Source organism: Streptomyces sp. NPDC029836 (assembly GCF_055574495.1).
In genome coordinates, this window is record NZ_JBVHZI010000011.1 from 57,672 (window position 1) to 111,199 (window position 53,528).

Sequence of the window (53,528 nt, forward strand, 5' to 3'; positions counted from 1 at the left end):
ATCAAGGTGGCCTTCGGGATGACCCGCTTGGGGTCGCGGGATTCCTCGCCGTACATGGCGGTCGATTCGAAGCCGACCCAGGACCAGAATGCGAAGAAGAGACCGAGGCCGGCGGAGGCGCCGGTGAAGGCGTTCTTCGGGTTGACCGGTTGCAGCGGGATGCCGTCCGGGCCGCCGCCCGCGAACAGCACCGCGACCGCGACGGCGAACAGGACCGCTATCTCCCCGACCAGCATCACCCCGAGCGCCTTGGCGGTGAGGTTGATGTCGAAGTGCGCCAGGCCGGCGGTGACGCCCAGCATGACGGCCGCGTAGAGGATCCAGGGGAGATCGACGCCGAGCTGGTCGTGAACCGTCGTCTTGGCGAAGTACGAGAAGACGCCGACGATCGACGCCTCGAAGACGATGTAGGCGAGGACCGCGAGCATCCCCGACGCCATCCCCGCGATTCGGCCCAGGCCGTGTGAGATGTAGCCGTAGAACGCCCCGGCCGCGGTGATCCGCTTGGCCATGGCGACGTAGCCGACGGCGAACACCGTCAGGACGACGGTGGCGAAGAGATATCCGGCCGGGGCCCCGATGCCATTACCGAAACCGACGGCGATCGGCAGGTTTCCGGTCATCGCGGTGATCGGCGCCGCGGTGGCGACCGCCATGAACACCACCCCGACCAGACCGACCGAGTTCGCCTTGAGCCGGTGGACTTCACCGCTGGGACTGTGGGACATGAACGCCCTCTCGATACTGGCGGCCGGTAGCCGACGGGAAGGCCGCCACTCTCGCCCTGCGTGACTCACACCACAATCGACAGACAGATATGCAATCGGCACGTGGAAACGACGAGTTGTCGGTCCGTCAGGCGGATGGATCGAATGCGTAACCGTCCGGTGATGTTCACGGAACCGGGAAGAAGTTAGGACTGCGCCGTCGGGCGACTCGCCACGCGGCAGGAGCACCGATCCGGGCGAGGCAGGCAGGATCACCTCGCCCCGCTGGGTTGCTGCCTGGCAGGGCGAAGTGCCGCCAGGTGGGAGACGCGGGGGTGTGCTTCGCTCGGGCTGGTCCACGCGTTGAGGCGGGTGATGTTGATTGCGGCGGCGGTGCGCCGGCGCTGGAGGCGGGCTTGGCGAGTCCTCGGTCGCAGGCCTGTCGTACTACCGGCGATGTGGACGGCATGGAAGACGGTGCCTTCGATGCCTTTGCGGGCCGCGTATCACTGCCGCCATTCCGGGGTGCCGTGGTCGGCACGTGCCTGCCGGATCGCTTCGCGCTCTGCCCTGGCCGCAGGGTGATGGACCGGTAGCGCTCCCGGGTCGAGCAAGCGGCGGCGGGGTTCGTTCACCGCCCCTTGTCCTTCTTCCCTTTGGCCTTCCCGGGGATCTCCTTCGTCTTTGTCGGACCAGGAGCCTTCGCCGGGCGGTCTGCGACGGGCGGTGCGGCGTATGAACCGGTCGGGCCGGTGAACGCCCCAGGCTCTGGCGTGGTGGAAGGCGCCGTGCCCGGCTCCTGCGGGGTCGACGCCGAGGTGGCGGGATGCGAAGACGCGGGCAACCTACCGGGGGACCCTGCCGGACCGGCCACCTCGGTGTTGTGCGACGCCGATGGTTGCCCGTGCGAGGGAGCCGAGGTGGGTGTGCTCTTCTCTGCGGAATCAGCACCCATCACCAGCGCGCAGCTGCCTGCGACACTCATGGCCGCGAGGCCCAAGAATGCTGCCCGTCGCCTGCTGATAGCCCTGCTCCGCGTTCGTGTGGGCGTTCGCGCGAGGTGAGCGCCGGGGGGCGGCGGAGAGGAGCGGTGTGTGGAGGCGTCGGTGAGCGCCGTGCGCACCGCGGTGCGGGGCCTCGGTGCCCGCGCGGCCTCTTGCAGGCGCTGGTGGACGGCGGCGGCATCAGGACGTGCCGCGGGAGCCTGGTCTGTCATCGCCTTCAACAGGCGTGCGAGGTCCTCCGGCAGTTCTTCGGGTATTCGGGGCGGGCGCAGGAGGTGGGCGGTCCCGATCTCCACGGGGGTTCCCTGGTACTCGCGTCGGCCTGTGAGCGCTTCGAGGAGGGTGACTCCCAGAGCGTAGATGTCGCTGGCCGGGCTCGCGCCTTCGCCGAGGAACTGTTCCGGGGCCATGTAGGCGAGGGTGCCCACCAGGGTGTCGGGCGCGCTGTGGGAGTGCTCGTGCACGGTCCTGGCGAGTCCGAAGTCGGCGAGGTGCGGTGCCCCCTCCTCGCCCAGGAGGATGTTCGAGGGTTTGACGTCGTGGTGGATGACGCCATGGGCGTGTACATGGTCGAGGGCTGAGGAAATGTCGGCGCCGATCCGTGTGACCTGGACGGGCCCCAGAGGGCCCGCGTCCATTCGGGTGCGCAGGGTGACACCGCGAATCAACTCGGTGACCATGAAAGCGCCTTGGCCGTGACGGCCGGCGTCATGGACCGTGACGAGGGCGGGATGGGACAGGCGGGCCAGTGTGCGGGCCTCATCGCAGAAACGGTCGGCAGTGACCGTGTCCGTACCCGCGCGGAACACCTTTACGGCCACCTCGCGGCCCAGTACCTGGTCGATGGCGCGGAACACGTCTGCCGTGCCACCGGACCCTATGGGGCTCTGGAGCCGGTAGCGACCGCCCAGGACGACGTCGCGTTCAGGCGGTGCTCCGTGCTCCGGGACGGACCGGGCCGTCATACGGGGTCCTCCTCCATTGGCGGGTAGTGGCGCGCCCCTACCCTGTGGGGGTCGCCCTACGCCCCTGTCTCCAGGCGCAATCACCGGATGCAACGCCCACAGGTGCTGGGCCGGCCGGAGAACGGCCCAGCTTCTCCTGGAGCAGCGGGAGCGCTGCGAAGCTGGGCACAGCAGGCGTTCCAGCGCGGCCTGAAGGTTCTCACGCAGTGGGTCGAGCGGGAAGGCGCGGATCGGCCGGTCCCTTGGGCTCACGGGGAGGAAACGGTCGAGGGCGCGGCGGAGCCGGTAACCGTGAAGCTGGGCGTATGGCTCTCCAACACCAAAGCCCGACGCAACAACTCAACGCCGAGCAGCTGGACGCGCTGCGGAAGCTGCGCGTGGACTGGGCATGACCGCGCAGGCGGACAAAGCAGGCCGTCGGATGGGCGGGGCCCTGACGTGTTGCACCCCGGCTCGCCTGCCCCGGTCAACGGCCCGGCGGCTCGGCGAGCTCGTGCAGGAACTCCTCCAGAGCGCGGGTGAAGGCTTCCGGGGCCTCCATGGTCGTGTAGTGGGCGACGCCGTCGAGGGTGACGGTGCGGCCGTTGGGGACGGAGCGGATCAGGGCGTCGGCGGTCGCCACCGTGCCGGGGGCGTCGCGGGCGCCTGCCGGCGGCAGATCGGGGGGTGCCGGCGAGTTCGAGGCAAAGCGCGCGGGAGGGGTCGGCGAACCAGCAGTAGTTCACCGGTCCGAGGTGTAGGACCTCGGCGCGTTTGGTCAGGAGGTTGAGGACGTCGCGGTCGCTGCGCTGGGTTTTCGGGGCCCGTCCAGGCCGCATCAGCTGACGAGCAGCCTCGTCGCGGTCACGGCACGCTCGAACCGGCAGAAGTCCGACCAGGATCCCTTCGAGTGGCTGCCGCCGGCGTCCGAGGCGCTGTGCCGGTACGCGTCGGAGTGGACCGCGACCAAGCTCCGGTGGCAGCTCGCCGTCGACCAGAACGAGCAGGACCGCCTGTGCGACATCGCGGCCTGCTGCGGCGGCAACACCGTCACCTACACCCCCGCCCCCGCCCCGTAGCCGCACTCGGACAGGCCCTGTTCCCCCGGTGATGCGGCGGCATGTCGAGGGGACGGGGCCTGCTCCGTGAGCGGGTGCCGCGGGGCGGCTGTGCCCGCGTCAGCGGACGATTTTGACGCCGAAGCGGTTGCCGAGGGCGAGGCCTAGGGCGGTGTGGAAGTGGGCGTACATCTCCAGTCCGCGGGCCGCCTGCAGGGGGCCGAGGTCGATGATGTCGCTCCAGCCGTAGGCGTTCAGGAGGTCGGTGGCCGCGGCCTTGGCGCTCTCGTGGTCCCCGGCGAGGAACATGGTGTGGTCGCCGCCGCCGAACTCGGCGGGGTTGACGACGGTTTCCTGTTCCTGGGTGACGAAGGCCTTCACGACGCGGGTGTCGGGCAGGGCGCGCTGGATCTGCTCGGCGAGGCTGTCGGTGTCGACGGGGTCCAGGCGCGGCATGGCGCCCCAGGGGGTGGGCCACGGGTGCTCGGCGTCGCCGGGCTGCTGGTAGACGTACGGGACCGCGTAGTCGATGAGGGTCTTGCCCGCGAGGGCGCCGGCCGGCAGGGCGGCCAGCGCGGTGACGGCGTTGGCGCCGTCGATGCCGTTGATGACCAGCTCACCCGCATCGGCCGCCTCCGCGAACGTGGCCAGCGTCAGCTGGGGGTGGGCGGCGAGGAAACCGGCGAAGGGCTCGGTGCCCATCATGTCGGGCTCGGTGCGGGCCAGAGTGGCCTTCGGGTCGCGGGTGCCGACAGTGACCCGGTGGCCGAGCGCGATGAGCTTGGCGGCGTGGCAGCGCGCACCGGCGCCGGTTCCGAGCAGAGCGATCTTCATAGGGTTCTCCTGTCGAGAGTCAGCCGGGTCAGGTGCAGTGCGGGCCGGGCCGGGCGGGCCGTGTGTCGGCCCGACGGGCGCTGGGGCCTGCGGAGAGGGCGTGTCCTGACCACTGAACGGTACTGTTGTTCTGTACCGTAACAGGAATGTCCGATTTGAAGCAATAGGAGTGGCTATGGCGGATGCCGGAATGAGCGACGAGCAGCCCGGCCCGGCGAAGCCCCAGCGCCGCCGGCGCGACCCCGAGGCCCGCAAGAGGGAAGTGATCGAGGCCGCCGAGCGCGTTATCGCCGCCCACGGCCTGGAAGGCCTCACCCACCGCTCCGTCGCCGCGGAAGGTGACCTGCCGGTCGCCTCCACCACCTACCACTTCGCGACACGCGACGACCTGATCCAGCTCGCCTTCGCACGCTCCGTGGATCAGTTCCTCGCCTACCTGGAGCACCTCGACGAGCAGCAGCCGGTCGCCTCCACCACCGATCTGGTGGAGCGCCTCACCGACGCCGTGGTCACCGCCTGCACCGGCGGCAACCAGGCGCACTGGACCGTCCAGTACGAGCTCTTCCTCGCCGCCATGCGCCGCCCCGCGCTGCGGCCGATCGCCGACCGCACCATCACCGTGGGCCGGATCTCCCTGGAGCGCTACCTGCCGCCCGCCCGCGCCTACGGCGTCTCCGCCGCGCTCAGCGGGATGATCCTTCACGGCCTGGCAGGCACCGAAGCCCCCGACCGTGCCAGCGTGCGTGCCGCGCTCGCCGTGCTCTGCGGCACCACCGAGTAGGCCCAGCCGTCCGCCCGCTCCAACCGGCGGAAGTCCGCACTCCTGCGGTACGCGGCGTCCTGCCCCTACGCCCGCATCACCTACGACCCTGACCCCTGACCCTGACCGCAGCCCGGCCGCGGGCGGGGACGGAGGACGCCGCCGGCCGGGGCAGTACGGCGGTGCGTGTCTCGTGCAGCCGACCCGCGTGTGCCGAGCAGCGTCTGCCGTCCACGGCCGCGCGGCCGCGGTCGCTCACTCGCGTCCCACTTCAAGGACGCCCGTCCGTCGGCTCCGTCGAGTTTGGCCAAACACCACGCTCAGGAGACCGACGAGCTGCGCGTGTCACGGACGTTCACGCAGCCGTGCGAGGCCCCGCCCCGTTCTGCGAGCCGGGAACCACGCGCATGCGCAGGCACGCACTGAATTACCACGCACGCGGGAAAATGGTCAGAGAACTGAGGCACTGAGGCAGGCGCTTGAGCAGAACACCTGGCACAGGCTTCTGGAGCCACGATGGACTGCCACCACGCCCTGGAGCACCTGCGCCGGATCCCCGCCGACGCGACTATCTCCAGCCACGAACCCGAGACCGCGCTGACGGCCCTCTGTTGGAGCGCTGCGGGCGCAGTACCGGCCGGGGGGAGTTCTCGCCGCTGCTACGACCTTCGAGTACGACGACACCAGGCTCATCTTCGGCGGACTTCTCGACCCCCGGACGGCACACCCGAGCCCACGCCGGGCTCCTGAACCGACACTCACAATTCACGCCGTTCGAACAGGGCGCGTTCAACAGCCCTCGCCCGTGCGGCCGAATACGGTGTCCACGCCGCCCGCACACCGCCCGGCATGCGGCAAGGGCGGGCGGGCAGCGCCGACGCAGTACGGGGAGGGAGACCGGGATGACGCAGGCCGCAGCAAGTGAGCTCGATGAGCGGGTACCGGGGCGGCGCTGGACGGTGCGTCTGGACGCCGCCGGCCGGGGCAGTACGGCGGTACGTGTCTCGTGCAGCCGACCCGCCTGTGCCGAGCAGCGTCTGCCGTCCGCGGCGGCCGGCCGCGCGGCCGCGGTCGCCCACATCAAGGCCCACCTGCGCACCGCCCCCGCCCCGAGAGCCACGGCGTACTGCGCGTGCCGGCTGGCGGACTGCCACACCCATCTGCCCGACACTGGCCGGGCACGTACCGAACCCTGGCGGTGCGGCGGCCCCGTCGTCCTGGCCGTGGTCACCGACCGAGAAAGCCGCTGGTGGCAGGTGATGGAGTGCTGCTCCCGATGCGCGGCCGCCACCCCCGGAGCGAAGACCGCGGCCACCTCCCAGGCACCCACCGCCCCGGACCACCCGTGTCCGACCACGACAACGTCCCCGGCCCCGGCCCCGGCGCCGGCAGGGAGCGCGGGTGCGGGCGCACCGCAGTTTTCCGACCACCAGGCCGCCACCGGTTCGGTCCCGGCTCCCCGCACCACCCCGGCGCGACGCCGCCCGCCACAGACGAAGATCGCCCAGCGGGTCATCCCCCACGACCTGCGGCCCGTCGTCCTGCGGGACGAACTCATCGAACTCGGCGATCTCTTCCGCGCCTACCAGCAGCGCGACGAGCCCGACCTGGCGCTGCTCGCCGACCTCCAGGAGCGCAAGGCCCGCGCCTTCACCACCTGGGCCGACGTCACCAGCGAGGGGCCCCTGCGATGGGAGGCCCGGCGTGCCGAGCAGGCCGCCGCCACCGCCCGCCTCCAGCACCAGCAGCGCACCGGCGGCATCACCGGTGGCGACCGGCCAGTTGCGGATCGGTTGTTGACCGTTCCGACGCAGTGGGAGCACGCGCGCTCGGTCCTCGCGTACGTGGCCGACCACACCCCGCTGCCCGGCCCCGACGCACGGCTGCTGGTGCTGATGCTGACCCTGCGTACCGCGCACACCGGCGCCGGCAACCTCGTAGGCCAGGACCTCACCGCACTGGGCCTGAGCGATCCGGAGGACCTGGTCGAGAAGTTGACCGGCTGCGGCTGGCTCGAGCTTCCCGGCACGGCCGGCGACCTGCTCGCCTCGAGGCCGGAGAACGCCACCCCGATCACTGTCCCCTCCCTTGCGCACCCCGAGGACGGGACGGGCCCGTTCACGTTCGGCAAGAAGATGCGGCCCAAGCTCTCCGGCTGGGCCCAGAAGGTCATCTCGGACAAGAAACTCCGCAAGGCCAAGGCCACCTCCGCCACCCGGCTGCTCGCGCTGACACTGGCCACCCGGACAAGCGGATCGGGAGGCCTGGGGCCCGGCGGCCACGGCATCGCCCTGAACACACTCGCCGGCCTGGTTCCGGCCGGTGCCGGTGAACTGGAGCGCCTGGCCGACCAGCTGACCACAGCGGACTGGCTCACTGAGGCCGCCCTCACCGACACCCGGCTCACCGGGCAGCTGACTGAACGTGTCCTGCCCCTCACCTGCCCCCTGCCCGCACCGTCCCCCGAGGCCGCCCCCCGGTAGCCGGGGGGCCCGCCTTTTCCCTTCCGGAGTACAGCGTGGTGCCGGGTCCTGGGCATCGACGCCGGTGGAGGTGGAGGCGTCCTTGGCGCCGCTGGGGCTTTGGGAGCGGCCTCGGCGGCCGGTGTCGTACATCCCCCTGTCGCCGGAGCCCTTGCTCTGTTACTCGCCTGCCGGCGACGGCGAGTCAACGCAAGTCCCGCAGTTGGCAGACGCCTTCGCGTGTTGACTGCGCGTCGCGTTGCCCGCACCGGCGCTCCGCAGGGGTGCCAGTCGCACCGGCGCGCGTTGACTCTCTCCATGGCGGCCACGTCCGCCAACACCGGAAGCGTGGTCTGCGGGGGCCCTGCCGGAGCGGTGAGCGGGGCTGGGAGGATGCGGGTATGGACATTCGACGCAGGAACAACGTCACCGTCATCGGGAATCCGCGGGGGCCGGCGGTGGTGCTGGCTCACGGGTTCGGCTGTGACCAGAACATGTGGCGCCTGACGGTGCCGGCTCTGGCCGAGGACTACCGAGTGGTGCTGTTCGACTACGTCGGTTCGGGCCGCTCGGACCTGTCCGCGTTCTCCGAGGACCGCTACGCGTCTCTGGACGGCTACGCCCGGGACGTGGTGGAGGTGTGCGAGGCCCTTGACCTGCGCGGTGCGGTGTTCGTGGGGCACTCGGTCAGCGCGATGGTCGGTGTACTGGCAGCCGGGATGGCCCCGGAGCGGATCGGGGCGCTGGTGATGGTCGCTCCCTCGCCGCGGTACATCGACGACGACGGCTACCGGGGCGGGTTCAGCGCCGAGGACATCGACGAACTGCTGGACTCCCTGGAATCGAACTACCTGGGCTGGTCGGCCGCGATGGCACCGGTGATCATGGGGAACGCCGAGCGGCCCGAGCTCGGTGAGGAGCTGACCAACAGCTTCTGCGCCACCGACCCGGAGATGGCACGCGTCTTCGCCCGGACCACGTTCCTCTCCGATACGCGGGACGACCTGAAGACCGTACGGGTGCCGACGCTGGTGCTGGACTGCACCCAGGACGCCATCGCACCACGGGAGGTCGGCGCCTTCGTCCACCAGGCGATCCCCGGCTCGACTCTGATCACCCTCGATGCGACCGGGCACTGCCCGCACCTGTCCGCTCCCGAGGCCACCAACGAGGCGATCGCCGGGTTCCTGGCAGGCCTGCGTTGATGTGCCGCACCGGACGGGAGCCGGACCCGTACGAGGCGGACGAGGAGGAGACCTCGGACGCGGTGTTCGCGGCCCTACTGGAGGACAGCGCGGAGGAACTGTACGAGAGCGCCCCGTGCGGGTATCTGTCCACGTTGATGGACGGCACCATCGCGAAGATCAACACCACTCTGCTGAACTGGCTCGGCCTGGAGCGGGAGGCGGTGGTGGGCCGGATGCGGTTCACCGACTTGCTGACCGTGGGCGGCAAGCTGTACCACGAGACGCATTTCGCGCCGCTGCTGCGCATGCAGGGCGAGATCGGCGGCATCGCCCTGGAGATCAAACAGGCGGGCCGCTCCCGAATGCCCGTCCTGGTCTCCTCCGCGGTCAAACACGGCAGTACCGGCGAGCCTCTGCTGATCCGCACCACCATCTTCGACGCCCGGGACCGCCGCGCCTACGAGGAGGAACTCCTGCGCGGCCGCAAGGAGGCCGAAGAAGCACGCAGACAGGCCGCCGCGGCGCTCAAACAGGCGGAGGCCGATCGGGCCCGGCTCCAGGACGCCCTCGCCGTGCTGCAACAGTCGCTGTTGCCCGCCACGCTTCCGCCGCTGCCCGGACTGGAGACAGCCGCCTACTACCACACCGCCTCCCCCGACCGGCTCGGCGGCGACTTCTACGACATCTTCCCCATCGACGGCCGGCGCTTCGCATTCTTCCTCGGTGACGTGTGCGGCAAGGGCCCGCAAGCCGCCGCGGTCACCTCGCTGACCCGCCACACCCTGCGCGCCGCCGCCCTGCACGACCCCGACCCCGTGACGGCCCTGTCCACGCTCAACACCGTGCTGCACGAGCGCTACGAGGGCGGGGACCCCCGCTACTGCACCGCCATCTTCGGCATCCTCGAACCCGACCCCGCCACCCGCCAGGTCACCGTCCGTCTCGCCTCAGGCGGCCATCCTCCCGCCCTGATCCTGCGTGCCGACGGCCGGGCCGACTTCCTGCCCACCCCCGGCGGCCTTTTGGTCGGCATCCTGCCCCGCGCGCCCTTCACCGGCGCGACCACCACCCTCGCCCCCGGCGACACCCTCCTGCTCTACACCGACGGCCTCACCGAAGCCCGCACCGGCGAAGACCGCACAGCCCTCTACGGCGATGAAGCCCTGCGCGACTTCGCCGCCGACCACGCCGGCGAACCCGTTCATACCCTCATGCAAGGCCTCACCGCACTGCTCGACAGCTTCGGCGACGGTCTCGACGACGACACCGCCCTCCTCGCCATCGGCGTCCCCACCCATCCGGACCCCGGTCCGGCACCGAAGAACACACCATGAGCCCGCTGAAAATCACCACCCGAACCGCCGTGACCGGTCCCGTACTGGAGATCACCGGCCCGCTCGACTACACGCACGCCGCCGACCTGCGAGCCCTGCTCCCCACGCTCACCCTCCGGCCGGGACAGCGCCTCGTGGTCGACCTGGCCGGCATGGACTTCTGCGACTCCAGCGGCATCACCGCCCTGCTCGCCGCCCGCAACCAGGCACACACCGCCGGCGCCGACCTCGCCCTCGCCGCCGTCCCCGACAACACCCTGCGCATCCTGCACATCGCGGGCCTCGACCAGGTCTTCCCCCTCCACCCCGACACCGAGAGCGCCACCCGACCCTGACGACGCCGGTCCTCAGCGGTGTCCCATTCAATGAAAGTGCTCGTGTGGGGGTAGGTCGGCAAGGGGGTCAGAACCCTGACCGGTACGTCACCCGGAGGGGCTGGTCGTCACCCGTTCCGCCGCGAGCGCCGCCCAAGACCCCTTCCGACCTGTGGGGCGAAGCCGGTCACCGGTCCCAAGCGTCTCTCCGGGGAACAGAAGCTAGAGCCACTTGTTGCGGCGCAGCGCCCGGTAGATGGCGGTGCACACGGCGAGGATGAGCACCCACACGGCCGGATACCCGTAGGGGGACCGGAGTTCGGGCATGTGGTCGAAGTTCATGCCGTAGACGCCGACGATCAGGGTGGGGACGGCGATGAGGGCGGCCCAGGCGCTGATGCGGCGCATGTCGGCGTTCTGCTGGACGCCGAGCTGGGCGATGCTGGCGCTGAGCATGCCGGAGACGAGTTCGTCGAAGGACAGGATCTGTTCGCTGACCCGCTGGTGGTGGTCGGCGACGTCCCGGAAGTACGTGGCGACCTTCGGCGGGATCCCGGAGACGCCGCCTTCGCTGAGGCGTTGCAGGGCGCCGGCAAGCGGCGTGACGGCGCGCTTGAACTCGAGGAGCTCGCGCTTGAGCTGGTAGATGCGCCCGGCGTCGACGGGGCGGTCGGGGGAGAAGACCTCGGCCTCCAGGGAGTCGACGTCGCCCGCGAAGGCGTCCGCGACATCCATGTAGCGGTCGACGACCATGTCCGCGACCGCGTGCAGGACGGCAGCAGGGCCGCAGCCCAGCTGCTGCGGATCGTCCTGAAGCCGGCGGCGCACCTCCTCCAGCGGCGGTGCGCTGCCGTGGCGGACGGTGATCGCGTACCCGGGGCCGGCGAAGACCATGATTTCGCCGGTGTCGACGATCTCGCTGGTCTCGGTGACCTTCTCGTGGTCGACGTAGACGATCGTCTTCAGTACGAGGAACAGCATGTCGTCGTAGCGTTCCAGCTTGGGCCGCTGATGGGCGTGCACGGCGTCCTCGACCGCCAGGGGGTGCAGACCGAACGCCTCGGCGACCTCCTGGAGCTGCTCCTCGGTGGGCTGGTACAGGCCGATCCACGCGAACCGGCCCTCTTCGGGGTCTATCCGCTTCTTGACGGTGGCGAGGTTCACCTGGCCGGGGATGCGGTGGCCGCCCTCGTAGAGCGCGCAGTCCACCACCGCCGACGGCAGACCTCCACCGTCGGTGCTATCCCGCTGCTCCACCATCTACTGCCTCTTGCCCCTGGTCCGATACGTAGGGATGCAACCTACCTGCGACCAGGGCGGCGATCCTCTTCGCCCCGGCCCTGGTCGGTACGGTCTACGGCCTCGGCTACCCCTTGGCCGCCGACCCGGCGGTGCGGCGGTACTCGGCGTTGATGCGCTGGGCTTCTTCGAGCTGGTCTTCGAGGATGACGATGCGGCAGGCGGCCTCGATGGGGGTGCCCTGGTCGACGAGTTCCCGGGCACGGGCCGCGATGCGCAGCTGGTAGCGGGAGTAGCGGCGGTGGCCGCCCGTGGAGCGCAGTGGGGTGATCAGGCGGGCCTCTCCTATGGCGCGGAGGAAACCCTGGGTGGTGCCGAGCATCTCGGCGGCCCGGCCCATCGTGTAGGCGGGGAAGTCGTCGTCGTCGAGCCGGCCGAACGAGTCCTCTGCTGTCATCGCACCCCTTTCATGGAACGCGTGGAGGGGCCCTGGTGCCTATGGCACCAGGGCCCCGAAGGAACTGCTACACCATCTGCCGACCCTGGTACTGCGCCGGCCTTCTTTGTCCGCTGACCCGTCCGCACGGGGACGGGAGATGCGGGGATCGCGGTTGCTCGACCGGAGACCACCTCACTGACGATGTCCTGCGGTACCCGGGCTCAACACTCTGCCCGGGCGATCCTGATGGCGCTTCGCTCCTCCGTTTCTTTCCTCTGGGAACAATTCACTGCTGGGTACTACCAACGCTGGGTACTACCAACTGCACTTACCAGTACTGCCACTGCGTCAACTGCGGTACTGCTTGCGGCGGCCCCTGATCACTGCGGGCCACCCGGTCCGGTCGTCAGTCACGTCGCCGTCCTGCAACAGCTCTGGCTTCGAAGCTCCACCACCGCACCGTCCTGCGAACTGCAACTGCGTGTACTGCTGCCCGGCAGTTCGTTCCTGCCGGGCCCTTCTCGACTGGCTACGAGAGAAACCATAACCACATCACCGCGCAATGTCTACTCCGGCCGCCATAGATTTTCGCGTGCGCGTCTTTGAGGTAATCGGTTGTTGTCGGGTTGAACGGTTGGCGGCGGGGGCACAACGACCGGGCAGGCAGGGCCACACCGACAACAGACCCGGAGCGCGCGATGACCACGATGAGCGCCGAGCGCACAGCCCCTCGTTCCCTGCCCGCCGTGGCCGAGGCACGCCAGGCCGCCCGGACGTTCCTGGACGCCCTCGGGGAGCCGACCGTCGGCCGGGAGCGGGCCGACACGGTCGTCCTGGTCGTCTCCGAACTCGTGACGAATGCCCTGCGCCACGGTGGTGGCGCCTACGTCCTCCGCCTCGCCGCCCACTCGGGCGCCATCGAGGTCGCCGTCGAGGATCCCAGTCCGAGGATGCCCCGGGCGCGGACCCCCGACCTCGTCGACGGGACGGGTGGATTCGGCTGGCACATGGTCAATGACCTCGCCCGTCACGTCGTCGTCACGCCCGGGCCCGAAGGCGGCAAGACCGTCCGCGCCCTCTTCCCCCGGTAGCGCGCCGGTCCGTACGTGGGGGCCCGGCGAGTCCGGGTAAGCCTGTTGCGGTCGCCCTGTTTACGAGGACTCTCAGCGGCCATACGGGGTCTCGTAAGGCGTTTCCACCCAAGAGGGAGTGATCAGCTGTGTCTGGTGAGCAGAAGACCGAGGCGAAGACCGAGCAGGCCAAGGGCAAGCTCAAGGAGACCGCTGGCCGCCTGACCGGCAACGAGCGGCTGACCGCCGAGGGCCGCGCGGAGCAGGCCACCGGCGACGCCCGCGAGGCCAAGGAGAAGGTCAAGGACGTCTTCAAGCACTGATCGACATACGTGAGGGCCGGAACCGCTCCTGCGGTTCCGGCCCTCACGCATGTCCGCGCACTCCGGCCCGGGTCAGGCGGCACCGGCCCGGGTCAGGCGGCAGCGGGCTCGGTGTGCGCCCAGCAGCGCCAGGACGACACGGGCCACACGGTCCGCTTCTTCCGCGGTCTCGCACTCGCCGCGTTCCTCAACATGGGCCAGGAACGCTTCCCAGCGCATCGACATCACGTCACCTCCAGCGGGAGGGGTGAAGGGTCACAGGGGGGTGCGGAGGGCGGGGTGCCGGAGGGATTCGGCTCTCCCCCGCCCTCCTTGACCGGCTGATGCTGGAGGACTCAGCCGGAGATCTGCTTGCGTCCGTCGGTGACGCCGATGTTGATCTTGCGGGGCTTGGCGCGCTCGGCGATCGGGATCCGCAGGGTCAGCACACCCGCGTCGTAGTCGGCCTCGATGCGCTCGGTGTCCAGGGTGTCGGCCAGAACGACCTGCCGGGAGAAGACACCCAGGGGCCGCTCGGAGAGCTCCACCTTCACGGAGTCGGCCTTCGCCGCGGGCCGCCGCTCCGCCTTCACGGTCAGCATGTTCCGCTCGACGTCGATGTCGATCGCTTCGGCGCTCACCCCGGGCAGATCGAGGGCGATCACGTACTGGTCGCCCTCGCGGTAGGCGTCCATCGGCATGACCGACGGCTTCGACCAGGTCCCCGACGTACCCGACAGCTGCTGGACGATCCGGTCCATCTCGCGGAGCGGGTCAGTGCGCATCAACATCGCGAAACACCTCCAGTTGGTTCAGGCAGAAACTGCCAATGCGCTTCAACGTGCATCCGTTGTAACATGTCATCCAAGCGATGACAAGTAAGGAGTCATCTGGAGGATGACGAGACGACGGAGCGTTCCATGACCGAGCCCACCCCGCCGACCCCACCAGTTCCCTTCCCCGCCGCCGCGGCGGCACTGAAGGCCATCGACCAGTCCGTAAGGGACGCCCAGCAGCCCTCCGCGCGCACGCCCGCCGCAACGCCGCCCGCGGCCGGATCCGGCCCGGACCCGGCTCTGGCCGCGCTGTTGACGCTGCGCGAGGTCCGCAAACAGCTCGCCGGCTGGGAGAGCGGCCTGATCGAAACCGCCCGCGGCGAAGGGGCGAGCTGGGCCGAGCTTGCCGGACCCCTCGGAGTCGCCAGCCGGCAGGCCGCCGAACGCCGCTACCTGCGCCTGCGCCCCGGGACACCCGGTTCCACCGGCGAAGAACGCGTCCAGGCCACCCGTGACACCCGCGCCGCAGACCGAACCGTCACCGCCTGGGCCCGCGACAACGCAGCCGACCTCCGCCGCCTCGCCGGCCAGATCACCTCCCTCACCCACCTCCCCGCCAGCGCCCAGGACGCCCTCGGCGCCCTGAACCGCGCCCTCGCCGACCACGACGCAGCCCGCCTCCTCCAGCCCCTGGCCGACACCCGGCCCCACCTGCGCCCCGAGGACTCGGCCCTTGCCGATCGCATCGAAGCTCTGGCCCGGCATGCCGACCGGCTCCGCCAGGACAGCCGCGACCAGCGCACCGCCTGACCGCTGGGGGCGGGTCAACGGCAGCGACCGGGGCGGGGCCAGCCTTCATGGGCGCTCATGTCAGGCGGAAGTGACCACCCACGTTCGTGACTCCCCGGCCCCTGACGGTCGCCCGGCCGAAGAGCGGCCACCCCTCACCCATCGGGGTCAAGGCTTGCGGTCCTGCTCGCCTGCTGCGAGATCGGCAGCCTCTCCGAACATCCCCTGCGCATCGTCCGGGTACATCCGGAGAGCGACCAGCTGCAGGACTGGGGCGCGGGGGGGGGCCGGTCTCCGCTACCGGCGCGAGGGCGGCGGCATCATGCTGCACCGGCCCGGCATGCCGGGCCGGATTCAGGTGACCCGGCCCCACCCGCCGCGCCCTTCCTCCCAAGCCGTGCGGTCCGTCGGGAAGACGAGGGGGAGGTCGGCAAGCCGGCCGAGCCGCGGGGCATTCGGCCGCGACTGGACCGGCCCGGCACTGTGGGCCTGCATCCGGCTCATGTTCCCACCGCAGCCGGCGCCTTCTGTGATGAGAACGTGCTCGGTGACCTCTTCGCGGACGATCCGACCTGACCTGCGCTCGTGATGGGCTGGTGCCGTCGGGCGACATGGCCGCGGAGTGACGGCGCCGGCCCGACTGCATGCTCGACGCCTCCGGCCTGTCCGGGCCGGGGGTCCGGAGTCGGTGGGCCGCTCGCGGATCAGCCGCGGCGGGTCTTGCGCCAGCCGAAGGGGCCGGGCAGGTCCATTGAGGTCGTTCGGCGTCCGGTGCTGCTGTGGGTGCGGCGGGGGCCGTGCTTGCCGCCGCCGGTGGTGATCGACCACGACTTGCGGTTGATGTTGAGCCGGACACCGGGCAGGATCCTGAAACTCTTGCGAAATGTCAGCGGCATGTCGTCTCACTCCTCGGTGCGTCTACGGGCGGGCGGCCAACCCTGTCTGCATGCAGACCGGTTGACGTACCGGCCGTATATCCGACGCGCCTCGTTCCATGCGCCCGCCGTCCTGAGTCCGCCATGACTGACGGGGGCCGTCGCCCTGAAGGCCCGTGTCAACCGAGGGCAGCGTGCCGATCCTCGTCACCGGAGTGCGGGGCGAGGGGCAACGCGGTGGGGCAAGCGCCGGGCGTGGCCCGTGGCGACCCGGGTGGACGTGGCACCGCAGTGTGCCGGTGGGAGGGCTGCGAGGCCGGTACGGGTCAGGGCCCCTTCCGTCCACCCGGATTCCCTTCCCCCGCCTTCGCGGTGCGTTGAGAGTGGGGATCGCCACCGGAGAGCGAGACGCGAACCCGGTCGGCGCCACCGGAGTACACGACGTCGCGGTCGTGGATCCAGAGTCCGACGCGACTCACCCGGTGCGGACGACCGACCACGACAGCCTGGGACTACAACGCGGGCCGCTGGAACGGCGTCTGGACCCAGATCGCCGCTTCTGGTCTGACGAACGTCACCAGCGTCACCGCCGGTACGACCGTACGTGTGTTTGCCGTCGGCGACGGCCGTGTCTACGGGCGTGATCTCAACACCCAGACCTGTTCGTGGACCAATTGGGGCGAGTTGCCCGGTGGCGCCGTGGGTGTCAAGGACATCGCCGCCGGCCTCGTGGGCAACAACGTCGAACTCCAGATCGTCGGCGTCAACGGCGGACTGTGGCTCCAGTACGGCAACTACGACGCCGGCCGGTGGAACGACGCCTGGTTCGATGCCGGCGGTACCGACCTCACCCGGGTGACCAGCACCGCCTCCGGGAAGAACGTCCACGTCCACACCGTCGGCGCCTCGGGCAAGGTCCAGGGATCGACCCTGGTCAGCGGCCCTGGCACGTTCACGGCGTGGAAGGAACTGCCGGGCCGCCTCACGGGTACGGTCGACGTCACGGCGACCAGCAGGTAAGCACGAACACGGCGGTTCCGGCCCGCGAGAAGCCCGCCCCCGAACAAGCGGGGGCGGTCGCCTCCGGTGAGACGGGGGGGGCGTACCCGTGCGTGATCAATGAGTGCCGGCCCCGGGTCAACACCCCACATCAAACACCGCCCCACCGCCCCTCACCCCTCGACAGACCGCACGCCCCCGTCGTGCCGGTGACGCCGTAGGCGCTGTCGCCCGCCTCACGCGCACCGCGCGCCGCGCGCCGGCCATGGATGACCCTCACGACCCGGCGACATGTACAACACGGGCGGGAGGGGGTCAGAAGAAGAAGCCGGCTCCACCCACCAGGGCCATGAGACAGCCGATCCCGATGACGGCCCTGCGACTCATGTCCTTCAGCGGGACACCCCCGGGAGCCATGCCCCAGGGCTCACCTTGGTAGGCGTTCTTGTATCGGGCTCCCACCGTGGCGAAGAACAACCCGAACACGATGAGCACCACACTGACTACGACCGGCATCCCACGCTCCTCTCCCGCCAACTTTCCGTGCCGTCGGTGCCGAGCAATCACACTTCTTGCGGGTGGCCACCGTCCCCCTCGACCACCAGGCGGTCGATCCCTGGCTCTTCAGCGCGTTCGGCGATGGTGACGTCGATCCGACCGTCACCGGTCGTATCGAACTGGTAGAGGTCGGCCTTCCCGTCACCGGTGGTATCGGTCATCCAAACATCTGGTTTCCCGTCACCATTGGTGTCAGCACTGAGGACGACATGATGCTCGTCGCCCTGAGTCTCGATCACTGCTCCGCCGGCATCTGTTGTGATGTCCATGGCGACCGGATGCCCCCGAGCGAAAAGACGAAACGAGCACGGGCTGCCCGCCCCGGCGGCGGGCGAGCCGCATAACTGAGCGGGTTCGGGCACCTGCGCCCCACACGGTCCCGTTCCTCCTACTGGTCGGGATCACCGAAGTGCACCACACGGCCCATTAGGCCGCGCGGCAAGCACTGACCGCGGGCGGCGTGCGGCGGGGCCGGTACCGCCCCCGCGGTACCGGCCCCGCCGCATGCTCGCGCTGCCCGCTCGGCTCACGCGGCGGCGGGCTCGGGCCGACGCAGTTCGGCCTGGCCGAAGAGGAGGGCGTACCCGTCGGGAAGCTTCTGGAGGATGCGTGCGAGGAGGTCGGGGCCCGCGAGGCGCGTCACGACGGCGAGGACGGCGCCGGTGTCCCAGCGGGCGACGGCCGGACTGACACCGGTTCGCGCGGCCAGGTCCTTGACGAAGCCCCAGCCGGTGAGGTGTTCGGTGTCGGGGATCTGTGCGGTCAGGGTGAGGGCCGCTTCGGTGGGCAGGCACTGGGCGAGGTCGATGCGTTCGTCGCCGGTGAGCCGGCGGCCGAGGGCGGCCAGGACGTGGTGGACGGCTTCCGCGGCGCGTTCCCGGGTGGGGTAGGCGCCTTCGTAGCGCACGCGTTCCAGCACCTGGTCGAACGTCATGGCGGGGGTGGCTCGGTTCGCTCGAGGCTGGTCGTACATGGCTGCGGTTGCCTTTCTGCGCGAAGGATCCGGGTTCCGGTCGGTGGAGACAGGTGGTCGGGTGGTCGGGTGGTCGGGTGGTCGGGTGAGTCTGGGGGTCAAGTGGTGGGCGGGTGGCCGAGGAGGAGCTCGTAACCCGGCGGCAGCTGGAGCAGGACTTCGCGGGTGAGAGCATCACCCGCGGCGGCGGCCGCGGTGGACAGGACCGCGCCGATGTCCCACAGGGCTGTCGTCTCGGTGGCTCCGTCGATCCAGGCCGCGGTCGCCCGGACGAACCGTTCCGGTGAGAGCGGCTCCGCGGCCTGCAGGGGGTTGAGGAGGATCAGGGCGTAGGTCTCGGGGAGGCGGGCGGCGAGCTCGGCCCGCACCGTGCCGACCAGATGCGCGCCCAGTAGGGCCAGCACGACGCGGGCAACGCGGTCGGCCTCTTCGAGGGTTTCGTACTCGCCGCGTTCCTGGACGTGGGCCAGGAACGCCTCCCTGCGCATCGACATCACGTCACCTCCGGAAAGGAATGAAGGGGTGAAGGGCGAATGGGGGACGGAGGGCGGGGTGCCGGAGGGGGAATCGGTTGTTCCCCGCCCTCCGCTGCCGGCTGGTGCTGGAGGGTCAGCCGGAGATCTGCTTGTGGCCCGCTGCGCCGCCGATGCTGATCTTGCGCGGCTTGGCCCGCTCGGCGATCGGGATGCGCAGGGTCAGGACACCCGCGTCGTAGTCGGCCCGGATGTGTTCGGTGTCCAGGGTGTCGGCCAGCATGACCTGGCGGGAGAAGACGCCCAGGGGACGCTCGGAGAGCTCCACCTTCACGGATTCGGCCTGCGTCGTGGGACGCCGTTCGGCCTTGACCCGCAGCATGTTCCGCTCGACGTCGATGTCGATCGCCTCGGTGCTCACACCGGGAAGGTCGAAGGCGATGACGTACTCGTCGCCCTCACGATAAGCGTCCATGGGCATGACGGACGGCTTCGACCACGTACCCGACGCGCCCGAGAGCTGCTGGGCGATCCGGTCCATCTCGCGGAACGGGTCAGTGCGCATCAACATCGCGAAACACCTCCAGTTGGTTCAGGCAGAAACTGCCAATGCGCTTCAACGTGCTTCCGTTGTAGCATGTCATCGAAGTGATGACAAGCGAGGGAGTCGCATGATGGATGACATCTCAGGAACGATGGACGAAGACCCGCCCGGCGGCCGTCCCCCTGTCTCACCGCCGGCTGCGGCCATGGCCCTTCAGAACATTCGCAGCACGATCAGCGAAGCGACCAAAGCCCGCGATGACGGCGACGAAGACCCCGCCTCCCGGGAGGCTCTGGACTCGCTGCGACTCCTGCGGGAGATCCGCGAGGAACTCTCCGGCTGGGAGAGCGGCCTGATCGAGGCCGCGCGGGAAGACGGCGCCAGCTGGGCGGACCTCGCCGGCCCGCTCGGCGTCGCCAGCCGCCAGGCCGCCGAACGCCGCTACCTGCGCCTGCGGCCCGGAACCACCGACACCACCGACACCACCGGGGAGCAACGCGTCCAAGCCGTCCGCGACCGACGGGCCGCCGACCGCACCGTGGCCGCCTGGGCGCAGGAGAACATCGGTGCGCTGCGCCAACTCGCCGGACAGATCATCGGCCTCACCGACCTCCCCGCCGGCTCCGACGGGCGGATCAAGGACCTGACCCATGCCCTGGGAGAGCCCGGAGCCGCCCGCCTCATCGACACCCTGACCGCCACCGGCCTCGACCTGGGCACCGGCACGGGTACCGCGGAGCTCGCCGAACGCGTCGAGAACCTGCGCGAACAGACCCAACGCCTGCGCGACGACAGCGACGAGCAACGCAGAGCGTGACGTCCGCCCCGGACCTGCCGGGGCATCGGCCCCACGCAGCCCCTCGTCCGAGTCGCCGACTCCCCGTCGACCCCGATCAGCAGTGAGGAGCGACTACTCATGATCACCAACCGCGTGCCTGACATCGCCACGGACGGCTTTCCAGTGGAGGTGACCGACCACACGGTCACCGTCCGCGTCAGCGGCGAGATCGACCTCCTGACGGGCGGCGGCCTGCACCGGTCCCTGACCAAGGCACTACGCCACGCCACGGCGAACCGGCCGCTCGTCGTCGACTTCCACCGGGTCACTTTTTGCGACTCCGCCGGACTCAACGCCCTCATCACCGCACGCATCACCGCCGAGAAGAAGAAGGTCGCCATCCGGTTGACCGGCCTCAACCACCAGACCCGCCGTCTCCTGGAGGTGACCGGCGCCCTCCCCCTGTTCACCGTCACTTGAGGTCTGTCCCGCGAAGGGCTTCGGCCTCAGGGTGTCGGCCCAGATTCTCTGGTGGGTCGCCATCGCCGTCCTCGTCCTGTGGCTGGTCGGCTTCGTGGCTCGCCCCAAGGGCAGCAGTGGCCGCTGGCACCGCTGGTAGCCGCACGACACACCCCCGCAGCCCCGGACGCTGCAGGCGGTGGCCTGGTCCCGGTCGGGAGGCCAGGCCACCGGCATGTCCGCGTGCCGAGCGATCGACCGGGGTAGGCCTTTCTACGGACGCACATCAGACTGGGGAAACTCGGCTTCCGTGGGCTGGTCGCCCCAGCCATCCGCAAGCAGTCCGCCAGAGTCCGGATTGAACGCCTCCGAACGCACCACCACCACCGCCGGCGCGGCGGCGGCGGCTCGACCACTGCTCTGCTCGACGTACGTTCTTCAACACCCACTCGCTGGGGTCAGCCGGTCGGCAGCCCCAAGCCGTAGTACGTGACGTGGTAACCGTCCACGTAGTCGGCCTCCCCGCCGACGATCAGATCGGTCGGCTCGGCCACCCCCACCGCCTTGGCCGTCGCCACCAGCATCTTCGCGAGTGCGTGGCCCTTCGGTTCGCCGGGGCCGCCCGCGTCCACGCACCACACGCGGGCGTCGTCGCCCCAGATCGAAGCCGCGTTCGGATGCTGAGCCACGGTGCCCCACCCGAAGGCGGCCGCATCGATGCCGTCCGGGGCAAAGCACCGGATGGCCAGCCGGTCGCCGTCGCACGCCACGTCGAACAGGATGGGCGAACCGGCGCCGGTGCGCCCGTAGAACGGCATCCCGATGGTGATGCCGAGAGCATGGGCCTCGGCGGGCAGCACCCCCAGGAAGTCCCCCAGCGAACTGGTGACGGTCTCCCAGCTCCGGGCCCTCCAGCCGCCGGGGAATCCGAGGCCGGCGTTGGCAGGGTCACGATTGCTGCCGAAGAACCCGCTGATGGAGTGCTCCTCGCCGACACCCTGGCGCCAGAACCAGTTCTCCGCGGGGTCCGTGGGCTGAAGGACGAGTTCGGGTCCCGACTTTCCGGCGCGTAGTTCCAGGGTGTTCGGCCTGCCGCGCCAGCGCATGAAGGGGGCGCCCCAGAGCGGTCCGCTGTCGTAGAAGGGGCCCATCTCGCCGTGCGAACCCATGACGGAGGGCTTGCCCAGCGCCGCGACCAATTCCTGCCTGGCGGCGCCGAACGCGGCGGCCTGCGCCGCTGCGTCGCTCTCGACGGTCCCCAGCGGGACCGCGAGCTCCACGTACGACTCGCTGTCGACGTAGCGTTCCTCGTGGGCGCCGACCGGCCGCAGTCGGGCGTTGCCCGACGCCAGGCCCGTGACCAGGACGGGCTGGTCCGAGGCGCCGCTCCAGGCCCAGCCGAGCCTCTCCGCCAGTGCCTTCGTCCCGTCCGGGGTCCAGCCGCCGGCGTCCGCCGCGACGAGTTCCCGGGCGAGATCCGCAATCGATTGTTCTTCCGTACTTCCCCGTTGTGCGTTCACCCGCCCATCCTCCCGTACCCCGAACCGACCGTTTCCGGCGGCGCCGGGCTCCCGATGGGACCTGGCATCGCCTCCGTGGGCGAGGGGAAGTTCGCGGGGTGCGTCGATCGCCCACGTCCGGCACGGTGTATCGGGCATCAGGCCGCCCGGCGTACCGTACTGTCATACGGAGGGGGCAACCATGGCTGAGCAGGGCGGCAGTGCGTCGGGGAACCTCGACGATGCCTCGGGAGTCGGGGTCATTCGTGTCGTGGGGGACCTCGACCAGGACACCGCGTCCGTCCAGGGACTCGACGCCTCGCTGTGGCGGGCCGTCAGCCACCCCGACGCGCCGCCCGAGATCGTCGTGGACGTCAGCGGCCTGCGGTTCTGCGACTCCACGGGCCTGAACGTGCTGCTACGTGCCAGGGCGAACGCCGTGCTCCGAGGCCGTACGATCCGCCTCGCCGCACCCAACACCCAGCTCGTACGGCTCCTGCAACGGACCGGCGCCATCGTTCTGTTCTCGTTGGGCACCGCGTCCTGACACCGCACCCCTGCGGACGAACGCCGACCGGCCTCGCCCGGGCCGAGCGGTTCAGCCTGCCGCGCGAGAGCCGGCCGACTCCGCCACCGCGTGCTCGCGCCGGTACTCGGCGTTGATGCGCTGGGCCTCTTCGAGTTGGTCTTCGAGGATGACGATCCGGCAGGCCGCCTCGACCGGGGTCCCCTGGTCGACGAGCTCGCGGGCGCGAGCGGCGATGCGCAGCTGATAGCGGGAGTAGCGGCGGTGACCGCCGGGCGAGCGGAGCGGGGTGATCAGGCGGGCTTCGCCGATGGCGCGGAGGAAGCCTTGGGTGGTGCCGAGGAGTTCGGCGGCGCGGCCCATGGTGTAGGCGGGGTAGTCATCGTCGTCGAGACGGCCGTCGAGGATGGTGTCTGCGGTCATGGAACCTCTCTGGTTCAACGCGTGGAGGGGCCCGGGCGCACTCCGCGCCCGGGCCCCGAAGGAACTGTCACACCATCTACCGACCCTGATACTGCGTCGGCCTTTTGTTTCCACGCACCCGACCGGTACTGCGTCGGGGTCGCGGGGATCGCGGTTGCTTGACCGGAGACCACCTCACTCACGATGTCCTGCGGTACCCGGACTCGCGTGGCGTCCGGGCGATCCTGATGGCGCCCAATCCCTCCGTTCATCCCTCTGGATCGATCACTTACCCAACGGGAACTGCTGGTACTACGGGTGCTGCGTACTGCGTACTGCGGGTACTGCTTCACTCGATACCGCTGGTTGAGCAACTGCGGGTACTGCTCGCGGCCTGACCAAGCGCCACGCCTTCGGCAGCCAGCCCCGTCGCCCATCGTGCGTCTGCCCTGGCTTGGAACCCCACTGCCGAACTTCCCGATGCGCGCGCCGCAGCCGACGCCTTCACCGAGGTACTGCTCCCTGCACTGCTGGTACTGCTGCGGTGGCCCCTGATCACTGCGGGCCACCCGGTCCGGTCGTCAGTCCCGTCGCCATCCCGCAACCACTCCGGCTTCGACACTCCACCACCGCACCGCACTGCTGAACTGCACTTACCTGCACTGCGTACTACTGCCCGGCAGTTCGTCTCTGCCGGGCCTTGCGGTCTCTCTGGCTACGAGAGAAACCATAACCACACCACCAGCCAATGTCTACTCCCGCCACGACAGATTTTCGCGTGCTAGGTGATGAGGAAAATGAGCCCGCTCATATCGACCTCGTTCGGCGGAGGGTCGGGCCGTGACGTTCGGAGCCCGGGGAGGCGCCGCACCGCATCGCGACGGCGCCCCCGTCGTGGGCGGCGGCTACGACCACGACCACGACCAGCGTGCGCTTCATCTCGCGCGGGTGCTCCGGCCACGGTCCTGCGGGCACAGCCGGCGGTTCCACACCGGCTTGCTCCATTCGGGTTCGATGTCGCGACTCGCTCCGGACCACCCCTGCCGCTTGCGCGCCGGGCCGGGCCGCCCCGTCACCTTGTACGTCGACCTTGGTGCGAAGGACGTGCCGTTTCATCTCGTGGGCTGTCGGGGAACGGGACGTCCATGGGTGACTACGACACTTCGATCAGCGTGGCAGTGCCCGCAGCCACGCTCTTCCGCTATCTCGCCGATGTCCAGAACCTTCCCGCGTACATGCCGCGGCTGACCTCCGCCAAGCCCCACGACGGTGACCGGGTCACTGTCACCGCCCACATCGACCCGCCCGGCCAACCGGAGCGAGACGTCACGAGCGAAGCGTGGATTCGCGTGCTGGAGGAAGGCAAGTCTCTGGAATGGGGCGCGCCGGGCCCGCACGACTACCGCGGCCGGCTGCACGTGGCGGCCGGGCACGACGTCGACCACTCGCGGCTTTCGGTGGAACTGCACACCGACCGCGTCGAAGGTGCCCAGGTCGAGGACGGGCTCACCGAGGCGCTGCGGGGCATCAAGGAAGCTGTCGAGGCGGCGGAGGCCCAGCGGTAGTCGGTCTCCCTGCCGTCGGTCTCCCGACAACGCGTCTGCGGAGCGCGAAGGCGACGGAGCAGCAGGAGGTCTCCGCAACCGTCCGCGAGGAGCAGGTCCGATACGACCGGGGCGGGGAACGCCCCCCACGCAGCAGAAAGCAAGGTTCCACTGGATCTCACTCGCAGAAACGAAGGTCACCGAAGTAGTCGATGGATTTCCCTGGGCTTTCGAGCCGATTGCCAGGCGCCCCCCAGGCGATGGCTTGAAGATCCATGGTGGGCGGCACTGGATACCTAACAAAACGTTGAAGGTGCAGACCATGTGAACAAGTCCACACGCATGCACCCACGTCGGCCGGGCAGACGGACCCGTCAACCGATGTTTATGACGCACAGACAGGTCTTCCATGCCCCTGTGGCTCACCGCCCTCACCGCCCTCACCGGCTGGGTGCTCCTCGCCAGCGCCCTGGGTTTCCTGCTCGCCCGTCACATCCACCGCACCCCCCGAACCCCGCACCAAACCCAAACGGGACACCACGCCGCCACGCCCCGGGCATGCGTCCAATGCCGGCCACCTACACACGCGGCCGCCGGAATCGAAGCGGCGGCTTAGGAACCGGACAACCCTCGCATGCGCCGGTCAACCCCCGCGCCGGATCCGTATCCCGCCCATCGACAAGCCCGGGGAGCTCACGGCACACGGAGGTGTCAGGCCATGGCGGCGCCGCCGACGCCGATTCCGACGGCGGGGCCGGATGGTTCAGCAGGCCGTGGTTCGCCGCTCGGGCTCCTTCTGATCGCGTTCGATCTCGGCGCGTTCCTGCGCGATCTCCCGGGTGAGGAAGAAGTTGAGGACGGTACGGATGGCGGCGATGGCCGCCAACTGGCCGATCTCGGTGAAGCTGGGCGCGACCGCCGTGCGCAGGACGTCCCCCGCCAGCTGGAATTCCAGTCCCAGGACAAGGAAGCGGCCGAGGCTGAGACGGATCTTGTTGAACTCTCCGATGAGGGACCGTCGGCGGAGGCCGGTCGTGGCGAACCGGGTGAAGGCCCAGACGGCGCCCGCGAAGATGATCAGTGCACCGGCCGCCTCGATGATGTGGGCCAGCGCTCCGATCAGCTCTTGCACTCCGGCTTCGGACACGAGTTCCCCTGACAGGTTCATGAGGCTGCTCATACCCCCGTCCGCGCCACTACGCGGGCCGGCCCGAGTGTCTCCCACCACAGGGCGGCGCGCATGAAAGTGCGCCGGTGAAGCATGCGCGGGGGATGGAATGTGTCATGTACGACCAGGGATCGGGCCGGTCGGAGCAGGTTGAGTGCGAGCTGCCGGACGACGCCTGCCAGTTGGCCCTCAAGCAACTGCGGGGCTTGGGCGACGGCGAGTTCGCCTGGGTACGGCTCGCGGACCCCTCGCAGAGCGACCTGGCCCAGTTGACCCAGGAGATGGGCCTGCACCCGTTGGCCGTCGAGGACGCGCTCCACGGAGAGCAACGTCCGAAGGCCGAGCGGTTCGGCGACATGCTGGCGGTAGCGCTGAAGACCCTCCGGTACGTCGACGAGGAGACCGCGGTGGAAACCGGCGACCTCATGATCTTCGTGGGGAGCCGCAGCGTTCTTACCGTCCGCCACGGACCGATCGACCCCTGCCCGGAGGCTGCCCGCAGGCTCGAGGCGGATCCGGACATGCTGCGCCTCGGCCCCTGGGCGGTTCTGCACGCGGTGCTGGACGTCGCCGTCGATGCGTACAGCGACGCGGCCCGGCGGGTCCGCTCCACGCTCAACCGGCTCGAGGACGCGGTGTTCTCCACCTCTCGCGTCGATCACACGCAGGGCATCTACTCCCTCAAGCGGGAGGTGCGCGAGTTCCGCGACGCCGTGCAGCCGCTGGTCCCGGTGGTCCAGGGCCTGCTGGGCGGCCCCGGCAAGGAGGGCCACGGGCCGGAGATCACCCCGTACCTCCGGGACGTGGCCGATCACCTGCACCGCACCGATATCGAGGTGCGCACCCTGGACGAACTGCTGGATTCGGTCCTCGGTGCGCAGCAGGCGCGGGTGGGCACCTGGCAGAACGACGACATGCGGCGGATCTCCGCCTGGGCGGCGATCTTCGCGGTCCCCACCATGGTCGCCGGCGTCTACGGCATGAACTTCGAACACATGCCCGAACTCGGCTGGACCTACGGTTACCCGCTCGCCGTCGGGCTCATGGCGATCGCGGCAGGCGCGCTCTACCGTGCCTTCCGCCGCAACGGCTGGCTGTGAGCAGTCGGCTCCAAGCCCACGGCGCACGGCCCCCGCCCGCGTGACGCCCTGTCCCGGCACCTCGCCGGGGGCACAGCGCCGCCCCCGGTCCAGGGAGCCGCCCGGGCCCCAGGCCCCCCGATCCGAAGAACCCGACTACTCGGGCGACCTGATTGACATGAGTGACGCCGCTCGGGAAAGCCGCAGGGTATGACACGTACACCGAATCCGGACCCGGGCCGGAAAGACGAACGCGGCGAGATCGATCGCGAGAGCACGGTCGGGCCGGATCCGCAGGTGGAGGAGCGGGCACCCGACCAGCTCACCGAGCTGCCGAAGCGGTCGTGGAAGGCGGTCCTGCGCGGCACCGTGAAGGAGTTCAAGGACGACGAGCTCGCCGACCGGGCCGCGGCGCTCACCTACTACGGGGTCCTGGCCCTCTTCCCCGCACTCCTCGTGCTGGTCTCCCTGCTGGGCATCGCGGGCGAGTCCGCGACGAAACAGGTCCTGGACAACCTGCAGAAACTCACGCCCGGCTCGGCCCGGGACGTGGTCAGCGACGCGGTGCAGCAGCTCCAGGGCAACGCGGGCGTCGGATCGCTCCTGGCGATCGTCGGCCTGGTTGTCGCGGTCTGGTCGGCGTCCGGCTACATCGCGGCGTTCATCCGCACCTCGAACGCCGTCTACGACATGCCCGAAGGCCGCCCCGTGTGGAAGGTGCTCCCGCTGCGCCTGGCCCTCACCGTCACGCTGATGGTCCTGGCCTGCGCCAGCGCGCTCATCGTCGTGTTCTCCGGCTCCCTCGCCCGGCAGGTGGGAACCGCCCTGGGGATCGGGGACACCGCACTGACCGTGTGGTCGATCGCGAAGTGGCCGGTCCTGGTCCTGCTCGTCACGATCATGATCGCGATCCTGTACTGGGCTGCCCCGAACGCCAAGGGGCGCGGCTTCAAATGGGTCACGCCCGGGAGTTTCCTGGCCCTGCTGATCTGGATGATCGCCTCCGCCGGGTTCGCGTTCTACGTCGCGAACTTCGCTTCGTACAACAAGACGTACGGCACCCTCGCCGGCGTGATCATCTTCCTGGTGTGGTTGTGGATCACCAACCTGGCCATCCTCCTCGGGCTGGAGTTCGACGCCGAGATGGTGCGCCAGCGCGCGATCGCCGGCGGAATGCCCAAGGACGAGGAGCCTTATGTCGAACCCCGTGACACACGCAAGTGGAGCGATGATGACCGCCGCCGCATGGAATGAGGGGCCTGTGGAACGAGCACGGGCGACCAAGCGGCGCAGCCGGGAGATCGTGGCTGCCCTGCGCGAAGGTGATCATCGGCTGACACGCCGGATGGTCGCGTGGGACTCGGCCTGGGCCCGCCAGGTGCTCCCTCCGGTCGAAGAAGCCGCCGAGCACACGAAACTGTGGTGGGCGGCCGCCGCGATCATCGCGGCCGTCGGGGGCCGGCGCGGGCGTGGGGCCGCAGCCGTCGGCATCGCGTCCATGGCGGTGGCGGAGTTGCTGTCGAACGGGGTCGCGAAACAGCTCGTGGAGCGGAGCCGGCCGCCCAAGGAGTGGATCCCGCACGATGACGTCGAGGACCGGCCCGACAGTTCCTCCTTTCCCTCCGGGCACACCGCCGCCGCCGTGGCCTTCACCGCGGCCGTCGCGTCCTGCCGGCCGTGGGCCGGCGCGGCCTGCGCCGTCCCGGCCGTGCTGGTTGCCCTTGAGCGGGTGCACAGCGGCGCGCACTACCCCTCCGACGTCGCAGCCGGAGCCGGCGTCGGGCTTGCCGCAGCCGCCCTCGTCCGGGCGGTACCCCGTTTCCTCGTACGCCACCTGCGATGACCACCCTTCGCAGGCGGGTGACCGGGTCCTTGAGGGGTAAGCGCGCCGTGAACAGCGTGCACATCAAGGGGGCCGCCCGCCGGCACGCCCTCCGGCCGACGATACGAGCGGCGGCCGTCGCGCCGTAACGGACGAACCAGGCGAAGAAGGCGAAGAAGGTGAAGAGCAGATGAGCGCCGTTGAACGCCACCCGGACCATCGCACCCCCGACGACTCGGTGGGCGACCTCGTCTCACGGGCGTCGCGGCAGATTTCGGAGCTGGTCCGCGAGGAGATGCAGCTGGCGCGGGCGGAGATGACCCAGAAGGGCAAACGCTTCGGCGTGGGCGGCGGCCTGGTCGGCGGGGCCGGCCTCGTCGGCTTCCTGGCCGCGCAGGCCTTGGTCGTCGCCGTCATCGCGGCCCTGGCCCTGCTCCTCCCGGTATGGGCCTCGGCCCTGATCATCACCGCCTTGCTCGCGGCCGTCGCAGCCGCGGCCGCCGCGGCCGGGAAGAGGCAGATCTCCAAGGCCGGCGCCCCCGCACCGGAGCAGACCATCGACAGCGTCAAGGCCGACCTGGCCGAGATCAAGGAGGCAGCACACCGATGAGTACCCCCTCCCAGGGCAACAAGGACGCCACGCCCACTCCCAAGGAACTGCGCGAGCAGGTCGAGCCCACCCGCGAGGAGGCCGAGCACACCCCCGAGGAGGTCGGCCGGAACGTGGAGGCGCCGGCAGCGGGGGCCGACGTCACGGCGCAGGCCAAGGAGAAGGCGGGCGAAATCCAGGGCCGGGCCGCCGAGAAGGCCACCGTGGTGAGCGACCGGATCCGCGACAGGACGTCGCATGCCGCCCAACTGCTCAAGGACAAGGCACCCGATCCGGTCCTGGACAAGGCGGCCCGAACCGCGACGCAGGTCCGCGAGGCCGCGGCCCGAGCCGGGCAGTTCGCTGCCGAGAAGACACCGGACCCGGTCCGCGAGAAGGCCGAGTCGGCCCTGACCGTGGCGAAGACCAACAGCACTCCGCTGATGGCCGCGGCTGCCGCGTTCGTCGTCCTCCTGCTCGTGCGCCGCAGCCGCAGGGGCCGTTGAGAGCGTCCCGGATCGGCCAAGACGACGAAGCCGGCCGACGAGCACTTCGGCGGGAAGACCTGATCGCCTCAGCTCTCCAGCAAGGCTGGATCCTCGCCGTCGTCAAGGTCGCCGTCGACCGGTCAGGTGCCGCCGTCACCCGGCGCGTGACCAGCACCTGGCCCGGCTGAACCGTCCAAGGGCGGCGCCTGCCTCGCCTTGAGGACTGGCGCCGCCCAGCCCCTGTGGAACACGATGGAGGAAGCCGTGGCCACTCACCACGGGCTGCATGCCCTCATCGCCGCCGCTCTCGCCGCCGCCGTGCTGCTCGCCCGCCGGCGAGCCACCCGCGCGGTACGTGACACCCACGGCGCGAGCGCCGCCAGAGCCCCCTGGCGCCGCACGACTCCCCGACCCGACAGCGCGGACACCGCCCACGCTCGCGTGGCCGAACTGCACATCTCGTTCCTGGACCCGACCCTGCGGGAAACCGACGCCCATCTTGAGCAGTACTGGAACAAGCTCACCTCGCTGTACGCGCACCGCGACGGCGAACGCCGTCACGGGTAGGAACCGGGCGTCGCCCCGCGGCACGGTCAACCCGTACGGGTCCGACATCTCATCGGCGACGGGCGCTCCGCGGGCTGACACCCGGGGCGGGTATCGCACGCCGCGCTGGGCACACGAGACCCCATGCACGGACAACACGCGCGCCCCACGAGCACGGTGTTCGGCCCGGCCCCCACGGCCCCGACACCGCCCCCGCCCCCGCCACGCGGGCAAGTCGGCGCCAAGCACTCCCGCCGAGTCGGTTTCACCAGCCGCCTGCGCCGCCGGCTCCTCGCGTACCGGGCGATCGACTTCCTCTCCACTCACATCCCGGAGCACTCCGGGCCGGGCGAGGAATGCCTGCTCCTCGTCCACGTCCGCCAAGTCGTCGGCCAAGTCCATTACCGGGCCTGCTCCGACTGCGCCCGGGGTGTCATCACCGCCCTCGTCATCGACGAGCGTTTCCGCAGCTCGGGGCTGGCCAACCGGGCGCTTTCGCACCTGCGCTCCCGCCACCCGGGCCTCTCCTGGTGCAGCACCCTGGACCTGCGGACCACTCGGGACCTCCTGCGCCGGATGAGCATTCCCACCGTCCCCGCGGCCCCCCACTGTTCCCACGCCTTCCCGGCCGCTGCCTGACCCTTGTCAGCCCCCGGCAGCGCGCAGCGCGTTCCGTCCGTCGACATCGAAACCTCAAGGAGTGAGAAGGTGAAGGGCTTCCGCAGCTTCATCCTGCGCGGCAACGTGGTCGACCTGGCCGTGGGCATCGTCATCGGGGCAGCGTTCACCGCCGTGGTGAACGGCTTCGTCGGCGCCTTCCTGACACCGCTGGTCGGCCTGGCCACCGGCGTCACCGGCGACATGAACCGCAAGACGTTCACCGTGGGCGCCACCCAGTTCCCCTACGGCGCCTTCATCAACGCGGCGATCAGCTTCGTGCTCCTGGCCGCCGCCCTGTACTTCCTCGTCGTGCTGCCCATCAACAAGCTGCACGAGCGCCTCGCCCCGCACCATGACGTCCAGGCCCCCAAGCGGGACTGCCCCGAATGCCTCACCCCCGTCCCGGCGCAGGCCCGGCGCTGCGCGTCCTGCACCGTCCCCCTGCCCGCCGTACCCGCCCAGGCCGGAGCGATCACCCAGCGTGCCGGATAACCGCCTCCACGAAGGGAGGCGGACCGGCTGACGGTGTCACGTACGGCGGGCAGGAGGCGGACGGCGATGGCCATGGCGGGGTCGGGCAATCCCGATGAGGCGCGCTCAATCGTGCACCGCCTGTCCTTCGCCCTTCCGGGTTATCCGCAGCCTCCTCGTGGCTACTTCGGGAGCGTTCGGGGCACACGGGTGCGGGGTGACGCACGTCGCCCCGCACCAGCGGCGTGAGGAAGTGCCATGGACGGAATCGTGTTGCTCAAAGAGGACCACAAGACGGTGGAGAAGCTGTTCAAGGCGTTCGAGAAGGCCGGGGACACGGCACACGGCGAGAAGCGCAAGATCGTGGACCAGGTGATCGAGGAGCTCACCACCCACACCTGGATCGAGGAGAAGATCTTCTACCCGGCCGCCCGTGAGGCCGCGCCCGACACCAAGGACCACGTTCTCGAAAGCGTCGAGGAACACCACGTCGTCCTGTGGATGCTGTCCGAGCTCAAGGGACTCGACGCGGCGGACGAGCGGTTCGACGCCAAGATGTCCGTCCTCATGGAGAACGTCCGTCACCACGTCGAGGAAGAAGAGAAGGAGTGGTTCCCCGACGTCCGCAAGGCCATGGGCCGCAACCGCCTGACCGAACTCGGCGAGGAGATGGAGACGGCCAAGAAGACCGCCCCCACCGACCCCCTCGCCGTCCCCAGCGCGGACCAGTAGGCCCGGCCCCGGCCGACGAGCACCGGCGCTCCTCCCGCATCCGCGACGGAGCGACCGGGGCCGTGGTCGGTCGAGAGCGTGAGCTCTCGGCCAGATGGCCCGTACTGGGCTCCGGCCGGCCCGTACTGGGGCGAAAAGTGGGATACCAGACCAGATGCCGGGTAGCGGGACCGCATGGACACCACCGAAACCACCCCGTTGCGCGCCGTCGCGCTGGTCTGCACGCTTTCCCCTTCGCCGAAGCCGTCCAGCTCACAGCTGCTGGCCGAGCAGACGATGGCCGCCCTCGCCGAGCACGGCGTCACCGGCAAGGTCATCCGGATCGCCGACCATGACGTGAAGCCCGGCGTGGAGACCGACATGGGGGACGGTGATGCCTGGCCGGAGATCCGCGACACGATCCTGGGCTGCGACATCCTGCTCCTGTCGACCCCGATCTGGCTCGGACATCCTGCCAGCACCTGCCAGCTCGTCCTGGAACGCCTGAACGCGGAGATCTCGGAGAGCGACGACGAAGGCCGGATGCTGACCTACGGCAAGGCCGCCGCGGTGTGCGTCGTCGGCAATGAGGACGGTGCCCACCACGTCAGCGCCGAACTCTTCCAGGGCCTGAACGACTGCGGCTTCTCGATGGCGCCGAACGCCGTCACCTACTGGGTCGGCGAAGCCATGCAGGGGACCGACTACCAGGACCTCGACAAGACGCCGGAGAAGACCGCCGCGACCACCAAGACCCTCGCCGCGAACACCGCGCACCTCGCTCGCCGCCTGAAGGCCGCGGCCTACCCGCCGTCATCCTGACGGCAGCCGCACCCGAACCGGCCAGGACCGACCTGACCTGACCCGACCCGACCCGACCCGACCCGACAAGGACGGTGCACCCCCCGATGTCCACCTCCCCCGACGCTCAGCGCCTCGCCGATCCGGTGCACCTGTACCCCAGGCCGCCGTTCCCCGACCAGAACCAGGACCATCCCGGCTCGACCGAGGCCATGGACCCGCGCCCCGACCACGGCGAGGACTCCTACCGAGGTCATGACCTACTGGCCGGCCGCAAGGCGCTCGTGACCGGTGGGGACTCGGGCATCGGCAGGGCCGTCTGCCTCGCCTTCGCCCGGGAAGGAGCCGACGTCGTCTTCACCCACCTGCCCGAGGAGGCGAAGGAGGCGGAGGAGACCGCACGGCTCGTCCGTGAGGCGGGCCGCACCGCGGTTTCGGTCGTCTGCGACATCCGCGACGAGGCCCAGTGCACCTCCCTGGTCGAGCGAACGGTGCGCGAGCTGGGCGGACTGGACCTGCTGGTCAACAACGCGGCCTACCAGATGTCGCAGCCGGACGGGATCGAGGCGATCACCACCGAGCAGTTCGACCGGGTCATGAAGACCAACCTCTACGGCATGTTCTGGCTCACCCGGGCGGCGCTGGCCCACCTTCCGAGCGGCGGTTCGGTCATCAACACGGCTTCCGTGCAGGGCTACCAGCCCAGTCCCCACCTGCTCGACTACGCCATGACGAAATCCGCGATCATCTCCTTCACCCACGGCTTGGCCCAGATGCTGGCCGAGCGCGGCATCCGGGTCAACGCCGTCGCACCCGGCCCGGTCTGGACCCCGTTGATCCCCGCGACCATGCCCGACGCAACGAAGTTCGGCCAGCAGTCGCCGCTCGGGCGGCCCGCGCAGCCTGTGGAGATGGCGCCCGCGTACGTCTTCCTCGCCTCGCCGGCGGCCAGCTTCATCACCGGTGAGATCGTCAACGCCACCGGCGGGAACCCCCTTCCCTGACCGGCGGTGTGGGGGCCGTCCGGATGCGCGCCGGGCCGGATGCGCACACGATGGCCTGGCCCCCTCCCCCATCAGAAAGGGCAGCTCATGCCTCGCGGATCGAGTGCCAAGCGTGAACGGCAGTACGAACACATCAAGGAGTCCGGCGAGGAGCGCGGCATGTCCGACTCCCGCGCGAAGGAGATGGCCTCCCGCACCGTGAACAAGGAACGCGCCCGTTCCGGGGAGAGCAAGACCACCGGCCGCAGCTCCACCCCGAGCAAGTCCGCCTCCCAGCGCGGCGGCCAGAAGTCGGCCGGCTCCTCGGAGCGGACCAAGGACGACCTGTACCAGGAGGCGAAGAAGCGCGGCATCGAAGGCCGTTCCACGATGACCAAGCAACAGCTCAAGAACGCCCTCGAACACTGAGCGGTCTCCCCGGGCCCGCACGCCCCAGCGGCCGACAGCGCCGCCCGTACCGTGGCGTGCGGGAAGGGACCATCGCGATCGACGTGGACGACACGACGAACCCGAGCAGGTCTTCGACGGACTCCTTCATCGACTCGACGAGCAGGCTGGGTGACGACGTCACTGGGCGGGACGCCAGAATCCGGTGTTCGGTATCGCCACCAGTAGAGGCGGGAGCGATCCGCCGGGCGGGCGCGCAGCTCTACAGGGAACGTACGGCTTCCACGCCGCCCACGAGGGTGAACAGGGATGCGACCCCGGTCAGGTCGAAGAGCCGTTCCAGCCGGGAGGGAACCGGTCCGGCGAGGACCAGGCGGCCGCTCCGGCATGTCCTGAGCAGCACGTAGAGGACCGAGGAATCGGCGAACGTGACCGTCGAGACGTCCAGGACGAGGCGGCGTACCCCCGGGTCGTCGAGGGCCTCGTGGGCGGCCACGTCCAGCGGCCGCACCGTGTCGGCGTCGAACTCGCCGACGCAGACGATGACCCGAACACCGTATGCGTCCGGCAGCACCGCACCGACGTCGGCGTCCTCACCGGTCACTCCTCGACATACGACGAAATTGGTCCAAACCAATCACCACCCTGCCCGCCCTTCCCCCGAACACAACCATCCGCTCATCAAGATCACACCAACCCGACTCCGCCGTCGGTGCCGTGGTGCCGGGCGAGCCGGTCGCAGGCCCGGCAGTCGGTGTAGGGGAGGACGGCGTCGCCGGGGCCGGGGCGGAAAACGGTCTCCGCGCGTTCGGGGTCGGGCGGGCGTACGTGGGGCCCCCGACCGATGGTCGGGGGCCCCACGTACGCCCGGCGTGGCCGGAATATGACGTCAGCGCTTGAAGGCGTCCTTCACGTTCTCCTTGGCCTGGCGGGCGTCGCCCTTGGCCTGGTCGGCACGGCCTTCGGCGGTGAGGCGCTCGTTGCCGACGACGCGGCCGGCGGCCTCCTTGACCTTGCCCTTGGCCTGCTCGGTCTTCGCCTGGGTCTTCTCGTCAGCCGACACAACCATCACTCCTCGCCATAGGAACTCGCCTTGCCTCAACTCGCCTGTCCCCGAGCGGAGACTTGAAACGGGAGAGCCACGGATCCTTTGGGCGAGGGAACCGCGCGGGCAGCGAATTCCATTGCCCGCCTGCACCGATAAGAAGAAAGTAAGTTCCGCACGCATGGTCTGGCAGGTGCCGGACAGAAGGCGTCTCGGAGGTAATAACTATGGTTCCCCTGCTTCTCGTTCTTCTGCTCGCCCTGATTCTCTTCGGTGCCGGATTCGCGGTGAAGATCCTCTGGTGGGTCGCCATCGCCGTCCTGGTGCTGTGGCTGGTCGGCTTCGTCGCCCGCCCCAAGGGAGGTAGCGGCCGCTGGTACCGCTGGTAGACGGGCTGAGCGGCGCGTCATGGTGGGTCCCTCCCTCGGGAGGGACCCACAGTTATGTCCGGATCTCGCCCGTCAAAGCCAGGATTTTCGGGGCATCCGAACCATGGCAGGGGTGGTTGCCGCGACGCGGTCGGGAACCGGCTACCTCCAACGGAGCGGCAGCCACCCCCGCTCCCCCGATCCGCAAGGATCGAATTCGGGGAGAACGGGAGAACCTCTGCCGGGGCAGTCGAGGTTTCGACGGTGCCACGTTCCAGCGCCGCGACGCGCCGAGTCCGGCCTCGTCGCCGCGCATCAGGATGTCCGTGCCGCCCCCTCGCCCGGATGGGTCGGATCACCGGCCGCGAGGCGGACCTGCCGCCAGGCCGTGGTCGCCAGGTAGGTCCCGTACCCGCCTCAGACGTGAGGGACCGGCCCCCATCGAACACCATCGGGGGCTGCAGCAGATCTGCTCAGGGGTGTAGTCGCATACCAGCGTGGTGTCGTCACGCCAGAACGCCGGTTCGCAGTCCCGTTGGTGGTTCTCGCCCAGTCCCTGGACCAGGCACACAGAGAAGATCAGAGCAACCCACGGGATGTCGCACATCCCCGGGCTTCCCCGGGGCGGTTGCGGCCGAGCGCCGACCGGACGGCCGCGCACCCGAGGGAGGAGGCCGGACGCGCCCTCGCCCCGGCAGACTCGGCGAGTCTGCCGGGGCGAGCCGGACCACGGGGGTTCCCGTGCGGTCGTCGGGTGGTAGGTCATGCCCCCGACGACCGCGCGACCGCGCTACCGCACGACGGCACGTCGGCACAGAACGTCGCGGTCAGGAGGAGCTCGGGTCAGCGGACCTCGGTGACCCGGTGCTCCTTGCGCGCGCCACAGTTGGAGTTGTACACCTGCACGTGCACGTTGCTGATGCCCCCGCCCCAGTCCACGCAGTGGCCCTTGCCGTACACGTAGGCCGGGCCCGCGTACGACGTGTACCGGCCGTAGTCCTCGCCTCGCGCCGAGGTCGCGTTGACTTCGATCCACAGGGCCATGTCCACGGCCGCACCCGGGTTGTTGCGGATGGTCGCGACACAGTTCTTGCCGGTCGAGGCGTTGTACGTCAGGTAGACGGTGCCCAGCGAGCCGATGGCAGCCGAGTTCACGGTCTTGTAGGCGCTCCCGCAGACCTTCTGCGGCGTGGTGTTGGGCGCGGCGCTGGCGGGCGCCGCCAGCGCGGTCGTGGCCCCGAGGGCCAGGGCGGCGAATGCGGTGGTGGTCACGACGGGACGGGTGAATTTCATGTTTCCCCCTGGTGGTGGTCATGGGAGTTGGTCGCTCCTGCATGCTGGGACATGCGGGACGGCGCAACGGTTGCGCATCGTTCGCAAAAGATGCGACCGCGCCGCCGACCGCCGCACGTGGGGAGCCGCACCCGCTCGGCGAGCGGCTCCCGCGACGGTGGCGTGCAGCCGCTCGTCCGCGACCGCCCTCACCTGCAACACCTGCCGGGCTGGCACGCTCTCACCCCCAGGAGTAGCACCCGGTTGCTCCTTGTCGGGGCGATGGCGATCGAACGCTGCCGTACCGGCCGAGAGCTCCGCCGTCCGGCATGGGGACGACGCATCCGCGTCCGGGCTGTCCGCCAGTCGTGTCAGCGTTGCGCCGACGTGCTCCAGGAGGCGTGCGTACGGGGCCAAGCCGGTGATGCCGGGAGCCGGCACATGGGGGGATGGGCTCGCCGGCCGTCGGAAGCAGGAGGAGGTCGCGGACCTCCGTGCACTTCTGCGCGGTGACCGTCGCGGCCGGGAACTTCCGAACATCGCCCGGTCGCGGATCCTGGCCGTCCGGACCCGTCAGGTCGCCGCCGGCTCCGGCCGGCACAGACGGCGTCGTAGCACCCCGGTGAACGGGGCCGTGGCTGCGGACCCCAGCGCGAGGCCGCCGCCGGTGAAGATGGCGGCGTTGATCCAGCTCGGCACCTGTTCGGTGGCGTCGGGGTCCCCCGGGTACTTCTCGCAGACGACCGACACCGGGAGCACCGACCGGGTGACGAGCCGGCTCTCGGGCGTCGACGGGTCCCGAAACATCCGGCTCACCTGGCTGTTGCAGACCGCCCAAGGATCGGGGGGGTTGAACCCGGTCATGTGCCCGGACACGAACGCGAGCCCCGCGCAGAACAGCGCGGCGACGGCGACCTGCGTGAACACCCAGGCGTGCAGGACAGGTGCGGCCGAGCGCAGCCGCACGGCCGTGGCGGCGTGGATGGCGAGCGATATCAGGGAGCCGAATCCTGCCAGCGCCAGCGTCAGCGCAATGATGATGATCACGAGCAACAGGGACGCGGGATCGCCCTGCTGCGGTTTCCGACCTGTCCGTCGGTCGACGCGCCCTGGGTTCTGTCTCGTCGGTCCGCGCCGGGCCGGGATGAGGACGTCGGCGAGGCGGAGTGCGGCCCGGTAGGCGATTGGCGAGCGTGTCGGTTCGTATGGCCGGGCCGCCCCATTTGCTTGAGGACGACGTACAGGTCAGGTGAGGGACTGGACGGCGTACAGCGTGCCGATGCCGGCGGCCAGGAGACCGAGGAGGTAGCGCAGGAAGCGCTCGGGGAGGTGGGGTTGGAGGTGGGCCCCGAGGTAGCCGCCGGCGAGGCCGCCGATGCCGCAGGCAATGCCGAGGGGCCAGTTCGGGGCGATGGATCCCTCGGTGGTGAGGGAGAGCAGTGCGTAGGTGCCGGCGCCGACGACCGAGGTGACGAAGGTCGAGGCGAGGGCGGCGGGCGCGACCTGGGCGACGGGTAGTCCGCGGCCGGCGAGGACGGGGCCCAGCAGGGAGCCACCGCCGATGCCGTAGATCCCGCCGACGGTCCCGACCGCCAGCGAGAGGGCCGCGGTTGCCCGCTCCGACAGGGGCCGGGCCGCCCGGGCGGGTGGTGCCGGGCGCAGGGTGCGCCAGCACAGCCAGAGACCGAGCGGCAGCAGGAGCAGGGCGATGAAGGCCCGGAACACGGCGGGGCCGGGGACGGCGAACACCCGGATCAGCGCGCCGAGGATGACGCCGGGGACGGTGCCGACCAGCAGGAGACGGGTCAGCGGGCCGCCGAGCCGGCCGCCGCGGGCGTGCCGGATCAGCGCTCCGGGCCCGGCGACCACGTTGTAGAGCAGGTTGGTGGGCGTCACCGCCGGGGAGGGGACGCCGAGGAAGCTGACCTGGACGGGCAGCAGGAACACCGCGCCCGACACGCCCGCCGGGGCCGTCACCACGGAGATCACGAGCCCGGCGGCACATCCCAGCAGCGCGGACGACCAGTTCACCGCTTCCCCCTCCGGCAGATCATCGGGACAGCAACGCTATCGGGTGATCGGGGCGGCGAGTTCGGCCAGGAGGGTGCGTACCCGGCGTTCGATCTCGTCGGGGGTCGGGTGAAAGGTGGCTGATGCAGGGGGTGGCGCGGGTGGCCGCCGCCCGTCGCTCTTCGGCGAACCGCGCCGTGGGGACCGCCTTTGGGTGGCGGCGGTTCAGGCGGGCGATGTTGTTGCACCTGTCGTAGCGGCATGTGATGTGGTCGAGGTACTCCCGCTCGAAAGGCTCCGTCCGATGCACCCCTTCATCGCGCCTCCCCGTCAGGTCAAGATCGGTGATGCGGCCGCGTTCGCCGACACCACCCCACGTGCCATCCGCCATTACCACGAGATCGGCCTGCTGCCGGAGCCGGAGCGAGGCGGGGACGGCCGCCGCCGCTACGGCTACGACGACATGATCCGCCTGCTGTGGATCCGCAAGATGGCAGCGGTCGGCATCAGCCTGGACGACATGCGGGCCGCCTTCGACGAAGCGCGGGACATCGAGGAGATCCTGAACAGGCTGGAGGAAACCTTGGCGGCGCGAGAGGCCGAAATCAAACGCCGGCGCGCGGCTGTCCAGCGGCTGCTGGCGGCGGGCAGCCCACTGGGACTGCTCTCCGAACTGGTCACGAACCGGCTCGGCCACCTGCCCCCGGGCGCACTGCGCCCCTCCGACCTGGAAGTCTTGCTGCTCACGGAACGGGTCTTCGGTCCGCTGGGCGCCGCCGTCCAAGCCGGCGTGTTCATCGTGCTGGCCACCCACCCCGATCTGAGGGCCGAGGACGACCGTCTCGACGCCGCCGAGGCCGCCCTCGACGACGGCGTCGATCCCGACGACCCACGCGTCGAAGAAGTCGCGGTACGGCGATGCGCCCATCACATGGCCTTGGAGCGGGCCGGCGAGGCAGCTGGGCTGGATGCGGAAGAGGAGCAGCTATTCGAGATCTACGACGCCGACCTGAAGGGGGAGGAGGACAAACGGATGAGCGTCTGCGAAGCGATCACCAAAATGCCCTACGACTTCTCCCCCGCCCGGATGCGCTGTGTGGAACTCACGGCACAACTCCTCGCGGACGCCCTCTCGGCGGACTGTTGACGGAGACGAGGGTGCGCCGGAGCAGCGGCGCCCGGGCGCTCACCCTCCGGCCTTCACGGGCACGGCGGGAATCTCCAGCAGCGCGGACGGCTTGGCCAGGGCCTCGGGCAGCGCCCAGTAGTACACCCGTCGTAGCAGTGCTCGGCCCGCGGCCAGTCCTCCTCGTCGGCAGCACGTTCCTGCTCACCGAAGAGCGGACGGAACTCTTCGAGACCGGGCAGCGCGTCGACTCGGCGTGCATCCACGGCATATCGACGCCGGTCACGGCCGGCCGGGCAATCTCCTGGTGCGGTCCTTCCGACGGCGCGTGCGCGGGCTTCCGCTGGGCTACCGGGCGGTGCGCCGGCGGCGGGCGCGCTCGAACTCGGCGACGTCCGACATCCAGGGACCGTGCTGTTCGAGTGCGGCGCAGCCGCCGCGGGCGAAGGCGCTCACCAGGTTCCGGTAGCCGCCGATCCCGTCGACCAGGGTGTACTCGACCCGGTACTCCGGATCCGACGTGCCGTCGCCTTCGCGCAGCGTGGTGATCCGGGCGAGGGAGTCCGCGTAGAAGTGGAGCTGGATCCCTTCGCCCCTCTCCTCGTCCTCGATGGTGAACACCTCGTTGTCCGCGGCGGAGCGATCGCCGACGAACTCCCAGAACTCCGCGGCGGCACTGCGGGGCCCGTCCCGTCGCCACTTCTTCTCGACGCCCTTGTCGTCGGTGAACGACAGGGCCGTCTTTCTCGCGCTCCCGACGGAGTCGGCGTGGTGGTGGCCGGCCGCGCGCTCGTCGTCGTCCTCCATGGGTGTGTTCCTGGAGCGGTCCGCGGCCTCCGAGCACATCAGGAAGCTCACGGTACGCACCGCGTCATCGGCGAGTTCGGGGTGTGCACGGCGCACGGCCGCTTGGACCGTCGTCTCCATGTGCGCCCAGTCGCGCTTGTCCGTGGCGCGTTTTCCCCGTCGCGGATCGCGACCGATCCGCAGGCCGGCGCACGCCCGCTCCGCAGTGGCAATCACCCTCATGACCTCGGGCAGCAGCGCCGGATCGACGGCAGCGGGCAGTCGCCTCGGAACCGTCGCGCCGTGCGCGTACTGGCCCGTGTACCTCAGGATCGCGGCGTCGAGTGGACCGAGTACGGTTCCGCGCTCGGCACGCCGGCGGTCCGCGTGGTACTCCTGAGCGCGCTTCCCGTTCGACGTCTCGGTCGCCGCGCGCATCGCCGCGCACACCTGACCGCGCTCCAGGAGAGCGATGTCGGCCCCGTGGGCGACGAGCCGGCTCCTGTCCCAAGGGATGCGCTGGAAGAGCGCGTCGACGTCGGCGGGCGCGGCAAGGAGGATCGGGTCCAGGAGCGCGACGGCAGCGTTCTCGTCGAGCCGGCCCCGGGTTCCGGCGGCGTCGCACAGCGGGAGGACAGCACTCCACAGCAGTAGGTGTCTGGCCAAGTCCTCCCGGATCACCGCGAGATGGGCTTCGCTGATCGGGAACGTGAACGTGCGTGGCTCGTGGTTGGCGTCGGCCCCGGCGCCGAGCGTCAACTTCAGCTCGCCGTCCTCGCGGACCACGTTCGGGATCCAGCCGCTCCGCCGCGTGAAAACGATGTCCTTCACGGGCTCAGGCTCCCCCGACACGGCGACGGCCGGCATCACGGCGATGGCGCGGCCCCGTCCCGCAGCCTCTGCTCACGCAGTACACGCTGCTCACGCAGTTCACACAGCTCATGCAGTACACGCTGCTCACGACCATCGTGCGCATTCGGCGTCGAGGCGTGCGTCGGTGCGCACCCAGACTTCGCCCTCGGCGGCCTCGGCCGGGGCGTCGACCCGTTCGACACCGAGGAACTCGATCAACTTGAGCAGTACGGCTCGGTCGGCTCGGTCGTCGTCGACACCGCGCGAGTCGAAGAAGACGTAGTACTGGTCGCTCGGGTCCACGTAGCCCGAATCCGCCCAGATCCGGGCGACTTCTTCGATCGCCGCTGCTTCCGTCGTGATCGTGGCGGCGCGGGCGGCGCCGCGCACCTCCGGTGACGCGTCGAGGTCGGCGAGGTCGGAGAACCACTGGCCGAAGCGGTCGAGGCCGGCGTAGCCGTTCTCGAAGAACAGCATCGCGCTCGGAAGGTAGCGGTTGCCCCTGTCGACCTGGAGGTGTTCCGACCGGGGCGGGCCGGCGTCCTTGATCCGGGAGATCAGGCCTTGCCCGGGCATGAGGACCAGCCTCTGCCCCGACGGTTCGTCGCTGATGGTGTAGGCGTCGGCGTCCCGACCACGGAAGAACGCGGAGAAGGCTACGTAGGCTTCTTGAGGGTCGCCCACGGAGACCTGTTCGTCGTTGCCATCACCGACGGCGAAGACGAACTGTTTCGGTCCGGGTTTGTAGGGGCGAGCCATGTGCGTCCTTCGTTCACGTGCGATAGCTCCACCAGCGTAGTCGCACGAGAGCGGACGCCGGCCGGCCGTCATCGCCGACGAACGGGCGGCGGAACCGGCAGGTGGGCCGGCCCCCGCACCCCGTCGGCCTGCGCACCCCGCCGGCCGTCGCGGCCGTGGGGCCCGCCTCGTAGGGGTGGCAACACCGCGGGAGGAGGACCTGTCCCGCATGGAATCCCTGGTCAGAAAGGCGGCTCGCCGTACCTGTGGGGCTGATCCCCACTACCGTGACCAGGGGCCGGGAGGAATTGTCGTCCACCGTCGGAGGGGGACCTGCGAGCAGACCGCCAACCATCGGACGGACAGGTTCTACCGTCGCCAGGCGCATCGGATACGTGCTGACGCGCCGGACGCTCGGTCGAGCTGGGGGTACCGCTGCTGCTTCCGTCCCGTCCCGTGGCGGCGGAGCCCGAGCGGCTCGATGAATCCCCCGTCGCGGGTCCCTTTCGTGTGTGCAAGGAGCAACCGTGCCCTCATCCACCTCCACCATCCCGGCCCTTTCGGCTCGGGAGTTGCGCTACCAGGTCGCCGGTCGGACCCTCCTCGACGGCCTCTCCCTCGATGTCGCTCACGGTACGAGTGTGGCCGTGACCGGGCCCAGTGGGTGCGGCAAGTCCACCCTGTTGAACTGTGTTGCCGGCATCACCCTTCCCACCGGCGGGAAGGTCGTCATAGCGGGACACGACGTCACCGCGGCCTCGTCCTCCCGGCGTGCCGCTCTGCGGCTGGCGCACGTCGGGATGGTCTACCAGTTCGGCGAGTTACTGCCCGAACTGACGGCGTTGGAGAACGTGGCCCTGCCCGCTCTCATGTCGTCAGCGCCGCCCCGGGAGGTGTATGCGCGTGCCGAGTCGCTGCTCGGCGAGCTCGGCCTCGCCGGCCTCAGGGGTTCGCCCACCGCCACGCTCTCCGGTGGTGAGCGGCAGCGGCTGGCCGTGGCCAGGGCGCTCATCGGCTCTCCGAGTCTGGTCCTGGCCGACGAGCCGACCGGGTCCTTGGACGGCAAGGCCGCCGATGCGGTCGCCGAGCTCCTCTTCGCCGTACCCGCGGAGCGGCCGTGCGCGCTGGTGGTCGTGACCCATTCCCCGTCGGTAGCCGAACGCGCTGACGTGGTACTGGAGTTGGCCGGCGGCAAGTTGGAAGGTGCCCGGTGAGGTCCACGGCTGGATCCGGCACGCGTCTGTTGTGGTCCCTGGGCTTCCGCATGGCCCGTACCCGCGGCGGATCGCCGCATCGGGCAGCGCTCCTCATGGCCGCGCTGCTCGCGCTGACGACGGTGTGGGCCGTGGTGGCCGCGCACACCGTTCACGACCGGCGGGACGCCCGCATGACCGCCCGCAACCCGGTGCCCGTGGCGGCCGCCGAAGCCCGGGCCCGCTGGTGGGAGCGGCCCGACGAGGTGGGGGAGCGTGCCGTCTCCGTGGTGTACGTCAGACCGCTCGGGTCCGCGATCGCGCCTCCGCCCGGCCTCCCGCGCTGGCCCCGGCCTGGGGAGGCCTACCTGTCGCCCGCCCTCGCCGAGGTGGCTCCCGGCCGGTACGGGCAGCTCGCGGGCATGATCGCGCCCGCGGGTCTCGCGGACGGCGTCGAACTGGTGGCGTACGTCAACCCGCCCCAAGGCGGCTTCTTCGACGAGGTCGACGAACCCACTTCCTTCATCGGTGGGTTCGGTGCCCGTCAACACGGCTCGTTCTTCGTCGCCTCCCACCAGTTCGACCGGGGGATCGCCGAGCTCGACCTGATCGTGGCACTGGTCGCGGGCCTGCCGGTGATGGCGCTCGTGTTGGTCGCCGCCCGCAGCCGCTCAGAAGTACGGGAGCGGCGGCTGCTGCTCCTCGACGCTCTCGGCGTCCCGGTACGGGGCAGGGCCGTGGTGGTGGCGGCGGAAGCGGCCCGGCCGCTCGGCTACGGGATCCTGGCCGCCTGCGTACTGGCGGCGACCGTGTCGGTGACGTCCCTGACGCTGCCGTTCACCGGCTACCGCGTGTGGGCCGAGGACCTTCGGGCGGCGCTCGGATGGCTTCCGGTGTGCGCGCCGGGGACGTTCCTCGTACTGCTCGCGCTGAGTGTGGCCGGCTGCCTCGTGCGCCGTCGGCGTACGGGGTCAACGCCGGCCCGTTCGGGCCCGGCGACCGGTGGCCGGTGGCCGGGTGTGGTGTTCGTGGGCGCCGTCGCGGTGGCCGCGTGGGGGTCGGAGCACCGCGGGACGGTGGGGAAGGTCGGCTTCGCGGTCGGGGCCATGGCCGCGCTGATCGTCCTTCCCTACGCGACGGCTCGCCTGGCCCGGGTCATCGGTGCCCGGCTGGCCCGTAGTGGTGGCCGACGCGGGGACCCGGCGATGATCGTCGCGGGCCGATGGCTCGCCGCCCGGCCTCAGGCCCTGGCCCGACTCAGTGCCGCGCTCGTCGTCGGACTCGGGATCGTGGTCATCGGACAGGTGATCACCACTCAGTTCGCCGGCCCCGCCGAGGCGGCCCGGGCCCGCTTCCACGCCGGGGACGGCATGCTGGTCCAGGTCAGGTCCCGCAACGTCCCCGCCACCGCCGAAGGGTTCGTCGCGGCCGTCGGCGCCGAGCGGGTGGTGCGCTACTCCCCCGAGCCCGCCCGTCAGGGACTGCGGCTCACCGGCACCTGCGGCGCGCTGGCCGCGTTCGGAGCCATGATCCGGTGCCCCGTCGAACCCGTGAGCGTGGAGGGAGTGTTCACCGGCCTGTCCCCGCTGGGGCGGGAGGTGTTCGGTACGACGGAGATGCTGCCCGGCCCGCCGGTCACGGTGTGCGCGTGCGCCGCCCCCGCCGAAGGGGACAGAACACTGTTCGGATTCCTGGTCGTCAACCGTGACGGAACCTCAGGGGTGGAGGCGATCGAGCAGGCCGGCTACCGGCATCTGATCGGGCCGATGACCGCGCGGCCGGGGCAGTCCTGGTATCTGGGCTCGGCCGCCCAGGCGGCCCAGGTGCGATGGCTGCTGGACTTCGCGCCCCTCGGCATCGCCGCCCTGGCCGCGGCGGGCGCCCTCGGCGCCGCCGGAGTGTTCATCGAACAGTCCCAGGCCCTCGGCCCGTTGGCCGTCCACCAGACCGGGCAGGGCTTCTACCGGCGGATCGCCCTGTACAACCTCGCCCTGCCCCTGGGCGCCGTCGGAGCGGTCGGATCGGGCGTGGCAGCCCTGCTGGGCTCCTTGATGATCAACCTGGGCAAGGGCGGCTGGATGTCCACCGCCCTGCTCGGTACGGGTGTCGCCGTGGTCGCCGTATGCGGTGTGGTGGTGGCCTGGTCCTGCGGACGCACCGCCTCCGCACATGCCGCCGCCTGGGCACCACGAGCCGACTGAGCGTCCCGGGTGAACGGCCCGAACCCCCGCGCCGGTGCGCCGTCCTGAGGCGGCTGCCGGCGCGTGTGCGTCGGATCGTACGGGAAGCCTTCTCACCGACCGCAGCGCCGGCCGATCCCGCCCTCCCGTCGGGGCTGCGGGCACGGAGGTGTGCGGAGGCGTGGACCCTGTTCAGGGCGCTGCGTCGCCCGACTCCTCAGCGAGTCGATCCGTGGAGCTCCGTCCGCCAAGGCTCGCAGCCCTGGATGTCGTCCGGGCAGCCCTGCACGTCCGGTGGTGCGAGGGTGCTGAGGTTCCACACGATGACGCCGCTCGGTGGAGGATCGGTTTCGATCGAAGGGACCTCGGCCACGAAGGGCTGTCCTGCGGGTACGTTCAACCGTACGGCTTGACTGCCTCCGCAGCGGACTTCGAAAGTCCGTGTGGTCCCGCCGCGTGTGAGCGTCAGGTTGATGGTCGGCACGCTGTTGCTGTCGCAGACCATGTCGAAGCGGTAGGGCTTCTCACCAGGGGTATCGAGGGTTTGGTCAACCCCGGAAACGACGAACTTGGACGCCTCGGCAATGAGGGTGGTGTCGGCGTCATCGGCGTCCAACGCTCGTTGGACCCGTTGGAGTGCGTCATCGGGTTCCCACTCCCCGGTCCGGCTGCTGCCGTCCTGGGTGCAGGCTGCGGCGAGGGCGGCTGTGGCGAGCAGAACAGCAAGGGCACGGGTTGGCCGCATGGCAGCATTCTAAGAGGACGGGGGGCGCGCGACGTTGCCGTGGGCCCGGCGGTCCCGGTCTGCGAGGACACCGTCACCAGCCGGTGCTTCCGTCTTCGGGCAACGGTGCGACGGGGCAACGCCGGGCGGGCTGTTGGGGAGTCCATGCCGCGCACCTCGGGTACAGCAGGAACGATCTCATTGACGTGATCAGGGGGTTTTCGTGACTGACCGTACGAAGCGGACGAGGGGCACGCGGTGGGGAGCGGCGGCCTGGGTGGTGGGCGTGCCGGCCGTGTTGGCGGGGCTTCCGCCGGCCGCGAGCAGCCGGCTGCCGGAGCGCCTCGCCACCCACTGGGACGGCGAGGCTCCCGACGGATCGATGCCCCTGTGGGCGGCTGCCGTGTTCCCCACGCTGGTCTGGGCGGTTCTGGCGCTCTCCATGGCCCTGGTCGGCCGGCGTGGAGGTGCGCCCGCGGCGGCGTGGGTCGGGGTGTCCCTGCTGTCCGGGGGCGTGTCTCTGGCGGGCGCCCAGGCTTCGATCGTCCGCGCCAATCTGGACCGGGCCGATTGGCGGGATGCCGGTTCGGTGGGCACGGGGATGGCCGTCACGGCGGTGGTCGCCGTCGCCGCCGGCGTGTTGGGATGGTGGGCCGGCCGGCGCGTGGCACTCCCGGTCCACGCCGAACAGGGCGTGAGCGGCGAAGTCATGGAGGTCCCGGAGGGTGCGCGCCGCGTCTGGCTCTCCCGTACCGCGAACCCCTGGCTGCAGCTGACAGCGGCTCTTACCGGCCTCGTGGCCGCGGCCGCCCTACTCGCGGGCGCGGGTGGCCTCATCGGCCTGCGGTGGGCGCTCATCGCCCCGTTCGCGATCACCTCGGTTCTCGCGTTGTCGTGCGCCTCGGTACAGGCGCGGGTGACGGAGTCCGGGCTGGAGGTGGCCTTCGGTCCGCTCGGCCGGCCGGTACGGCGCTGGGCGGCGCAGGACATCGTTTCGGCGCGTGCCGAGAAGCGGACCCCGGCGCAGGTCGGCGGTTGGGGCTACCGGCTCAGCGGCCTGGGCACCACCGTGATGCTCCGGGCCGGCGAGTGCCTGGTCATCCGTCCGACCAAGGGCACGGAGTTCGCCGTGAGCGTCGATGACGCGGAGACCGGCGCCGCGCTGCTCAACGCCCTTTCGGCCCGCCACGCCGGTCGATAGATCAAGCCGCCGTTCTGGCGAACCCGTGCCCGTCTACAGGCGGTCGGGGGCCCTGGTAGAAGATCACTTCGGGGCTGGGGGCTGGGGGCTCGGGGGCTCAGGGCTCAGGGTCGGGGCTCGGGTCGCAGCGGGGATGGGGGCTCGGGGCCTGTCCCATGAGGTGACGGGTGCTGGGCGGGCTGTGTGACACTCCCTCTGAATGATCACTCGGGGGGAGTTCCGCGTTGAACGCGTTGTTGAAGAGGGTATGGATCGGGCTGGCCACGACCTTGATCGTGGGGATGGCCGCCGTACTCCTGCCGAACCAGGTCCAGATCAACGATGACGGGCGGGTCCACCTGGGCGCGCCCGTGCCCACGCCGTCCCCGTCCGTTGAGGCGCCCGTACCGGAGTCCACGTCACCGCCCCTGACCCGGGACGCCGTGGACGAGGTGATGCGAACCGCGATCAGCGCGGCGGGCCTCGACCCGGCGCAGGGTCGCCCGACCGTCGCGGCCGACGCCGCCGCGAACAGGACGGGCTGGATGGCCGCCCGCGAAATGGCCACCGTGCAGGCGGAGATGAATGCGATCTGCGCCGACCTGGAACGCCAGGGCTGGACGCTGAACCCGAACGGCGACCGCCCGAACCCCTCCGATTCCCGCAGCTACCGGCGCGGGGGTTGGTACCTGCTGGTGCACACGCGCGGGAAGGCCCAGGCGCCGTCCACCACCTCCGCCTTGACCGACTCGCAGACCTACCTGACCCTGACCGGGCTCCAGCTGGACCTCTCCACCATCCCCCTCCCCGCGGTCACCGTCCGCGTCGGATGACCTTCTCGGAGCGGGACTACCGACTGCGACGGGGCTCGCCGCACGAGAGGCTGTCCGCGGTGGGGTAACGGGCGCGCACAGGGGCCGGGGCGCGCGGGCTCGTCACCCCCGCCGCGACGCGGCGGGTGTGCGCCCTGATCAAGGGCTGCGTTCGCGGCGCCTCCCACAGCCCTTTCGTCCTGGTCCTGGTCAGGAGATCGCGTCGGGTGCGGCCCGGATCAGTGTCAGCGGGACCGAGGAGGGCGGCAACGGCGACGAGGGTCTCGTGCGCGTTGTCGGGGAGCCGGCCGAGGTTCGGGCAGGCGTTCAGGGCGTCCACGACGCCCGCGCCCAAGTGGTCGGTGGAGGTGACGGCTGCGGCGGCCCGCGTCAGGTGGTCGGCCGCTTCGGGAGGGAACGCGGTGTCGTGACGGTCTGCGGCCTGTTGGATCAGCCCGCGGAGGGAAGCGAAGGTGTCCGCCATCGCGTTCACCTGGGCGAACAGGGCGGAGGCGACGACGGCAGCCTGCTGCGGGGTGTAGACGGCCCGGTCGGCTTGCGTGGCGTCACGGAGGCCCTCGGCTGCTTCCGGTCCGACGAGGGCGAGGGCGATCGTGGTCGTGGTCGCGGGCTCCGGGCTGTGGTCTCCCGTGAAGAGCCGGATGCCGTCGCAGGCGTCCCCGACGGCTCCCCGGTCGTCGGGCTCCTCGTATTCCTTCCAGAGCGTGCGTCACGGCTCGGTGCCGGTCACGGATCCATCTCCTCGTGCCGGCGGCGGCGTAGGTCTCGCGTGCGCGGCCTACGGCACTCACGACCGGCCGGCGCGGTCCCACGCTGTGTCCAGTCGCTCACGGTCGATCGGTAGCATGCGGCACCATGATGCGCGCTTGGGTCCTGCCGATACTGCTCGTGCTCTGCGGCGCGGCCGTCGCGGCCGGTCAGGTCCTCCGGGGGAGCCTCGGCCCGGCCGCAGCGCTCCTGCCGGCATTCCTGGCGCTCGCCGCCGTGACCTCACCCCTGCTGTTCCCGAGGTCGATCGGTGCGCGGGAGGCACAACGCCGCAGCGCGGTCGACGGTCGACCGGTCGTCTTCTGGCGGCCGGGTTGCACGTTCTGCATACGCATGCGCATCCGGTTGGGCCGCAGCGCCCGCCAGTTGCACTGGGTCAACATCTGGCGCGACCCGGCAGGAGCCGCGGCGGTGAGGGCGGCCAACGACGGCGACGAGACCGTGCCGACCGTCTTCGTGGCGGGCCGACCCCACACCAACCCCGATCCCGCATGGGTGCGCGAACAACTCCCCCGTCGGCGTGATCGGAGGACGCGTCCCACGGAGGACACCCGCGGACACAAGAGGATGGGGGCCACGGGGCATGCTCAGGGCCCTCCTCGACTTGGTCGCGGGTGTGTCAGCCGTTGCGCCGGCCGTCGGCGGCGGTGTGCGGCACGGCAAGGCCTCGGTCAGGCGGAGATGCCGCCGTCGATGACCAGGTCGGTGCCGACGACCGAAGCGGCGTCCGGCGAGGCCAGGTACAGCACGGCTGCCGCGACCTCCGCGGTGGAGGAGACCCGACCCAGAGGCACCTCACGCTTCATCCGGGCGGCCCGGTCGGCGTCGGTCTCCCCGGGCCGGAGCGACATGGTGGTGGCGGCCGGGCCGGGGCTGACCGCGTTGATGCGGATGCCGTCGGCGACGTGGTCCAGGGCGGCGGCCCGGGTCAGGGCGGTGACGGCCGCCTTGGTGGCGATGTAGCCGGCCACGCCCGGGATGCGGGTGTGCGTACCGAGGTTGGAGGAGATGTTGACGATCACGCCCCCGGTGGGCTGGTCGCGCATCCGGGCGACTTCGGCCTGGAGGCTCAGCAGGACACCGGTGACGTTGATGTCGAGCAGGGTGCGCCAATCCTCCTCGGGGAGATCGGCGATGGGTGCGCCGCCCCGGAAGACACCCGCGTTGTTGACGGCGACGTCCAGGCTGCCGAAGTGTTCGACGGTGCGTCGGACCAGGGCCCTGACCTCATCGGAGCGGGTCACGTCCGCGGTGACGGCGGCTGCCGTGCCGCCCTCCTTCTCGATCAGGGCGACCGTCTCGTCGAGCGGGGCGGCCGTACGTCCGGCCGCCACCACGGCGGCCCCCTCGGCGGCGAAAGCGAGGGCGATGGCCCGGCCGATGCCGGAGCCCGCGCCGGTGACGAGGACGGTCTTACCGGTGAAGCGTGCGTTCATGGTGATGACTCCCTTGGTTGGTACGCGGTTGCGCGGTTGCGCGGGTTACTTGGTGCGGGTGCTGAGGAGAGCGGCGGCGGCGAGCGTGGCTGCCGTCGCGGCGAGTGAGGTGGCGTCGGAGCCGAGGGTGAGCAGGGCGGCGAGTACGACGGTCGGGCCCAGTTCCATCGCGGTGTTCATGACGCCGCCCGCGAGCCCGGTCCGGTGCGGCTCCACCCCGTCGGTCGCCAGGACGGCGGCCCCGGCGAACGCGGCGGCCGCTCCGGCCGGCAGCAGGAGTAGGCCGGGGAGCAGCCCGTACGCGTACGGAGCGTGCGGGGTCAAGCCGGTGAGGGCGAGCAGCGCGAGGCCCGTCGCGGCGATCGCGAGCCCGGAGGCGGTGACGGCCGGCGCCCCGTACCGGGCGATGAGCGGGCCCGCCGCGCGCCCGGAGACGAGCAGGGCCACCGCGAACGGGACGAAGGCGGCGGAGGTCTGCAACGCCGACCAGCCGCGGTCCTGCTGGAGTTGGAGGGAGAGCAGGACGAACGTCATGGCCGTCCCGGCGGCGGTCAGGCCGATGGCGGCGAGCGCGAGCCCCCGGCGGCGGTCCCGGAGGAAGCCGAGCGGGAGCAGCGGGTCCGGGGCGCGGCGCTCGGCGAGCAGGAACCCGATGAGGAGCGCGGCTCCGGTGAGGAGGGGGATCAGGACCGCGGCGGACCCCCAGGGGTGGGCGTCGGTGAGGACGAGGCCGTAGCCGGCCAGCGTGATGCCGGTGGTGGCGAGCAGCGCACCCGGCAGGTCGAGGGAACGGCCCGTGCCGGCCGGGGTCGCGGGCAGCAGCCTCGGGGCGAGAACGAGCGCGAAGGCGGCCACCGCCACCGGGAAGGCCAGGGTCAGGCGCCAGGGCGCGAGCGCCGAGATGACCCCGGAGAGCAGGTTCCCCGCGGTCGCGCCGAGGACCGACAGCCCGCCCCAGGTGGCCATCGCCTTTCCGTACGCGGCGGATCGGGGGAAGACCGCGCGCAGGACGGCCATGGCGGCGGGTGCGGTGAGCGCGGCGCCGGCCCCTTGCGCGAAGCGGGCGGTGAGCAGTGTCTGCGGTCCCGGGGCGAGCAGCGCGGCGAGGGACGCCGCGGCGAACACGAGCAGCCCGGCGCGGAGGGCGCGACGCCCGCCGAGACGGTCGGCGACGCGGCCGCCGAAGAGCAGCAGCCCGGAGAAGGTCAGTCCGTAGGCGGCGCTGAGGAGGATCAAGTCGTCCCGGTCGAGGCCGTATTGGCGACCGATCCGGGGCAGGGGCACGACGAGCGCGGTGAGCGTGAAGATCAACGACGTCTGCACGATGCCGAGCAGCGCGAAGGCGGGGCCGGGCGCGGGGCCTCTGGCGGCGGCTTCGATCGTGGTGTCACGGCCCTGCGTGGTGGTCACTTCTCCCCCTATATTTGACTGAACGTTCCATAATTCGGTCATGACGAAGCACCCCTCCCCAGGGGTGACGTTCAGTCCAGCAGCCCCAACGCCTGCTCGGCGGCGTCCCGCACCCGACCCGGGTCGCTCGACGCCTTGCCGACCACGCGCAGGCCTTGCATCAGCACGAGGAGCATCCGCGCGAGCGCGCGCGGATCGCGGTCCTCGGGCAACTCGCCCTGCGCGCGGGCCCGTACCAGCGCCGAGTGCAGCAGGGTCTCGACGTGGTCCCAGCTCGACTCGACCCGGCGGGCCGCCGCCGCGTCGTGCGCGCCGAGCTCGGCGGCCGCATTGGTGACGAAGCACCCCTTCAACCGCCGGTCGTCGGCGTTCGCCTCGGCGGCGAAGCGCCGCACCAGCGTACGTACGGCGGGCAGCGCGGGACCCGGCTGGGACAGTTCGCCCAGCAGGGTCGCGTCACGGTTCTCGTTGTACCGGTCCAACGCCTTGAGGTACAGCTCGTGCTTGTTGCCGAAGGTGGCGTAGATGCTGGCGCGCCCGATGCCGAGGTGCTCGACGAGGTCCGCCATCGAGGTCGCCTCGTAGCCGCGCCGCCAGAACAGCTCCAGGGCTGCTTGCAGCGCGGTTTCCGGGTCGAATTCCTTGGTTCTGGCCACGCTCGAACCCTAAACGATATTGAAACGATCGGTCAAATATTCGCGAGCGCCCACCGGGTCGGCGGGTCAGAGCACGGCGAGCCGGTCCACCAGGAGCTCCACCCTCTCCCCGGCGGCCTCCGGCGGCAGCCGTCCCGCCCTGGCCAGGGTCGCCAGGCCGTGCAGGGACGCCCAGAACACCTCGGTGAACAGCCCCGGGTGGACGCCGTCCCCGGCGACCTCGCCGAAGGTCTCCAGCAGGGCGGCGAAGGCGTCCTTCAGCGGCTCCGGGGTGTCCTCCCGCGCGAAGGGCAGCCCACCGTCGAGCTGGAAGATGGCGTCGTAGAGCGCCGGGTTGCGCTCGGCGAAGTCGAGGTAGGCGCGGGCCAGGGCGGCG

General features: G+C 70.6%; 62 protein-coding genes and 2 pseudogenes (2 of these 64 cut by a window edge). 32 read left to right on the forward strand and 32 right to left on the reverse strand.

Going from position 1 to position 53,528, the window contains the following annotated elements:
* The 5 genes from ACZ4XJ_RS27525 to ACZ4XJ_RS27545 all read right to left on the reverse strand — a co-directional run.
* Positions 1-728, reverse strand: partial view of an APC family permease gene (locus ACZ4XJ_RS27525; protein ID WP_468497774.1) — the 5' end (the start) only. It extends 790 nt beyond the left edge of the window; the window shows 728 of its 1,518 coding nt (coding positions 1-728); its start codon is at positions 726-728; its stop codon lies beyond the left edge, outside the window.
* 610 nt (positions 729-1,338) lie between these two features.
* Positions 1,339-2,676: a serine/threonine-protein kinase gene (locus ACZ4XJ_RS27530; protein WP_468497775.1), complete on the reverse strand. Its 1,338-nt coding sequence runs from the start codon at positions 2,674-2,676 to the stop codon at positions 1,339-1,341.
* Between the two features lie 466 nt (positions 2,677-3,142).
* Positions 3,143-3,298, reverse strand: a complete 156-nt coding sequence (locus ACZ4XJ_RS27535) for an alpha/beta fold hydrolase (RefSeq protein ID WP_468497776.1) — start codon at positions 3,296-3,298, stop codon at positions 3,143-3,145.
* 195 nt (positions 3,299-3,493) lie between these two features.
* The gene (locus ACZ4XJ_RS27540; protein WP_468497777.1) at positions 3,494-3,679 is read right to left on the reverse strand and encodes a hypothetical protein; all 186 of its coding nucleotides are present in this window, start codon (positions 3,677-3,679) and stop codon (positions 3,494-3,496) included.
* Between the two features lie 154 nt (positions 3,680-3,833).
* Positions 3,834-4,547 carry an NADPH-dependent F420 reductase gene (locus ACZ4XJ_RS27545; RefSeq protein ID WP_468497778.1) on the reverse strand — a complete coding sequence of 238 codons (714 nt, stop codon included), beginning with the start codon at positions 4,545-4,547 and terminating at the stop codon, positions 3,834-3,836.
* Between the two features lie 175 nt (positions 4,548-4,722).
* On the opposite strand from ACZ4XJ_RS27545, the gene ACZ4XJ_RS27550 reads away from it, so the two are divergent.
* The 5 genes from ACZ4XJ_RS27550 to ACZ4XJ_RS27570 all read left to right on the forward strand — a co-directional run bounded on the left by ACZ4XJ_RS27550 (position 4,723) and on the right by ACZ4XJ_RS27570 (position 10,625).
* Entirely contained in the window at positions 4,723-5,328 is a 606-nt protein-coding gene (locus ACZ4XJ_RS27550; protein ID WP_468497779.1) for a TetR/AcrR family transcriptional regulator, read from the forward strand.
* Positions 5,329-6,209: 881 nt separating this feature from the next.
* Positions 6,210-7,790, forward strand: a complete 1,581-nt coding sequence (locus ACZ4XJ_RS27555; RefSeq protein ID WP_468497780.1) for a hypothetical protein — start codon at positions 6,210-6,212, stop codon at positions 7,788-7,790.
* Between the two features lie 380 nt (positions 7,791-8,170).
* Positions 8,171-8,974: an alpha/beta fold hydrolase gene (locus ACZ4XJ_RS27560; RefSeq protein WP_468497781.1), complete on the forward strand. Its 804-nt coding sequence runs from the start codon at positions 8,171-8,173 to the stop codon at positions 8,972-8,974.
* A complete protein-coding gene (locus ACZ4XJ_RS27565) occupies positions 8,974-10,290 on the forward strand; it encodes a PP2C family protein-serine/threonine phosphatase (RefSeq protein WP_362883578.1) in 1,317 nt (438 codons plus the stop codon). Before ACZ4XJ_RS27560 ends, ACZ4XJ_RS27565 begins: the two co-directional genes overlap by 1 nt.
* On the forward strand, positions 10,287-10,625 hold the full coding sequence (locus ACZ4XJ_RS27570; RefSeq protein ID WP_362883580.1) for an STAS domain-containing protein: 339 nt from the start codon (positions 10,287-10,289) through the stop codon (positions 10,623-10,625). The genes ACZ4XJ_RS27565 and ACZ4XJ_RS27570 overlap by 4 nt, the downstream gene beginning before the upstream one ends.
* Positions 10,626-10,826: 201 nt before the next feature.
* Here ACZ4XJ_RS27570 and ACZ4XJ_RS27575 read toward each other — a convergent pair whose 3' ends face one another.
* Both ACZ4XJ_RS27575 and ACZ4XJ_RS27580 read right to left on the reverse strand, forming a co-directional pair.
* Positions 10,827-11,864, reverse strand: coding sequence for a magnesium and cobalt transport protein CorA (locus ACZ4XJ_RS27575; RefSeq protein ID WP_362883581.1), 1,038 nt, complete (start codon positions 11,862-11,864; stop codon positions 10,827-10,829).
* Between the two features lie 106 nt (positions 11,865-11,970).
* Complete coding sequence (locus ACZ4XJ_RS27580) at positions 11,971-12,300, reverse strand: MerR family transcriptional regulator (RefSeq protein WP_362883582.1); 330 nt, start codon at positions 12,298-12,300, stop codon at positions 11,971-11,973.
* Positions 12,301-12,980: 680 nt separating this feature from the next.
* Here ACZ4XJ_RS27580 and ACZ4XJ_RS27585 point away from each other — a divergent pair.
* Positions 12,981-13,373 (forward strand): ATP-binding protein, encoded by a 393-nt coding sequence (locus ACZ4XJ_RS27585; RefSeq protein ID WP_468497782.1) that lies wholly within the window; start codon positions 12,981-12,983, stop codon positions 13,371-13,373.
* 128 nt (positions 13,374-13,501) lie between these two features.
* The gene (locus ACZ4XJ_RS27590; RefSeq protein ID WP_362883586.1) at positions 13,502-13,675 is read left to right on the forward strand and encodes a CsbD family protein; all 174 of its coding nucleotides are present in this window, start codon (positions 13,502-13,504) and stop codon (positions 13,673-13,675) included.
* A gap of 111 nt (positions 13,676-13,786) precedes the next feature.
* On the opposite strand, the pseudogene ACZ4XJ_RS27595 reads toward ACZ4XJ_RS27590, so the two are convergent.
* A pseudogene (locus ACZ4XJ_RS27595) lies at positions 13,787-13,900 on the reverse strand (DUF2267 domain-containing protein); the annotation flags it as partial.
* Between the two features lie 110 nt (positions 13,901-14,010).
* A complete protein-coding gene (locus ACZ4XJ_RS27600) occupies positions 14,011-14,445 on the reverse strand; it encodes an Hsp20/alpha crystallin family protein (protein ID WP_468497783.1) in 435 nt (144 codons plus the stop codon).
* A gap of 129 nt (positions 14,446-14,574) precedes the next feature.
* Here ACZ4XJ_RS27600 and ACZ4XJ_RS27605 point away from each other — a divergent pair, with 129 nt between their 5' ends.
* Positions 14,575-15,240: an HSP18 transcriptional regulator gene (locus ACZ4XJ_RS27605; RefSeq protein ID WP_468497784.1), complete on the forward strand. Its 666-nt coding sequence runs from the start codon at positions 14,575-14,577 to the stop codon at positions 15,238-15,240.
* Positions 15,241-15,923: 683 nt separating this feature from the next.
* On the opposite strand, the gene ACZ4XJ_RS27610 is transcribed toward ACZ4XJ_RS27605, so the two are convergent.
* On the reverse strand, positions 15,924-16,115 hold the full coding sequence (locus ACZ4XJ_RS27610) for a DUF4236 domain-containing protein (RefSeq protein WP_319729828.1): 192 nt from the start codon (positions 16,113-16,115) through the stop codon (positions 15,924-15,926).
* Between the two features lie 585 nt (positions 16,116-16,700).
* Between ACZ4XJ_RS27610 and ACZ4XJ_RS27615 the strand changes: the two genes are divergently transcribed.
* Entirely contained in the window at positions 16,701-17,114 is a 414-nt protein-coding gene (locus tag ACZ4XJ_RS27615) for a carbohydrate-binding protein (protein ID WP_468497785.1), read from the forward strand.
* A 294-nt stretch (positions 17,115-17,408) separates the two neighbouring features.
* On the opposite strand, the gene ACZ4XJ_RS27620 is transcribed toward ACZ4XJ_RS27615, so the two are convergent.
* The 5 genes from ACZ4XJ_RS27620 to ACZ4XJ_RS27640 form a co-directional block, all read right to left on the reverse strand.
* On the reverse strand, positions 17,409-17,609 hold the full coding sequence (locus tag ACZ4XJ_RS27620; protein WP_468497786.1) for a hypothetical protein: 201 nt from the start codon (positions 17,607-17,609) through the stop codon (positions 17,409-17,411).
* Between the two features lie 47 nt (positions 17,610-17,656).
* The gene (locus tag ACZ4XJ_RS27625) at positions 17,657-17,920 is read right to left on the reverse strand and encodes a hypothetical protein (protein WP_362881979.1); all 264 of its coding nucleotides are present in this window, start codon (positions 17,918-17,920) and stop codon (positions 17,657-17,659) included.
* A gap of 257 nt (positions 17,921-18,177) precedes the next feature.
* Positions 18,178-18,624, reverse strand: coding sequence for a DUF2267 domain-containing protein (locus tag ACZ4XJ_RS27630; RefSeq protein ID WP_362881980.1), 447 nt, complete (start codon positions 18,622-18,624; stop codon positions 18,178-18,180).
* Positions 18,625-18,722: 98 nt separating this feature from the next.
* A complete protein-coding gene (locus ACZ4XJ_RS27635) occupies positions 18,723-19,118 on the reverse strand; it encodes a DUF2267 domain-containing protein (RefSeq protein WP_362881982.1) in 396 nt (131 codons plus the stop codon).
* Between the two features lie 115 nt (positions 19,119-19,233).
* A complete protein-coding gene (locus ACZ4XJ_RS27640; protein WP_362881984.1) occupies positions 19,234-19,668 on the reverse strand; it encodes an Hsp20/alpha crystallin family protein in 435 nt (144 codons plus the stop codon).
* A gap of 178 nt (positions 19,669-19,846) precedes the next feature.
* Between ACZ4XJ_RS27640 and ACZ4XJ_RS27645 the strand changes: the two genes are divergently transcribed.
* Together ACZ4XJ_RS27645 and ACZ4XJ_RS27650 are read left to right on the forward strand one after the other, a co-directional pair.
* A complete protein-coding gene (locus ACZ4XJ_RS27645; RefSeq protein ID WP_468497787.1) occupies positions 19,847-20,458 on the forward strand; it encodes a hypothetical protein in 612 nt (203 codons plus the stop codon).
* A gap of 99 nt (positions 20,459-20,557) precedes the next feature.
* Positions 20,558-20,899, forward strand: coding sequence for an STAS domain-containing protein (locus ACZ4XJ_RS27650; protein WP_362881988.1), 342 nt, complete (start codon positions 20,558-20,560; stop codon positions 20,897-20,899).
* Positions 20,900-21,336: 437 nt separating this feature from the next.
* Here ACZ4XJ_RS27650 and ACZ4XJ_RS27655 read toward each other — a convergent pair whose 3' ends face one another.
* A complete protein-coding gene (locus tag ACZ4XJ_RS27655) occupies positions 21,337-22,398 on the reverse strand; it encodes a hypothetical protein (RefSeq protein ID WP_468497788.1) in 1,062 nt (353 codons plus the stop codon).
* 181 nt (positions 22,399-22,579) lie between these two features.
* On the opposite strand from ACZ4XJ_RS27655, the gene ACZ4XJ_RS27660 reads away from it, so the two are divergent.
* Positions 22,580-22,924 carry an STAS domain-containing protein gene (locus ACZ4XJ_RS27660; RefSeq protein ID WP_362881991.1) on the forward strand — a complete coding sequence of 115 codons (345 nt, stop codon included), beginning with the start codon at positions 22,580-22,582 and terminating at the stop codon, positions 22,922-22,924.
* Positions 22,925-22,975: 51 nt separating this feature from the next.
* Here ACZ4XJ_RS27660 and ACZ4XJ_RS27665 read toward each other — a convergent pair whose 3' ends face one another.
* On the reverse strand, positions 22,976-23,326 hold the full coding sequence (locus ACZ4XJ_RS27665) for a helix-turn-helix domain-containing protein (protein ID WP_362881993.1): 351 nt from the start codon (positions 23,324-23,326) through the stop codon (positions 22,976-22,978).
* 1,124 nt (positions 23,327-24,450) lie between these two features.
* Here ACZ4XJ_RS27665 and ACZ4XJ_RS27670 point away from each other — a divergent pair.
* Positions 24,451-24,870, forward strand: a complete 420-nt coding sequence (locus ACZ4XJ_RS27670; RefSeq protein WP_468497789.1) for an SRPBCC family protein — start codon at positions 24,451-24,453, stop codon at positions 24,868-24,870.
* A gap of 742 nt (positions 24,871-25,612) precedes the next feature.
* On the opposite strand, the gene ACZ4XJ_RS27675 is transcribed toward ACZ4XJ_RS27670, so the two are convergent.
* Positions 25,613-26,017, reverse strand: coding sequence for a DUF1622 domain-containing protein (locus tag ACZ4XJ_RS27675; RefSeq protein ID WP_362881997.1), 405 nt, complete (start codon positions 26,015-26,017; stop codon positions 25,613-25,615).
* A gap of 116 nt (positions 26,018-26,133) precedes the next feature.
* On the opposite strand from ACZ4XJ_RS27675, the gene ACZ4XJ_RS27680 reads away from it, so the two are divergent.
* The 12 genes from ACZ4XJ_RS27680 to ACZ4XJ_RS27735 all read left to right on the forward strand — a co-directional run bounded on the left by ACZ4XJ_RS27680 (position 26,134) and on the right by ACZ4XJ_RS27735 (position 34,596).
* Entirely contained in the window at positions 26,134-27,117 is a 984-nt protein-coding gene (locus ACZ4XJ_RS27680; RefSeq protein ID WP_468497790.1) for a magnesium and cobalt transport protein CorA, read from the forward strand.
* Positions 27,118-27,306: 189 nt separating this feature from the next.
* Positions 27,307-28,350 carry a YihY/virulence factor BrkB family protein gene (locus ACZ4XJ_RS27685; protein WP_362882001.1) on the forward strand — a complete coding sequence of 348 codons (1,044 nt, stop codon included), beginning with the start codon at positions 27,307-27,309 and terminating at the stop codon, positions 28,348-28,350.
* 7 nt (positions 28,351-28,357) lie between these two features.
* The gene (locus ACZ4XJ_RS27690) at positions 28,358-28,939 is read left to right on the forward strand and encodes a phosphatase PAP2 family protein (protein ID WP_468497791.1); all 582 of its coding nucleotides are present in this window, start codon (positions 28,358-28,360) and stop codon (positions 28,937-28,939) included.
* Positions 28,940-29,108: 169 nt separating this feature from the next.
* On the forward strand, positions 29,109-29,528 hold the full coding sequence (locus ACZ4XJ_RS27695) for a phage holin family protein (RefSeq protein WP_362882005.1): 420 nt from the start codon (positions 29,109-29,111) through the stop codon (positions 29,526-29,528).
* Positions 29,525-30,013 (forward strand): DUF3618 domain-containing protein, encoded by a 489-nt coding sequence (locus tag ACZ4XJ_RS27700; RefSeq protein ID WP_468497792.1) that lies wholly within the window; start codon positions 29,525-29,527, stop codon positions 30,011-30,013. The genes ACZ4XJ_RS27695 and ACZ4XJ_RS27700 overlap by 4 nt, the downstream gene beginning before the upstream one ends.
* A 246-nt stretch (positions 30,014-30,259) precedes the next feature.
* On the forward strand, positions 30,260-30,562 hold the full coding sequence (locus ACZ4XJ_RS27705) for a hypothetical protein (protein ID WP_468497793.1): 303 nt from the start codon (positions 30,260-30,262) through the stop codon (positions 30,560-30,562).
* Between the two features lie 123 nt (positions 30,563-30,685).
* The gene (locus ACZ4XJ_RS27710; RefSeq protein WP_362882012.1) at positions 30,686-31,180 is read left to right on the forward strand and encodes a hypothetical protein; all 495 of its coding nucleotides are present in this window, start codon (positions 30,686-30,688) and stop codon (positions 31,178-31,180) included.
* A 69-nt stretch (positions 31,181-31,249) separates the two neighbouring features.
* Positions 31,250-31,693, forward strand: coding sequence for a large conductance mechanosensitive channel protein MscL (mscL, locus tag ACZ4XJ_RS27715; RefSeq protein ID WP_362882014.1), 444 nt, complete (start codon positions 31,250-31,252; stop codon positions 31,691-31,693).
* A 237-nt stretch (positions 31,694-31,930) separates the two neighbouring features.
* Positions 31,931-32,404 (forward strand): hemerythrin domain-containing protein, encoded by a 474-nt coding sequence (locus tag ACZ4XJ_RS27720; RefSeq protein ID WP_362882016.1) that lies wholly within the window; start codon positions 31,931-31,933, stop codon positions 32,402-32,404.
* Between the two features lie 174 nt (positions 32,405-32,578).
* Positions 32,579-33,205 carry a flavodoxin family protein gene (locus ACZ4XJ_RS27725; RefSeq protein WP_362882017.1) on the forward strand — a complete coding sequence of 209 codons (627 nt, stop codon included), beginning with the start codon at positions 32,579-32,581 and terminating at the stop codon, positions 33,203-33,205.
* 86 nt (positions 33,206-33,291) lie between these two features.
* Positions 33,292-34,188, forward strand: coding sequence for an SDR family oxidoreductase (locus ACZ4XJ_RS27730; protein WP_468497794.1), 897 nt, complete (start codon positions 33,292-33,294; stop codon positions 34,186-34,188).
* Between the two features lie 87 nt (positions 34,189-34,275).
* Positions 34,276-34,596 carry a plasmid stabilization protein gene (locus tag ACZ4XJ_RS27735; RefSeq protein WP_468497795.1) on the forward strand — a complete coding sequence of 107 codons (321 nt, stop codon included), beginning with the start codon at positions 34,276-34,278 and terminating at the stop codon, positions 34,594-34,596.
* A 241-nt stretch (positions 34,597-34,837) separates the two neighbouring features.
* Here ACZ4XJ_RS27735 and ACZ4XJ_RS27740 read toward each other — a convergent pair whose 3' ends face one another.
* From ACZ4XJ_RS27740 to ACZ4XJ_RS27750, 3 genes are all read right to left on the reverse strand, one after another.
* Positions 34,838-35,179: an STAS domain-containing protein gene (locus ACZ4XJ_RS27740; protein WP_468497796.1), complete on the reverse strand. Its 342-nt coding sequence runs from the start codon at positions 35,177-35,179 to the stop codon at positions 34,838-34,840.
* Between the two features lie 83 nt (positions 35,180-35,262).
* On the reverse strand, positions 35,263-35,436 hold the full coding sequence (locus ACZ4XJ_RS27745) for a hypothetical protein (RefSeq protein WP_468497797.1): 174 nt from the start codon (positions 35,434-35,436) through the stop codon (positions 35,263-35,265).
* Between the two features lie 28 nt (positions 35,437-35,464).
* Complete coding sequence (locus ACZ4XJ_RS27750; protein ID WP_468497798.1) at positions 35,465-35,638, reverse strand: CsbD family protein; 174 nt, start codon at positions 35,636-35,638, stop codon at positions 35,465-35,467.
* Positions 35,639-35,847: 209 nt separating this feature from the next.
* On the opposite strand from ACZ4XJ_RS27750, the gene ACZ4XJ_RS27755 reads away from it, so the two are divergent.
* A complete protein-coding gene (locus ACZ4XJ_RS27755) occupies positions 35,848-36,009 on the forward strand; it encodes a hypothetical protein (protein ID WP_053676175.1) in 162 nt (53 codons plus the stop codon).
* A gap of 822 nt (positions 36,010-36,831) precedes the next feature.
* On the opposite strand, the gene ACZ4XJ_RS27760 is transcribed toward ACZ4XJ_RS27755, so the two are convergent.
* The 3 genes from ACZ4XJ_RS27760 to ACZ4XJ_RS27770 form a co-directional block, all read right to left on the reverse strand.
* Positions 36,832-37,281: a spore-associated protein gene (locus ACZ4XJ_RS27760; protein WP_362882025.1), complete on the reverse strand. Its 450-nt coding sequence runs from the start codon at positions 37,279-37,281 to the stop codon at positions 36,832-36,834.
* Positions 37,282-37,833: 552 nt separating this feature from the next.
* Positions 37,834-38,307, reverse strand: coding sequence for a hypothetical protein (locus tag ACZ4XJ_RS27765; RefSeq protein ID WP_362882027.1), 474 nt, complete (start codon positions 38,305-38,307; stop codon positions 37,834-37,836).
* Positions 38,308-38,505: 198 nt separating this feature from the next.
* Complete coding sequence (locus ACZ4XJ_RS27770) at positions 38,506-39,291, reverse strand: sulfite exporter TauE/SafE family protein (RefSeq protein WP_362882029.1); 786 nt, start codon at positions 39,289-39,291, stop codon at positions 38,506-38,508.
* A gap of 283 nt (positions 39,292-39,574) precedes the next feature.
* Between ACZ4XJ_RS27770 and ACZ4XJ_RS27775 the strand changes: the two genes are divergently transcribed.
* Positions 39,575-40,417 carry a MerR family transcriptional regulator gene (locus ACZ4XJ_RS27775; protein WP_468497799.1) on the forward strand — a complete coding sequence of 281 codons (843 nt, stop codon included), beginning with the start codon at positions 39,575-39,577 and terminating at the stop codon, positions 40,415-40,417.
* 327 nt (positions 40,418-40,744) lie between these two features.
* On the opposite strand, the gene ACZ4XJ_RS27780 is transcribed toward ACZ4XJ_RS27775, so the two are convergent.
* Both ACZ4XJ_RS27780 and ACZ4XJ_RS27785 read right to left on the reverse strand, forming a co-directional pair.
* Complete coding sequence (locus tag ACZ4XJ_RS27780; RefSeq protein ID WP_362882032.1) at positions 40,745-42,013, reverse strand: DUF6357 family protein; 1,269 nt, start codon at positions 42,011-42,013, stop codon at positions 40,745-40,747.
* A 126-nt stretch (positions 42,014-42,139) separates the two neighbouring features.
* Positions 42,140-42,793 carry a hypothetical protein gene (locus tag ACZ4XJ_RS27785; protein ID WP_468497800.1) on the reverse strand — a complete coding sequence of 218 codons (654 nt, stop codon included), beginning with the start codon at positions 42,791-42,793 and terminating at the stop codon, positions 42,140-42,142.
* A 506-nt stretch (positions 42,794-43,299) separates the two neighbouring features.
* On the opposite strand from ACZ4XJ_RS27785, the gene ACZ4XJ_RS27790 reads away from it, so the two are divergent.
* Positions 43,300-43,986, forward strand: coding sequence for an ABC transporter ATP-binding protein (locus tag ACZ4XJ_RS27790; RefSeq protein ID WP_468497801.1), 687 nt, complete (start codon positions 43,300-43,302; stop codon positions 43,984-43,986).
* Positions 43,983-46,166: a hypothetical protein gene (locus tag ACZ4XJ_RS27795; protein ID WP_468497802.1), complete on the forward strand. Its 2,184-nt coding sequence runs from the start codon at positions 43,983-43,985 to the stop codon at positions 46,164-46,166. Before ACZ4XJ_RS27790 ends, ACZ4XJ_RS27795 begins: the two co-directional genes overlap by 4 nt.
* A 196-nt stretch (positions 46,167-46,362) precedes the next feature.
* Here ACZ4XJ_RS27795 and ACZ4XJ_RS27800 read toward each other — a convergent pair whose 3' ends face one another.
* A complete protein-coding gene (locus ACZ4XJ_RS27800; RefSeq protein ID WP_468497803.1) occupies positions 46,363-46,890 on the reverse strand; it encodes a hypothetical protein in 528 nt (175 codons plus the stop codon).
* A gap of 202 nt (positions 46,891-47,092) precedes the next feature.
* On the opposite strand from ACZ4XJ_RS27800, the gene ACZ4XJ_RS27805 reads away from it, so the two are divergent.
* Positions 47,093-48,070, forward strand: coding sequence for a DUF1648 domain-containing protein (locus tag ACZ4XJ_RS27805; RefSeq protein WP_468497804.1), 978 nt, complete (start codon positions 47,093-47,095; stop codon positions 48,068-48,070).
* Between the two features lie 281 nt (positions 48,071-48,351).
* Positions 48,352-48,882, forward strand: a complete 531-nt coding sequence (locus ACZ4XJ_RS27810; RefSeq protein WP_362882042.1) for a hypothetical protein — start codon at positions 48,352-48,354, stop codon at positions 48,880-48,882.
* A gap of 16 nt (positions 48,883-48,898) precedes the next feature.
* On the opposite strand, the gene ACZ4XJ_RS27815 is transcribed toward ACZ4XJ_RS27810, so the two are convergent.
* A complete protein-coding gene (locus ACZ4XJ_RS27815; RefSeq protein ID WP_468497805.1) occupies positions 48,899-49,345 on the reverse strand; it encodes a hypothetical protein in 447 nt (148 codons plus the stop codon).
* Between the two features lie 392 nt (positions 49,346-49,737).
* On the opposite strand from ACZ4XJ_RS27815, the pseudogene ACZ4XJ_RS27820 reads away from it, so the two are divergent.
* Positions 49,738-50,160, forward strand: a pseudogene (locus tag ACZ4XJ_RS27820) (glutaredoxin domain-containing protein); the annotation flags it as partial.
* Between the two features lie 161 nt (positions 50,161-50,321).
* Here the strand turns inward: ACZ4XJ_RS27820 and ACZ4XJ_RS27825 are convergent.
* The 4 genes from ACZ4XJ_RS27825 to ACZ4XJ_RS27840 form a co-directional block, all read right to left on the reverse strand.
* Entirely contained in the window at positions 50,322-51,086 is a 765-nt protein-coding gene (locus tag ACZ4XJ_RS27825; RefSeq protein WP_362882046.1) for an SDR family NAD(P)-dependent oxidoreductase, read from the reverse strand.
* Between the two features lie 45 nt (positions 51,087-51,131).
* Entirely contained in the window at positions 51,132-52,496 is a 1,365-nt protein-coding gene (locus tag ACZ4XJ_RS27830) for an MFS transporter (protein ID WP_468497806.1), read from the reverse strand.
* Between the two features lie 71 nt (positions 52,497-52,567).
* The gene (locus ACZ4XJ_RS27835) at positions 52,568-53,152 is read right to left on the reverse strand and encodes a TetR/AcrR family transcriptional regulator (protein WP_362882048.1); all 585 of its coding nucleotides are present in this window, start codon (positions 53,150-53,152) and stop codon (positions 52,568-52,570) included.
* Positions 53,153-53,218: 66 nt separating this feature from the next.
* Positions 53,219-53,528 carry the 3' portion of a TetR/AcrR family transcriptional regulator gene (locus ACZ4XJ_RS27840; protein WP_362882050.1) on the reverse strand. Its footprint extends 269 nt past the window's final position, so 310 of the gene's 579 nt are visible here — the last part of the coding sequence; the start codon falls outside the window, past its right edge — the gene reads right to left on this strand; the stop codon is at positions 53,219-53,221.

Bases quoted from the DNA above. Each gene is read 5' to 3' on its own strand.
- ACZ4XJ_RS27735 (WP_468497795.1), top strand. From the start codon at position 34,276: ATGCCTCGCGGATCGAGTGCCAAGCGTGAACGGCAGTACGAACACATC.
- ACZ4XJ_RS27645 (WP_468497787.1), top strand. From the start codon at position 19,847: ATGGCCCTTCAGAACATTCGCAGCACGATCAGCGAAGCGACCAAAGCC.
- ACZ4XJ_RS27665 (WP_362881993.1), bottom strand. From the start codon at position 23,326: ATGACCGCAGACACCATCCTCGACGGCCGTCTCGACGACGATGACTAC.
- ACZ4XJ_RS27585 (WP_468497782.1), top strand. From the start codon at position 12,981: ATGACCACGATGAGCGCCGAGCGCACAGCCCCTCGTTCCCTGCCCGCC.
- ACZ4XJ_RS27600 (WP_468497783.1), bottom strand. From the start codon at position 14,445: ATGTTGATGCGCACTGACCCGCTCCGCGAGATGGACCGGATCGTCCAG.
- ACZ4XJ_RS27575 (WP_362883581.1), bottom strand. From the start codon at position 11,864: ATGGTGGAGCAGCGGGATAGCACCGACGGTGGAGGTCTGCCGTCGGCG.
- ACZ4XJ_RS27775 (WP_468497799.1), top strand. From the start codon at position 39,575: ATGCACCCCTTCATCGCGCCTCCCCGTCAGGTCAAGATCGGTGATGCG.
- ACZ4XJ_RS27650 (WP_362881988.1), top strand. From the start codon at position 20,558: ATGATCACCAACCGCGTGCCTGACATCGCCACGGACGGCTTTCCAGTG.
- ACZ4XJ_RS27675 (WP_362881997.1), bottom strand. From the start codon at position 26,017: ATGAACCTGTCAGGGGAACTCGTGTCCGAAGCCGGAGTGCAAGAGCTG.
- ACZ4XJ_RS27800 (WP_468497803.1), bottom strand. From the start codon at position 46,890: ATGCGGCCAACCCGTGCCCTTGCTGTTCTGCTCGCCACAGCCGCCCTC.
- ACZ4XJ_RS27630 (WP_362881980.1), bottom strand. From the start codon at position 18,624: ATGTACGACCAGCCTCGAGCGAACCGAGCCACCCCCGCCATGACGTTC.
- ACZ4XJ_RS27620 (WP_468497786.1), bottom strand. From the start codon at position 17,609: ATGCCGGTCGTAGTCAGTGTGGTGCTCATCGTGTTCGGGTTGTTCTTC.
- ACZ4XJ_RS27825 (WP_362882046.1), bottom strand. From the start codon at position 51,086: ATGAACGCACGCTTCACCGGTAAGACCGTCCTCGTCACCGGCGCGGGC.
- ACZ4XJ_RS27810 (WP_362882042.1), top strand. From the start codon at position 48,352: ATGGCCGCCGTACTCCTGCCGAACCAGGTCCAGATCAACGATGACGGG.
- ACZ4XJ_RS27660 (WP_362881991.1), top strand. From the start codon at position 22,580: ATGGCTGAGCAGGGCGGCAGTGCGTCGGGGAACCTCGACGATGCCTCG.
- ACZ4XJ_RS27635 (WP_362881982.1), bottom strand. From the start codon at position 19,118: ATGTCGATGCGCAGGGAGGCGTTCCTGGCCCACGTCCAGGAACGCGGC.
- ACZ4XJ_RS27785 (WP_468497800.1), bottom strand. From the start codon at position 42,793: ATGGCTCGCCCCTACAAACCCGGACCGAAACAGTTCGTCTTCGCCGTC.
- ACZ4XJ_RS27540 (WP_468497777.1), bottom strand. From the start codon at position 3,679: ATGTCGCACAGGCGGTCCTGCTCGTTCTGGTCGACGGCGAGCTGCCAC.
- ACZ4XJ_RS27640 (WP_362881984.1), bottom strand. From the start codon at position 19,668: ATGTTGATGCGCACTGACCCGTTCCGCGAGATGGACCGGATCGCCCAG.
- ACZ4XJ_RS27755 (WP_053676175.1), top strand. From the start codon at position 35,848: ATGGTTCCCCTGCTTCTCGTTCTTCTGCTCGCCCTGATTCTCTTCGGT.
- ACZ4XJ_RS27760 (WP_362882025.1), bottom strand. From the start codon at position 37,281: ATGAAATTCACCCGTCCCGTCGTGACCACCACCGCATTCGCCGCCCTG.
- ACZ4XJ_RS27530 (WP_468497775.1), bottom strand. From the start codon at position 2,676: ATGACGGCCCGGTCCGTCCCGGAGCACGGAGCACCGCCTGAACGCGAC.
- ACZ4XJ_RS27695 (WP_362882005.1), top strand. From the start codon at position 29,109: ATGAGCGCCGTTGAACGCCACCCGGACCATCGCACCCCCGACGACTCG.
- ACZ4XJ_RS27730 (WP_468497794.1), top strand. From the start codon at position 33,292: ATGTCCACCTCCCCCGACGCTCAGCGCCTCGCCGATCCGGTGCACCTG.
- ACZ4XJ_RS27605 (WP_468497784.1), top strand. From the start codon at position 14,575: ATGACCGAGCCCACCCCGCCGACCCCACCAGTTCCCTTCCCCGCCGCC.
- ACZ4XJ_RS27815 (WP_468497805.1), bottom strand. From the start codon at position 49,345: ATGGCGGACACCTTCGCTTCCCTCCGCGGGCTGATCCAACAGGCCGCA.
- ACZ4XJ_RS27545 (WP_468497778.1), bottom strand. From the start codon at position 4,547: ATGAAGATCGCTCTGCTCGGAACCGGCGCCGGTGCGCGCTGCCACGCC.
- ACZ4XJ_RS27555 (WP_468497780.1), top strand. From the start codon at position 6,210: ATGACGCAGGCCGCAGCAAGTGAGCTCGATGAGCGGGTACCGGGGCGG.
- ACZ4XJ_RS27580 (WP_362883582.1), bottom strand. From the start codon at position 12,300: ATGACAGCAGAGGACTCGTTCGGCCGGCTCGACGACGACGACTTCCCC.
- ACZ4XJ_RS27560 (WP_468497781.1), top strand. From the start codon at position 8,171: ATGGACATTCGACGCAGGAACAACGTCACCGTCATCGGGAATCCGCGG.
- ACZ4XJ_RS27680 (WP_468497790.1), top strand. From the start codon at position 26,134: ATGTACGACCAGGGATCGGGCCGGTCGGAGCAGGTTGAGTGCGAGCTG.
- ACZ4XJ_RS27550 (WP_468497779.1), top strand. From the start codon at position 4,723: ATGGCGGATGCCGGAATGAGCGACGAGCAGCCCGGCCCGGCGAAGCCC.
- ACZ4XJ_RS27625 (WP_362881979.1), bottom strand. From the start codon at position 17,920: ATGGACATCACAACAGATGCCGGCGGAGCAGTGATCGAGACTCAGGGC.
- ACZ4XJ_RS27725 (WP_362882017.1), top strand. From the start codon at position 32,579: ATGGACACCACCGAAACCACCCCGTTGCGCGCCGTCGCGCTGGTCTGC.
- ACZ4XJ_RS27570 (WP_362883580.1), top strand. From the start codon at position 10,287: ATGAGCCCGCTGAAAATCACCACCCGAACCGCCGTGACCGGTCCCGTA.
- ACZ4XJ_RS27685 (WP_362882001.1), top strand. From the start codon at position 27,307: ATGACACGTACACCGAATCCGGACCCGGGCCGGAAAGACGAACGCGGC.
- ACZ4XJ_RS27670 (WP_468497789.1), top strand. From the start codon at position 24,451: ATGGGTGACTACGACACTTCGATCAGCGTGGCAGTGCCCGCAGCCACG.
- ACZ4XJ_RS27700 (WP_468497792.1), top strand. From the start codon at position 29,525: ATGAGTACCCCCTCCCAGGGCAACAAGGACGCCACGCCCACTCCCAAG.
- ACZ4XJ_RS27565 (WP_362883578.1), top strand. From the start codon at position 8,974: ATGTGCCGCACCGGACGGGAGCCGGACCCGTACGAGGCGGACGAGGAG.
- ACZ4XJ_RS27720 (WP_362882016.1), top strand. From the start codon at position 31,931: ATGGACGGAATCGTGTTGCTCAAAGAGGACCACAAGACGGTGGAGAAG.
- ACZ4XJ_RS27610 (WP_319729828.1), bottom strand. From the start codon at position 16,115: ATGCCGCTGACATTTCGCAAGAGTTTCAGGATCCTGCCCGGTGTCCGG.
- ACZ4XJ_RS27710 (WP_362882012.1), top strand. From the start codon at position 30,686: ATGCACGGACAACACGCGCGCCCCACGAGCACGGTGTTCGGCCCGGCC.